Consider the following 55,417-nt stretch of genomic DNA (forward strand, 5'->3'; position numbering starts at 1 on the left):
CGAGCAGCTTGCGCACGCCCACCCACACGGGAATCGGCGGATCCACTTTCCGCACGGTCGACGGCCACTCGTTCACCTCAAGGTCACCCGCTCGCGTTCACGTTCCGGGCCGCCCCGGTTCCCGGCGGCCCGAGACGGGAGTCGAACATGTGTTCGCCTGGGAAGTCAAATTGGACTGGACAGCGCGTGACTGGGGTCTCGCGGCGCCGTCAGGTGTGCGAGAGCGGCCCCCGGGTACCCGGGAGACGTCGAGGTTTTTCGCGCGGGCCGGCAGAGACGGCTCGTCACCTTGGCGGCACACAATTCGCGCGAATGCCGAGGGGGCTCCGGCTCGCACCGGGAGAGAGCGATGACCGAAGACGCGACCGGCCGGCGATGGCCAGTTGCCCTCGACGACGTGACCAGCGCCCTCGAGACGCTGACCGCGGTGCTGAGCACCGAGGACGACTTCCGGCTGTTGCTGCACCAAGTGTGCGAGCAGGTCACCGCCGCGGTACCCGCGGTCGACGAGGCCACCGTCACCCTCCTGAGGGACGGCAATGCCAGCACTGCCGCCACCACCAGCGACATCGCCGCGGAACTCGACCGCGACCAGTACGCCGTCGGGGACGGGCCGTGCATCCAGGCGGCCAGCAGCGGGAAGCTCGTGCGGGTGGCGATCGCCGAAGCCGCCGAGCGGTGGCCGCGGTTCGCCCGCGACTCCGAAGCCGCCGGGTTCGGCAGCTTCCTGTCCGCTCCGCTGGTCGTCGGCGACGGGCAGTCCGGCGCGGTCAACTGCTACAGCGCCCACGACCACGGCTTCGCCGACCTGGACGAGAAACTGCTCGACCTGTTCACCAGCGCCGCCACCGCCGCCCTCCGCGTGCACGCGCGCTACACCCGCGCCCGCCAGACGGCCGAACACCTGGAAACCGCGCTGTCCACCCGGGCGGTCATCGACCAGGCCAAGGGCATCCTGATGGCGCTGCGGCAGATCGACGCCAAGGAGGCGTTCGCCGTGCTGGTCGAGCAGTCGCAACGGGAAAACGTCAAGGTCCGCGACCTCGCGGCCCGATTCGTCGCGTACGCGACCGGTGCCTCTTCGCCGGCGAGCAGCGAAGCCGCTCCCGACGTCGCGAGTCCCGAGGCAGGCTGAAGCCGAGCAAGCGGCGCCGGGTTACGGCCGGTGCGTAGCGGGTAAACGGCGCGCATGCGGATCGTGATCACAGGCGCGAGCGGCAACGTCGGCACCGCGCTGCTGCGCGCCCTGGAACCCGGCCATGAAATCACCGGCGTCGCCCGCCGGATGCCGGATCGCGCCGCCGAACCGTACTCGCGCGCGGAATGGCATTCGGTGGACATCGGCGCTCCGGGAGCCGAGGAAATCCTGCGGGACATCTTCACCGGCGCGGACGCGGTTGTGCATCTGGCCTGGGCGATCTCCCCCGCGTGGGGCGACCCGCCGATGGCGCGCACGAACGAAGGCGGCACCGCGAACGTGTTGAAGGCCGTCGGCGACGCGGGCGTCGGGCAGGTGGTGTGCGCGTCCTCGGCGGCTGCCTACGCACCGGAACCGCACGACGAAAAAGTCACCGAAGACTGGCCCTGCCGGGGGATCGCGTCCAGCGCGTACAGCCGAGGCAAAGCGGATCTGGAGGATGCGCTGGACCTGTTCACCTCCACGCATCCGGAGGTCGCCGTCGCGCGGATGCGGCCGTGCGCGATCCTGCAGCGGCGCGCGGCGGGCGAGTTCACCCGGTGGCTGCTCCCGCCGGTGCTGCCGCCTCGCCTGGTCGGCGGCCGGTTTTCGCCGGTGCCGCTGTGGCAGGGATTGCGGCTCCAGGCGGTGCACACCGACGACGTCGCCGAAGCGTTCCGGCTCGCTCTGGACCAGCGGGCGGTAGGCCCCTTCAATCTCGCCGCCGACCAGGTGCTCGACGCGGCGGCATTCGCGCGGGCGGCGGGCGGCACGCGGGTCCCGGTGCCGAAGCCGGTCGCGCGGACGGTGGCTCGCGCGGCGTGGCTCGCCGGGCTGCAGCCGTTGCACCCTGGCTGGCTTGAACTAGCCGACCAGGCCGCGCTGGTCGACACCTCGCGGGCGCGGCTCGTCCTCGGCTGGACGCCGCGGTACAGCTCCGCCGAAGCTGTCCAGGATCTGGTCGCCGGGATGCGGCAGAAGGACGGCGCGCCGTCGGCTCCGCTCGCCTCGTCGCGGCCTGGGCTGCTCGATCGCGCACGGGCGCTGGGCCGCGGCCGTCCGACCCGCCAGTCGCAGGCCTGAGCCTATGCACACCGTCGACGCGATCGTCATCGGAGCCGGGCACAACGGCCTCGTCGCGGCGAACCTCCTCGCCGACGAGGGCTGGGATGTCGTTGTCCTGGAAGAACAACCCGCTCCCGGCGGGGCTCTGCGCACCGAGGAAATCACTGCGCCGGGCTTCCGCTCGGACCTGTGCGCCGCCTTTTTCCCGCTCGGCGCGGCGTCCCCGGTGCTCCGCGGGCTCGATTTGCCCGAGCACGGCCTGCGCTGGCTCCACGCGCCGGACGCGCTCGCGCACGTCTTCCCGGACGACCGCTGCGCCGTCCTTTCCCGCGACCTCGACCGCACCGCGGAATCGGTCGCCCAGTTCGCTTCCGGGGACGCTAAGTCGTGGCGGGAGCTTTTCTCGCAATGGCAAGGTTTCCGCGACGAATTCCTGGACGCGTTGTTCACTCCATTCCCGCCTGTCCGAGCCGGTGCGCGGTTCCTGCGACGCACCGGTACCGCCGAACTGCTGCGGCTCGCCCGGATGCTGACGCTGCCCGCCCGCCGGTTCGCCCGCGAACGTTTCGAGGGCGAGGGCGCGCGGCTGCTGCTGTCCGGAAACGCCGCGCACAGCGACCTCTCCGTCGACAACGCCGGCAGCGCGGTCTTCGGCTGGCTGCTGGGAATGCTGGCCCAGGAGGTCGGATTCCCGGTCCCCGAAGGCGGCGCGAGCGAGCTGGTGGCCGCATTGGTGCGCCGGCTGCGTTCCAAGGGCGGATCTGTCCATTGTGGAGTTTCGGTGACCGAGGTGTTGGTGGCGCGCGGCAAAGCGGTCGGCGTGCGCTGCGCGGACGGCGAGCCGATCCGGGCGCGCAAGGCGGTGCTGGCCGACGTCACCGCGGAGACGTTGTACGGCAACCTCGTCGCGCCGGACTGGCTGCCCTCGCGGTTGCTGGCGGATCTCCAAGTGTTCGAATGGGACAGTGCGACGGTGAAGCTCGATTGGGCGTTGTCCGAGCCGATTCCGTGGACCGCGAAGGACGCACGCGGCGCGGGCACCGTCCATCTGGGCTGCGGCGAGGACGGCTTGTCCGCGTTCGGCGCGGAGCTGGCCCGAGACCGCGTGCCCGAACAGCCGTTCCTGCTGCTGGGCCAGATGACGACGGCGGACTCGTCCCGATCCCCGGCCGGGACGGAAGCCGTGTGGGCCTACACGCACATCCCGCGCGGCAGCGACCGCGACACGGTGCGGCGGCAGGCCGAACGCATCGAGGCGACGGTGGAACGCAACGCACCCGGGTTCCGCGACCTGATCCTCGCCCGCCGCGTGCAAGGCCCGGCAGAGCTGGCCGACCACGACGCGAACCTCGTCGGCGGCGCGGTCAACGGCGGCACCACGGCGATCCACCAGCAGCTGTTCTTCCGCCCGGTGCCCGGCCTCGGCCGAGCCGACACTCCCGTCGACCGGCTGTACCTCGCCAGCGCCGCAGCCCACCCCGGCGGCGCGGTCCACGGCGGTCCCGGCGCGAACGCCGCACGCGCCGCGCTCGCCCGGGACCATCCGCTGGGCCCCGGATACGCCGCAGTGATCCGCGCGGCGAACCGGGCCGTCTACGGCTGAGCCTGCCCCGTACCCCGCCAACGCCCGAGCACCAACGCCGACAACCGCGACAGCGACTCCTTGTTGCGCGGCCCGAGCATCAACGACTGCAGGCTCTCCGGCAAAAACCCGCCAACCCCGCCAGTCACCGACTCAGCCATCCGAACCGTCGTCTCCCCGGCCCCGTTCGGAACCAGCGAAAGCTCGATCTTCGCGGTGCCGAGCGCCCCGCCGCGAGCCTCCAATTCCAAGGAGACCCCCGGCTCGACCGCCAGCACCGCCGTCGTGTCCTCCAGTTGCAGCGGCCATCCCCCGACGCTGTGGTGGATGCGCGCGCCCACCTGGGGCCAGCTCGCGTCGACATCGCGGATGTGGCAACTGCCGACCACCCAGCCGGAATAGGACCAGCCGTCCGCCAGGATCTCGAATACCGCTTCCGGCGGCGCTGGCACCGTCCGGCTCACCTCGACCATGCGACTCCTCCTCGTCTCCCTGCCTGATTTCCCCCTCGCAGAGCGAGCAAACGCCCGGCTCCCGCGGGGTCCGGCGAGCGGGCGCGCCCGGGCTGCTCGCCCGCGAGGCGTCTCGTAGGGTGGAGGATCTGGGATGTCAGGCGGCGCGAAGGGGGCCACGACGGTGGAGGGCCAGCATCGGCAGCCGCTGTGGAAAGCGATCGCCGCCGCGCCCGAGGCGGTCAGCAGCCGGGACAGCTGGGCACAAAAAGTGTGCCTCGCCTGCGTGGAGACGATAGACCAGGTCGACGCCGCGATCCTGTCGCTGCGGGCCGGCCCGCGTTCGGAAGAGGTGCTGGGAGCCAGCGACCCGTGGGCGGCCAGGCTGGCGGAGCTGGAGTACACCGCCGGAGAAGGGCCGGGGGCGGAGGCCTTCGAGACCGGAAGCCCGGTGCTGGTCCCGGACCTGAATGTCGACCAGGTGCGCTGGCCCGGGTTCGCCCAGACCGCGCTCGCGGCGGGCGTCGGCGCGGCGTTCGCGTTCCCGCTGCAGTTCGGGGCCATCCGGCTCGGCACCCTCGAACTCGTCCGGCACCGGCCGGGAGGGCTGACCAGCCCGGATACGAGAGACGCCGCGCTCGCCGCCGACCTGGCCACCGCGGCGTTGCTGCGGCAGTCTCGCGAAGCCGAACGCGCCGGGCTCGAATTCGCCCCGCGCGCACTGATCTCCTACCAGGACGTGCACATCGCCACCGGCATGCTCGCCGCCCAGCTGCGGATCAGCCTCGACGACGCCTTTGCCCGCCTGCGCGCCCACGCCTACAGCACGAACCGGCCGCTTCTCGACGTGGCCACGGACGTGCTGGAACGCCGCATCACCCTTGAGGAGCCGTCCGAATGACCCATCCCACCGACGAGAACGCCGGGAGCCGGGCGACAGACAGACACGTCGGTCTCCTGCCCGCGGACGTCCCCGCGGCCCTGGCCGCGATCACCTCCCGCCTGGTCGGCAACCCGGACAACGCCGCGGTGCTGCGCCTGATCACCGAGGTCGGCACCGGACTGCTCGGCGCGCGCGGCACCGGGGTGCTGCTGAAGGACCCGCGCGGCGAACCCGCCGTCGTGTCGGCCTCGGACGAGGCCGCGCAGTTCGTCGAGCTGCTGCAAACCGAGCTGCGCCAGGGACCGTGCGTCGACTGCATCGCGACGGCGGCCGTGGTCGCCGCTCCCGACCTGACCCGCGAGCGAGACCGCTGGCCGGGCTTCGCCAGTGCGGCGCTCGCGGCCGGGTACCGGGCCGTGGTGGCGGTGCCGCTGAAGCTGGACGGCGAGGCGGTGGGCGGGTTCAACCTGCTGTTCGCCGCGCCGACCGAACTGCAGCCGTGGCAGTCGGCGCTGGCGCAGGTGGTGTCGGACCTCGCGGTGCTGGCCCTGGTCCAGGAAACCGGCACGCGGCGCTCGGACCGGCTGTTCGAGGCCACCCTCGCCTCGCTGAACGACCGGGTCCAGCACAGCCAGGCCGTCGGCGTGGTCGCCGGGACCCTCGGCACCGACCCGGAAACGGCCCGCTCCCTGGTGAACGGCTACGCGGCCCGGCACGACCGGCCGCTGCGCGAAGTCACCCGCGCGCTGGTCGACCGCACCCTCGACCCGGCCGACCTCGCCGGCTGACCCCGGTCAGGCCCAGCCCCCGTAGTCCGGATCGGCCCGGCCGTCGGCGGCGGCGTCGGCGACCTCCGCCAGCCGCGCGGCTTCCGCCCCCGCCCCGTGCGCGCCCGCGTCGCCGGTCAGGACGCGCAGCGCCTCCTCGGCGTCGCACCCGTGCGCGCTCTGGAGAATGCCCACCGCCTCGTCGATCGTCGTCCGGCCCGCCACCGACAGGCGCAGCAGCCGGGCCGCCTCGGCGTTCGCGGCGTCTTCCAGGCTCTGCAGGGACATACCTCTACCGTCCTCTCCCGTTCCGGCGCGCGCCAGTGCCCTCGCGGCGCCGAGACGGCGGGCGAATTGAGCTGCGATCTACGGCAGCCGTCCTCGCGTCCCGAATGCGAGGACCGCGAGCTTTCCGGGAAGACGCCCGCAGATCGCTCCGAATTGATGAACCCCGGCCTCTATCGCGGACCCGGGCGGGGGCGCACCATAGAGCCTGGCACCGACCGGACGCACTCCCCCGACTCCAGCGGGAAGCAACCATGCCGAATTCGCGGGTTCCCAGCCCAGCCGCCGTCGAGGCGGCGGTGGCCGCGGCACTGCTCGCCCCAGGCACCTCCGACGCGCCGCTCTGGCAGTGGCGCACCGGCTACCACACCCTGCACCTGTACGCCGAGCCGGACCGGTGGCGAGCCGTCGACGACCCCGCCGGCCGTTGGCAGACGCTCAGCAGCGGCGCGGCACTGCACCATCTCCGGGTCGCCTTCGCCGGTCTCGGCTGGGCCTGCGCGGTGGACCGGCTGCCGTGCCCCGGCGAACCGGACCATCTGTCCGTCGTGACGCCGCAGCCGGGCGAGCCGGCTCCCGGGGAAGCCGCGCTGGCGACGTCGATCGCGCGGCGGCGAGAGGACTTGCGGCCCTGCGGCGCACGGCCGGTACCGTCCGAATGCCTTGACCGGCTTTCGCAAGCAGCCGCCCGCGAAGGCGCGGTTTTGCACCCAGTGGAAGACCTCGCGGTCCGCAGATACCTCATGACCGCGATCGGCGAAGGCGCCCGGGTTCCCGCCCAGATGCGTCGCGAGGAGGTGTACGCACGAAGCGCGTCCCTCGTCGCCGCACAGGGTGTTCTCGTCCGTGCTGCTTCGGGGACCGCGGGAAACCGGCTGCCGCTGCCCCAAAGCGAGGCGGAACCTCGAAACGACGGCGCGTCGCTGCTGGTGCTCAGCACCCCCGGCGACGATCCCCTCGCCTGGCTGCGCGCGGGAGAGGCGCTGAGTTCGGTGCTGCTGACCGCGACCGGGTACGGACTGTCGTCCGGACGGCTGAGCCGGACCGGGTGCCGGCTGCGCGCGACGCTCGCGGAACGCGTCACGCTCGGCCAAGCGCCGCAGGCGGTGCTGTGGGTGGGACGGCCGCCGGTCGGCGTGAAGCGGCTCCAGATGACGAGGTCGCAGGCGAGCGTCGACGACGTGCTCGAACCGCTTCAGGCACCGGCGAAACACGGTCGCTGACCGGCCGCTCCAGCTCTTCGGCGCGGTCGTCCACTTCCCACTGTGCCTAATGGACCCGGCCCGCGCTCCGGTGCTTTAGAGTGGCACCGTGGCAACGGGAACCGGGGAATTTCGCGACGCCGAGCGCCCCGGGCGCCGGCCGATCCTTTCCGATGTCGCGCGGCTGGCCGGAACCTCCACGGCGGTGGTCAGCTACGTCCTCAACGACGGGCCCCGCCCGGTGGCCGAGAAGACGCGGCGCAAGGTCGAGGACGCCATCCGGATGCTCGGCTACCGGCGCAATCCGCTCGCCGGGGCGTTGAGCGGCGGCCGGTCCAATTTGGTCGGACTGCTGGTGCCGGACACCGCGAACGCCTTCTTCGGCGAGATGTCGCGCTGTCTCGAAGCCGAAGGACGCCGCCGGGGATTGCTCACGCTGCTCGGCAATACCGGCTACCGGCCGGGGCTCGCCGACGAATACGGCGAAGCGTTCTCCGAGCTGCGGCCGCGCGGGATTTTCGTGACGACCGGTGAAAAGCCGCGGCTGTCGACGGAAACGCCGTGTGTGTTCCTGCAGTGGGCCGCACCGGACGACACCTCGCCCAGCGTGGTGTTCAACGACTTCGACGGCGGACGGCTGGTCACCGAGCACCTGCTCGGACACGGGTACGAAGACATCTTTTGCGTGGCAGGCGAAATCGCGGTCGGACCGGCCGAAGGCCGCGAAGGCGGCTGGCGCCGGGCGATGGCGGACGCCGGGCTGCGCACCGAGGGCAGGCTGGTCCGCACGTCCTTCGACAAGGTCGAGGCGGGGCGGGCGGTGCGCGAGGTGCTGACGAGCAGCCGCCGGATCCGCGCCGTCTACGCGACCACCGACGAGCAGGCGCTGCTGACCATCCGCATCGCGCACAGCCTGGGTTTGCGCGTGCCGGAAGACCTCGCGGTCGTCGGCTTCGACGGAACTCGAGAAGCCCGGCTCGGCAACGTCCCGCTCACCACGGTCCACGTTCCGCTGGAGGAATTCGCGGTGCGCGCGTTCGATGCCCTGGACGGCCAAGGCGATTCGTCGGTCGTCTTGGACGGAACGCTCAGCATCGGTGTTACCTGCGGCTGCGAACCCGGTGCCGCCGAGGAACCCGCGCACGCCGGAGCAGCCGCAAGCGGATGACTGCCCCGCCGCGGCGACCGCGCGACGGGGCAGTTCGCTACCGCGCGAGGGTGTTGTGCTCGTCCGAGGCGTACTCCGGGTTCAGCGACAGCGCGCTGAACCGGAACGGCCGGTCCACGCGCGTGAAGCCGAGCGGGCAGTGCCGGGTGCCCGCGGGCAGATAGACCGAACCGCTCGTGGTGATCACGTGGCGGACGCCCTCGATGTCGAGGTAGATCTCCGCGCCGAGGTCGTCCGGGTCCGCCGGGTTGTTGCCGTGCCAGATCAGGACCTCGTCGTAGTCGTGCTGGTGCTCCTTCACCCACTGCACCGGAGCGTCGCATTCGCTGATCCACGTGTAGGTGAGGTGGATCTTGCTCTCCGGCACCTCCTTCGCGCGCATGAGGGCGAGCGATTCGCCGACGTTGGGCGGTTCGACGACGCCTGCCGCGGCGCCCTCGTTGACGAGGTCGTCGAGACAGTTCGGCATTTTCCTCACGAACAGGTGCTCGTACGGACTGGTCATGCGGCTGCTTCCTCCTCTGCTCCCGGACCGGGTCGAGCCGGTGGCAGGCTCACTCTAAACGATTAGCTTCTCCACTTGTAGACTCTTCCCTCGCACGAGAACTGGCCGTACCCTGTGGCGACGCCGGGTTGTCTAACGGCTTAGATTTCTGGCTTCCCTGGAGGTTCCCGGTGTCGCGCAGACCTCGATCCCTGCCCACCCTCCTGCTCGCCGTCGCGCTGCTCGCCGGCTGCGGCCGTCCGGACGACGCGGCCGCCGGGAGCGACACGCTTCGCATCTCCGTCTCCGCCGACGCGGGCGAGGTCCTCAATCCCTACGCCAGCAACCAGGGCCCGATCCAAGAGCTGCGCAGTTCCCTCGTCTTCGAGGGGCTCACCGCGCTGGACCCGGCGGGCAAGACCGAATGGCGGCTGGCGACCGGCATGACGCCGAACGCCGACCGGACACAGTGGACGATCACGCTGCGCCCCGGCGTGAAGTTCAGCGACGGCACCGAGTTCACCTCCGCCGACGTCGTGTCGAGCATCAAGTACCTGCGCGATCCCGCGCACGCCGCGCAGGGCCTGGCGCTGATCCAGATGATCGACCCGAGCACCGTCCGGGCGGTGGACAAGCTCACCGTCCGAGTGGGGCTGACCGAGCCGTTCAGTCCGTTCAAGGACATCTGGACGAGCGTGCTGCTGCCGATGACCAAAACCGGGTCGGCCCCGGCGAAGCCGATCGGCACCGGGCCGTTCGCGGTCAAGTCGTTCGCCGGGGGCCGGGAGTCCACAGTGGAGCGATTCGGCGGCTACTGGGGCAAGAAACCGAAGCTCGCCGCCGTTCAGCTGATCGAGTACCAGAGCCAGCAGGCGCAGGCGAACGCGCTGCTGTCCGGCCGCGTCGACATCGCGTCGAACACGACCCCGACGATCGCGAAGTCGCTCGTCGGGCGCGGCGGCATCCAATTGCTCGACAGCAAAGGGACCTTCAGCCTGCAGATCGGGCTCGACACGGCGGTCGCGCCGTTCCGCGACGTCCGGGTGCGCCAGGCGTTGCGGCTGCTGGTCGACCGGCGGCAGATCGTGTCCAACGTCTTCAGCGGTTACGCCCGGATCGCGAACGACTACGAGACGACCACGCCGCAGTGCGCCGCGCCGGATATCCCACAGCGCGCTCCGGACATCGCGGCCGCGAAACGGCTGCTGGCCGAGGCCGAGCAGAGCGATCTGTCTTTCGCGATCACCACCGACGGCCTGCTGCCCGGCATGTCGGAGCTGGCGCAGGTCTTCGCGCAGAACGCCGCGCTGGCGGGGGTCAAGGTGACCGTCAATGTGGTCCCGACGCCGGAGCTGCTGGCGAAATGGGGCCAGTGGCCGGCTTTCGTCGACTACAACCCGGTCCCCTACCTGCCGTCCGTGCTCGGCGGGCTGCTGCCGGACCGAGTCGGCAACGCCGCGCACTGGAACAACGCCGCTTTCGCCGGGCTGGCCGGCGAACTGTTCAGGTCCCCCGAGCAGCAGCAGTGCCCGCTCATGAACCGGATGCACGAGATCGAATACACCGACGGTCCGTACATCATCCCCGCGTTCTCCGACGTGCTCCTGCCCCACCGGGCGGCAGTGCAAGGGCTGGTGCCGGATGTGAACGGCCGCCCGCTGTCGTTCCTGACCGAGGTGACCGTCGGATGACCGCACGGTGGCTCGTGCGCCGGCTGGCGCTCGGCGTGCTCGTGCTGTTTCTGGTCTCGGTGCTGGTTTTCCTGGTGACCCAAGCGTTGCCGGGCGACGTGGCCCGGATCGTCCTCGGCAAGGAAGCGACGGCCGAGCAACTGGCGAACCTGCGGCGCCAGCTCGGGCTCGACCAGCCGCTCGTGTCGCAGTACGGCCACTGGCTCGGCGGATTGCTCACCGGCGATCCCGGCGTGTCGCTGCAGAACCGGGAACCGGTCTCGGAAATCCTCGGGCCGCGGATCGTGAACTCGTTCACGCTCGGCTTCGTCTCGATGGCGCTGATCCTGCCGCTCTCGGTGGTCGCCGGAGTGCTGAGCGCCGCGCGCCGCGACAGTTTCGCGGACAAGGCGTTCGTCGCCGTCACGTCGCTGAGCATGGCGCTGCCGCCGTTCGTCGTGGGAATGCTGCTGATCGCGCTCTTCGCCACCTCGATGCTCGGGGTGCTGCCGGGAGTTTCGGACATCCCGCCCGGCGACCTGCCGTGGTGGCACCCGGCGGAACTCGTGCTGCCGGTCGCCACGCTCACGTTCATGGGGGTGATGTACTTGGGCCGGTTGGTGCGCGCTTCGGTCATCGACGCGCTCGACAGCGAATACGTGCAGATGGCCGTCCTCAAAGGACTCAGCCGCCGGCGCATCCTGTTCCGGCACGCGCTGCCCAACGCCGTCGCGGCGAGCCTTCCGGCGGCCGGTCTGGTCGCGGCCGTCACGATCACCGGCGTCGTGGTGGTCGAATACGTCTACTCGTATCCCGGGCTCGGCACGGCGCTGGTCAGCGCGGTGAACTCGCACGATCTGCCGGTGCTGCAGGCGTGTGTGCTCATCCTCGCGGCCACGTACTACCTGTGCAATCTCCTCGCGGACGTCCTCGCCGCAGCGGGGCGCACCCGATGAGCGTTTCGGTGGTGCGCCGCGCGTCCCGGACCGGTCGCGCGCGGCTCGGACTCGGCTTGCTTGCCGCGATCGCCTTCATCGTCATCTTCGGCCCGCTGCTCGCGCCGTGGCCGCCGACCGCCATCGTCGCGCCGCCGTTGGAGGGGCCGAGCGCGGAATTCCCGCTGGGCACAGACCTTCTCGGCCGCGACGTGCTCAGCCGCCTGCTGTCCGGAGGCGGCACCCTCACCTGGATGACGCTGCTCGCCACCGGAATCGGCGTAGTCCTCGGGGCACTCATCGGCCTGACCGCCGCCTACCGCGACGGCATCGCCGACACCGTCCTCATGCGAGCGATGGACGTCGTGCTGAGCTTCCCGGAAACCATCTTCGTGCTGGTGTTCGTGGCCGCGTTCGGCCGCCATCCGTTGCTCACGGCGTCGCTCGTCGGGGTGGCGTTCGCGCCCGGCGTCTCGCGAGTGCTGCGCGGTGCGGCACTGCCGGTACTCGACAGCGAATATGTCTTGTGGGCCAAGGCGAACGGCCTGCCCGGGCGGCAGATCGTCCTCGGCGAGGTGCTGCCCGGGGTGACGTCGCCGCTGATGGTGGAGGCCGGGATGCGGCTGGTGTGGGCGGTCACCGCGATCGCCTCGCTGAACTATCTCGGCTTCGGCGTCTCCCCGCCCGCGCCGGACTGGGGGCTCATGGTCAGCGAGAACCAGGACGGCCTGGCCGCCGCGCCGCTGCCCGTGCTGGCGCCGATCGCGCTGATCCTCATGATGGCGCTCGGCGGCAACCTCGTGGCCGAGTCCGTCGCCCGGACTGTCAGCCGCACGGAAGGGAAGAGCTGACGTGGCCAAGGAAGTCGCGGTGTCGGGCGTGACCGTCGAGGCCGCCGAGTATGCCATCGTGCGGGACATCGGCTTCGAACTCGGCCGCGGCGAGGTCCTCGGCGTGGTCGGCGAATCAGGTTCCGGCAAAAGCACCCTCGCGCTCGCCCTGCTGGGTTTCGCCCGGACCGGCGCGACGATCACCAGCGGACAGGTCGTTGTCGACGGAGTGGACCTGCTTTCCTTGCCTGCCGCGGAATTGCGTCGCGCACGAGGCCGGAAAGTCGCGTATGTGCCGCAGGATCCGGCGACCGCGCTCAACCCGAGCCTGCGCGTGTCGACCCAGTTGACCGAGGGATTGGACCGGCCCGCCCTGAACCGGGTGCAGCACTTGCTGGACACCGTCGGATTGCCCAGCGACGACGCGTTCCTGCGCCGCCGCCCGCGCCAGCTTTCCGGCGGCCAGCAGCAACGGGTCGCCATCGCGATGGCCATCGCCGCCGGACCGCGGCTGATCGTGCTCGACGAACCGACGACCGGACTCGACGTCGCCACCCAATCGCGAGTACTCGACCTGGTGCGGAACCTGTGCCGGACCCGCGACCTGGCGGCGATCTACGTCTCGCACGACCTCGCGGTGGTCGCCGACGTCGCCGACCAGGTGATGGTCATGTACGGCGGTGAGGTGGTCGAACACGGCCCCGCCCGCGCTGTCCTCACCCGTGCCGCGCATCCTTACACCCGCGCCCTGCTGGCGGCCGTGCCGTCCGCGACCCATCGGCAGCGGCTGGTCCCCATCCGCGGCCGGACGCCCAGCATCGACGATGCCCGCGTTGGCTGCGCCTTCGCGCCACGCTGCGACTACGCCACGACCGCTTGCCGCACAACGCATCCGGTGCTGGCACACGGACCCTCCGGAACCCTCGCGCGGTGCATTCACGCGGAAGAAGTCGCCCGGAACGCTTTCGCCGCTTCGCGCGCTCCAGAACCGAACGCACCTCCCCCGGACCAGGCGGCACTGCTGTCCGTCTCCGGCCTGAACGCCAGCTACCACGGACGACAGGTCGTCTTCGACGTCTCTTTCGACCTGCGGCCCGGCCAATGCCTCGCCGTCGTCGGCGAGTCCGGCAGCGGCAAAACCACCATGTCGCGGTGCCTGGCCGGACTGCACCCCGAGCAGCAAGGCGAGGTCACCTTCGAAGGCAAGCCAGTCCCAGCCGCCGCAGCCCGCCGAGACTCCCGCACCCGACGCGAACTGCAGTATGTCTTCCAGAATCCGTACGGCTCGCTCAGTCCACATCGGACGGTCGAGAACAGCCTGCTGGTCGCCCTGCGCCACTACTTCGGCGTGAACCCCCGCGAAGGCCGCCGCCGGGCCCGCGCCGCCCTCGACCGCGTCGAAATCCCGTCGCGGCTGGCCGACCGCTACCCGTCGGAACTGTCCGGCGGACAACGCCAGCGAGTCGCCATCGCACGGGCCTTGGTGTGCGAGCCGAAACTGATCATCTGCGACGAGGTGACGTCCGCATTGGACGTTTCGGTGCAGGCGTCCGTGGTGGAACTGCTGCGCTCCCTGATGGACGACGGGCCGTCGATGATCTTCGTGACGCACAACCTGGCGGTGGTGCGCAGCATTTCGGACGAGGTCGTCGTGCTGAGCGAAGGCCGGGCCGTCGAATCCGGGCGGACTGACCGCGTGCTTACTGCACCGTCGCATGCGTACACGAGGAGCTTGCTCGCCGCGACGCTAGACATCCCCGACCAGATCAGTCCGCGCTGACGCGGCGATAGCGGATGTGGGTGGTCAGCGGTGAATGGAGCACCTCGACGGGCTCGAAACCGAACGATTCCACCCCGTCGAACATGCGCTCGCCCGACCCGAGCAAGACGGGCGCGATGTCGAGAGTCAACTCGTCGACCACCCCGGCGTTCAGCGCCTGCCGAACCGTCGAAGCGCCGCCCGCGATGTCCACCCCTTTGCCTCCGGCAGCCTCGCACGCCGCCGCGTAGGCAGCGTCGAAGCCGTCAGTGACGAAGTAGAACGTCGTCCCGCCCTCCATCCGGATCGGCTCGTGAGAGTGATGAGTAAGCACGAAAACCGGCGCGTGATACGGCGGTTCGGCACCCCACCAGCCCGACCAGTCCTCGTCCCACTCCCCGCGAACGGGACCGAACATGTTGCGCCCCATGACATACGCGCCGCGGGGCCGCATGAGCCACCCGCTGGCGGTCTTGTCGGCGTCGTTCGCCCGGGGATCGCCGATGTGCCACCCGTGCAACTCCCGCCCCCGCACTCCAAGCGGCTCGTCCCGGCTCTGCCCCGGCCCGGCGACGAAACCGTCCAGCGAAATCGACATATGGCAAGTCGTGTCCGGCACGGTGGGCCTCCCTAGTGATTGCGGTTTGCAAGCGGTTGGGAGGAAGATAGCAGGCAGACGCGGTGAGCGCTACGCGTTGCGGAGATTCTCCGCGGGTCAGCCCGCCAGGTGGCGCAGGAACGTGGTCGTGCGATGCCACGCGAAGTACGGTTCGGACGCTTCCCGATGGGCTCCGCAACGACGTCCGGCCAGGTGCTGCATGCGGAGTTTCAGACTCCCGGCCGGAAGCTGGTCGAGCCGCACGGTCTGGATGCAGCCGGTCTCGTCGACGGTGACCCAGCCCGATTCATACAGGACGTCGCAGCCGAAGCTGCAGGCGAGCATCGCGATGTCGCGGAGGTTCCTTCGTTCGTCGTCAGTGCAGGCCGCGCGTTTCTTTACGTGCGCCGCCACCAGGAACTCCAACGGGAACTCGTCGCCGCACAACGCGCAGGGAGCGGAAACGCGTTCGTTGGCGAGCAGCTTGCGGAGCCGGGTCTGTTCGGTCCGGACTTTGACCTGGGTCTTCACGTCCAACTCGCCGAAGTGGACGTCCGCCGCGGGTTCGGCGCCGGAGCGGTCGAGCGTCAGCGTCGTCGGCGACGTGGCTCTGCTGACGTGCGGCAGGTTGGCCAGCACCGCCCCGACGAAAGTGCTCCGGTGACCTAGTTCGGCAACCGAAACCTCGAGCGTGCCTCGCGCGGCGAGCACGTCCAGCCCGTGCTGGATCTCGCGGAGAGGAACGGGCTGCCCTTCCGGCGACCGGTCAGTGCCCACCAGCACCGAGTCGTCCTCGACCTTGAGGATCTGGTTCCCTTTGCCGGTGGGGGTCGAGATCGTCTCGCCGATGAGACCCCGGACCAGGTCCTTCGCTCGCGGCAGCACTCCGTCCGAAGCAGGCTCCGCCAGATCGGCCGCGAGCCGGGCCGCATCGTCCGGGCCGTAGCCCGGAACCTCCAGCCGCAACTCGATCCGTTTCTGGTTGTTGCCCTCCTTCGCGCCGTCTTTCCGGCCGATCTTCCCCTGCGCCCGGGTGATCTGCCGCCGCACCTGCTCGATGTTGCGCTCGTCGGCCAAAACGATCGGAGCCGGGACAATACTGCGCTCCTCCTCCGGCAAACGGGCGGTTTGCGTTGACGCCACAACGCCCGACACCACCACCGCCTGCCGGTCTCGAAGGCGCTCGAGCAACAGCGTCAAGGCGGAGTTGTACTGGTAGTTCCGCGGGTTCGGCCCGGCGCCCCGGCCGCCCGCACTCTCCATGACCAGGCTCAACCGCCCGCCGTCGGCCACCACGGAGAACTCGGCGTTCAGTTCGACGCCCTCGTCGTTGCTTGCAAGCACGAGATCAGCCTGCCAGACCGGCCGAGGCCCGCGAGCAGGGTCAGAAAAGCGACCCCACCCCGACCGCCGCGCACACCGACAGGAACAGTCCGCCCACCGCGAAGCCCAGCGGTTTCTGCCGCCACGCCGTGTGGCGGTCCAGGGCGTACCAGCCCGGGCCGGTCAGCAGCAGGGCCAGCGCCATCGCCGCGAGCGTCAGTTCCAGTTCGAATCCCGGGCCGGTGGTTCCGAACAGGCCGCCCGACCACTTCACCCGCACCGCGCTGATCGCCACGCCCAGCAGGCCGGCCGCGGCGAGCGGGGTCAGCAGGCCCAGCGCCAGCAGGACGGCACCGCCGACCTCGGTGATTCCGGTCAGCCAGGTCAGGAACTCGATGTTGTGGCTGAAACCGCAGCCCTGCAACAGGTTCTCGAAATGCGCCATGCCCGAGCCGCCGAACAGGCCGAAGACCTGCACGAGCCCGTGCGCCCCCATCGCGACCGACAGCATCAGCCGCAGCACCAGCAGACCGAAGTCCAAGCCGCCATTCTCATCCGACCAACGGGACATGTTCGCCACGCCGACACCCTAGCCATCCCGCCGGCCGGTCCGGGCGACCCACCGGACGTGTCGCACCCAAGAAGCCCGCCTCACGACGCGGAGGCGGCGCCCTCGGGCAGATAGCTGTCCCGGAAACCGAACGCGCTCGGCGAGGGTCCCTTCTCCCGCAGCAGTTCCAGTCGCTGCACAGCCTCCTCGACCGACGGGATATGCCCGGCGGGAACCCACCACAGCACCTGGAACGGCGTCTTCGGCAGCTCGAACCATTCCGAGCGGCGGCGCAGCATGTCCAGGTGGCCGCTGCGGTAGACGTAGTCCCACAGCGCTTCGCGGCTTTCCCAGACCGACATGTTCACCAGGACGTCGTCGCCGAGCGGGGTCCGGATCGCGGTGGCGTCGTTGCCGCCGTCCTCGACCAGGCGCCATACGAAGCCGGGCGCGTTGTCGGCGACCTCGTTCAGGGTGTCGAGCATCGACGTGAAGCCGTGCATCCGGGGGTCGTCGAGGGGGTGTCTCGTGATGCCCACGTTGAGCTGGGCGAGGTGATGTTCCGTCACTCCTTCACCTCACCATCGCCGGACCTTCTATGTCAACTCTCATTATTTTTAGAACGTTCGACGACCACGCAGCACAGCCCGGGACGCGGATCCATCCGGGCCCGCAGGCCTTCGGCGTCTTCGAGCAGCCCTTCCAGCAGCGCCAGGTTCATGCCGCACACCAATCCGGGATGCCGCTGCGAGAGGACATGGAAGGGGCAGTTGACGAGACGCAGGACGTCGTCGTCGAGACGAGGCTCGTAACCGCGGGCTGCCAGCAGTTCCTTCGCGGCGTCGAGATCTTCAACCGGACCGGCGGCGGCACGGCCCTCGCGCCGGGCGGCGGCCTGCAGTTCGGTGTCCAGCCGGGCGACCTCGGCAACCTCGGCCAGCAGATCGGCGGCGGTGCGGTAGTCGCGCGCCGGGACGGAGAACTGGCGCTCGGCGCCGGACCGGCGGTAAAGCTTCGCCGGGCGGCCGGCACCCGGACCCGAACGTCCGCTCAGCCGCTTGCTTTCCGTCTCCAGCAGCCCCGCGTCCACGAGTTTGTCGAGATGGAAAGCGGCGAGCGTGCGCTGGATTTCGACGCCTTCGGCCGCTTCGTTCCGGCTGACGTCGTGATCCTGGGAAACCACGTAGTCATACAGCCGCCGCCGGACGGGATCCTGCAGGACGGCGATCGCCTCGATGTCTTCCACCCATCCAGTCTAAGAACAACGACGATGCGCGTTAGAGGGGCTCGGGCTCGCTCCTCGTGGATTTCCGGCGAGCAGTGGCCGACCGCGGCGGCTCGGCGCGCATGTGGTCGCGGACGCGGGTCATGATGCCGCCCAGCGCATCCAGGTCCGAAGTGGACAGTGGAGCGACCAGCAACCGGCGGACGACCTCGACGTGCCCGGGAAGCACCTTCGCGACCAGCTCCCGACCGGCCTCGGTGATGCCGACGACCGTCGCGCGCTGGTCTTCCGCGCTGGGACCGCGGGTGACCAGACCGGCCTTTTCGAGCAAACCAGCCTGATGAGTGAGGCCGCTGCGGCTGTAGACGACACCGTCGGCCAGCTCGGTCATCGTCAGCTGCCCGTCCGAATCGGCGAGCCGGGCCAGGAGTTCGAACTGCACGTAGCTGAGGTCGCCCTCGGCCCGCAGCTGCTGCGTGACGGCGTGCTGCAGCAGGCTCACGGCCTCCATGAGCGCGAAGTAAGTGTTGAGCTGCCGGGGCTCCAGCGCGTCCGCCATGAGGCCAGTCTAGATGCTTCGAAGTCGAATCATTGTGGCCGTCCTCACGTCTCCGAGACTTTGCTTCGACATCGAAGCATACTCGTCCTCAGATTGTTTCAACTTCGAAGCACATTACGGAGGACGTCATGAAAGCAGTGCGCTACCACCGCTACGGCGGAAGCGAAGTCCTGGCCTTCGAAGAGGCCGAGCGGCCCACGCCCGCCGAGGGCCAGGTGCTCGTGCAGGTCGCCGCCACCTCGTTTAACCCGGTGGATCTCGGGATCCGCGCGGGCGGCCTGCAGGAGGTATTTCCCCTGGCCTTCCCGCACGTGCCGGGCATCGAGGTCGCCGGGACGATCGCCGAACTGGGCCCGCGGGTCGAGGGCCATGAGGTCGGCGACGCGGTCGTCGCCTTCCTGCCGATGAACCTCGACGGCGCGGCCGCCGAGTACGCCGTCGTTCCCGCCGACGCGCTGGCCGCCGCCCCGCAGACGGTCGACCTGCCCGACGCCGCCGCGCTGCCGGTCGGCGGGCTGACCGCTTGGCAGGCGCTTTTCGACGACGCTCGCCTGCAAGCAGGCCAGACGGTCCTGATCAACGGCGCCGGAGGGACGGTGGGCGGCTTTGCCGTTCAACTCGCCCATCAGGCGGGCGCGACCGTCACCGCGACCTCGAGCCCCCGCACCGAAGAACGCCTCCACGAATATGGAGCCGACCGGATCGTCGGACACCTCGACTTCGCCTCCGGCGCGCTTGCTGTCGACGGAGCGCCGTTCGACGTCGTGGTCAACCTCGTTCCGACTACTCCGGAGGAGACCGCGGCGCTCGTCGACTTGGTCGCCGACGGCGGGGCGCTGGTCAGCACCACCACTCCCCCTCCCGAGAATCCTGGACGCGGGATTCGGACCGTTCGGGTGTTCGTCGTCAGCAATGCCGAGCAACTGGCGGAACTCGTCTCGCGCGTCGACGCGGGGGCGTTGCGGATCACCGTCGCCGACCGTCGGCCGTTGGCGGATCTCCCGGCTGTGCATGACGAAGCGGCCTCGGGACGGCTCGTCGGCAAGACCGTACTCATCCCCTGAAAGCCCCGGTTCGAGCACTGAAGGACCCCGCTTTCAGTGCTCGAACCAGGCAGCCTCATTTCCGAGCTTTCGCCAGGCCCGCCGGAGTCGCGCCCAGCCACCAACGCGGGTCCGCCGATCCGTCCGTCGTACGGCCGTCACGGTGAACGAAGAACCGCTCGTCCCGGCCGGGCGTGGCGAACTCCCCGGCCAAGCCGCGCATCAACCACTCCGCGCCGAACGCGAACACTTCCGCAGCCGTCCCGCCCAGTGGATGGAATTCGTCCTCGTAGACGCGCATTTCCTTGGGAGCACGGATTTTCTCGTAGGTTTCGAGCGCGCTCTCCACCGGCGTCAGCTCGTCGAATTCGCCGATGCCCAGCAGGACCGGGCAACTGATGCCGGTCACGAGGTCGCCCAGCGGCATCTTTTCCTTGAGATCGCGGTCGAAAGACGCCTCGTCGGCGTAGCCCGCCATATACAGGTAATTGTTCTTGAAGCTCGGCTGCGCCCGTTCGAAGATGGTCTCGAAATCGCCGGACACCGCCTCGAACGCGGCCACCGCGCGCAAACGGGTCCCCGGTGATGCCGCAGCGCGCAATGCCCAATAGCCGCTCATGCTGATGCCGAACATGCCGATCCGGTTTTCGTCCACTTCGGACAGACCGGCGAGATACGCCGCATAGGTTTCGAGAGCGCGTTCGTAGTTGTCCAGAGTCACCGTCAGCCCGCGCGCCCGAGTCTCCCCCTGCCCCGGCCCCTCGACGGACAGCGCCACGACTCCGCGCGAGGTGTAGTAGCGCTCGGCCGCGAAGATGTAGTCCTCCTTGATCATGTCCATGCCAGGACCGAGAATCACCGCCGGGGCACCGGAAACCGGCTGCGCGGGAAGGTGCAGGAGGCCGAAGATCTTGCCGCCTTCGAAGTCCAGCTCTACTCGGCGCACCGTGTTTCCGCGAAGCTCGCTGAGCCGGGCCACGCACGAATCGCAGCGCTCGCGGAACTTCGCCTTGCGCCCGTCGCCGGAGTCGAAGATCGAATACTGCGCGCGGCCGTACATCACCGCCGCGCGCAGGTACAGATCCGACGCCGTCCTGCGGTAACCGAGCCGCTCGTGGTGCGCGGCCCGCTCTTCGGCCTGTCCGGCAACGACCGCCCACGCCTTCGGCAGCATCGCCCCGGAACGGACCATCGCGAACACCTTGTCGAAGTCGGCGTGATCGTGCCCGAGTTGTTCGAGCGTCCCCTTGCCTTCCGGGTGCAGCGCGTCGAAGCCGCCCTGCGCCAGCGCGATGTCCAGGGCCCAGCTCTGCCCGGCCGAACGTGTCGTCATGATCGCCTCCCTATTTGCCTAAGTACTTAGTCAATGTGCCACGGCTAGACTCCGCCCGGCAAGGAATGCGGCAGGCACCACAGGAGAGCGAACCGATGGGCGACGAGGCGATCACCCGGCTGGCGCGAGCCGCTTACCGGCTCAGCGCGGCCGATTCCCGGCTGCGCGGCCGGGCGACCCGCAGCGCCGAAGCGCTTTCGCTCGCGCACGCCCGCGCGCTCAAGAGCCTGGCCGAACACGGGCCGATGACGGTCAATCAGCTGGCCGGGCACGTCGAGACGACCGGAGCCGCGGTCACCCAGCTCGTCAACGGCCTGGCCAACGCCGGTTACGTCACGCGCGAACGGGCCGCTTCCGGGGACCGCCGCACGTCGATCGTCGCGTTGACCGATGCGGGCCGCCGCCGCCATGAGGAGCGGGAGCAGATCCTCGCCGCCGGACTGCGCGAGCTGACCCAGGACCTCGACGAACACGCGATCGACGCCGCGGGCACGGTGCTCACCCGGCTCGCTTCGCTGTACGACCGGCTCTGACCTTCCTCGAGCCAGCGGCGAACTCTATCAACTGATTGAATCGGCTGATAGAGTCCGCGCCATGGGCACCGAAGCCGCGCGGATCCCCGCCAGTCGCGGGGCGGCGACCGAGCAGCGCCTCATCGCCGCCGCGGAACGGCTTTTCGCCGAACAGGGCGTCGGGGCGGTGTCGCTGCGGACCGTGATGCAGGCGGCGCAGACGAACGTCGCGGCGATCCACTACCACTTCGGTTCCAAGGAAGGCCTGCTCGACGCGGTCCTGCGCAGCCGCCTCGGCCAGGTGACCGGCGAGCGGAACGCGGTGCTGCGGGAATTCCCCGAGAAAGACGTGACCGCACGCGAATTGGCCCGAGCGTTCGTGCAGCCGGTGGTCGCGGTGCTCGAATCGGGCGGCGAATGCTGGATCCGGCTGGTCGGCCGGCTGCTGGCCACCGGCGGCGACGGACTGGACGCGGTCGCCGAATCGTTTTTCGAGCGCAACGCCGTCTTCGTCGAACTGCTCGACCGGCTGAGCCCGGGCGTCCCCCGCCGGACGCTCGATTTCCGGCTGTCCCAAGCGATGACCGTGACGCTGAACGTCCTCGGCGACGTCGGCCGCACCCGCCGCCTGCACGGCCCGGACGCGGCGGACTGGACCACCGGCCAGATCGTCGACGACCTCGTCGACGTCGTGACCTCCGTACTCGCCGGCCCGCCCGGGGCCCGCCGCAGGAAGTGAGGAATCGATGGGAACCAAGCAGCGAGCGCAGATCGAGATGACGCCCGAGGAGGTGTCGGCCTATCTCGCCGCCCAGCGCACCGCGACCCTGGTGTCGCTCGGCCCCGACGGGCATCCGCACGCGGTCGCGATGTGGTTCGCGCTCATCGACGGCGTGCTGTGGTTCGAAACGAAAGCCAAGGCGCAGAAGGCAGTCAACCTCCGGCGCGATCCGCGGGTAACCGTGCTGATCGAGGACGGCCTGACCTACGACGTCCTGCGCGGCGTTTCGCTGGAAGGACGAGCCGAGGTCGTCGACGACCCGGACGCGCTCTGGGCGGTCGGGGTCAACATCTGGGAGCGCTACCACGGCGAATACACCGACGAGGTGAAACCGATGGTGGAGTTCATGCTCCGCAAGCGAGTCGCGGTCCGCGTCGACGTGGAGCGGACCCGTTCGTGGGACCACCGCAAACTCGGGCTGCCCCCGATGCCGCTCGGCGGATCGACCGCCGCCGGCTGACGCGTTCGCCCCGCCAGGAGGTCACGATGGGACGCTTTTCCCTTCCCGAACAGGCGCCGAAGGGCCTGGACTCGCCGGTGACAGCGGCGATGATGAAGTACCTGGCCAAAATCCAGGTCAAAGTCTTCACCCTGACCGGCGGCCGGGTCGGCAGCAAATGGCGCGTCGGAGCCGGTTTCCGCAAGCCGGTGCCGACCCTGCTGCTGGAACACCGAGGCCGCAAATCCGGGCGGCGGTTCACCACTCCGCTGCTGTACCTGCGTTCCGGCGACGATCTCGTCATCGTCGCTTCCCAGGGCGGTCTGCCCAAGCATCCGCAGTGGTATTTCAATCTGCTCGCGGAGCCGGAAACCCGCGTGCAGCTCAAGGGCCGCCGGGATGTTCCGGTCGCGGCGCGGGTCGCGTCGGCGGACGACCGGCGCGAACTGTGGCCGCGGCTGGTCGATCTGTACGCGGACTTCGCGAAGTACCAGGAGTGGACGGACCGCGAGATCCCGGTCGTGGTGCTCACTCCCCGCTGAGGCTCACCCGACGCGGGACGTCGCGCGGCTGGTGAACCGGAACTCGATCTCGACCGGGAGGTCGTCCAGCTCCAAGGCTTCCTTGAGCCGCGGCACGCCTTCCTCGGTGATGCGGCCGCGGATCTCGCCGAGGTCTACGTCCGGTTCGCACGTGACGATCAGCGCCAGGGACGGGTTCGCGCGCGTCCCGGCGAGCGACGCCCGAGCCTGATGCACTCCGGGATATCCGCGCAGCTCTTCGACAAACGGGGCGACCGCAATGTCGGCATGCAATTCAGTACGGCCATGTGCCGGGTCGGTCTCGAACCTCCACAGCTTGGTACGCGGCCGATGCGCGAGCTGGGCGATCAGCCAGCGCAATGCGAGCAGTCCCACCACTATCGCCGCCGCAGCGATCACGTAGAACACCCAGCCCGGCGGCTCTCCCGTGCCCGGCACGATCGGTGCTGCCGGGTCGACGAGCCGCAGCACGCGGAAGTGCGTCGCCAGGCCGAATCCGCCCGCAGCAAGCAACACGATTCCGAACACCGCGAGGAGAGCCCGATTGAGCGCGGCTGGCCGGTTGACGCTGGTCATGACACCTCCCTGGTAGCGCGAACCCGCACCGACACCGCAGGCCGCCGCGCGGGCGCGATGCGGTCCAGCCGGGATTCGACCGCGGTACGGACAGCGTCGGCCAGCCCGTCGGTCCGGGTGCGCGCCGTTTTGACCCGCACCTTGACCTTCCGCAGGCCGGTCGACAGTCGGGCTCGGTCGACACCGTCCACATTCGCCGCAGCGGCACGCAATGTGGTGCGGTAGCCCGTGGTGTCGGCACCGGAGTCCGGGTCTCCCGTGAGCGGGAGGATGCGACGTTTGCCGGGCAGGAGCGCCGCCCACAGCAGCGCCAGCCCGATGACGGCGACCGCGCCCGAGACGAGCGCCGGAACGAGATCCGTCCAGTGCGCGTCGTGGACGGCTGCGGCGACCGCGCGGTAATCCAGCCACGGCTGGTGCCCGGTGAGCCGCTGGATGGCCGCGACCGCGGTCAGGACGCACACGGCCAGCAACGCAACGGCGGTCAAGGTGGCCGGAAGAGTCCGGCGGGTACGGCGTTTCATTCGCTCCTCCTTCGCCCAGTGGCTCCGCTGTGCAGCGCTGTCACCGGCTGCTGCTTGGTGAGCTTTTCGATCGCGGGGGCCGCCGCCGACAGCACGCCAGCGGCCAGGGTCGCCGGAACGAGGCCGACCCCATGCGTGTCGTGGCGACCGTCCGTGGTTGATGCCCAGTGAGCCGCTGAATCGCCCCGCCGGAGGTCAGCCGTCCGGCTGGCCGGAACGCACCGGCAGGTCCGTCGGCTCACTCGACCCTCCTCCGCCCAGCGGCCTCGGTATGCAGAGCCGTCACGGTGATGCTGACGCGGCTGACCGGCATCCCGGTCAATTCCTCGACGCGCCCGCGCACATGGCCGCGAACCCGTTCGGTCGTCGCGCCGACCGGGGCCGGGTACTCCAGCGAGATCCGCACGTCCAGCTCCACCTCGCCGCCCGCGATCCGGGCGGCCGTTTTCGCCGAGCGGTCCAGCGCTTCACCGCCGAGGCTGATCCCGAGCGTGCGCCCGGCGGCCCCGCCGACCCGGTCGATCTCGCTCGCCGCGTGGGCAGCCAGCCGCTCGACCGCGTGCTCGCTGATCGTCAGGCTCCCCCGCTCCTCCGCCGCGGTCCCGGCCGCGCGCTCCATCGCGACAGCCACGGCTCACCCCCGATCGCGGCCGGTGAGCTGCGAAAGGTCGAGCTTCCCGTCCAGCAGACGGCCGACCAGCAACCCGACCGCACCCAGCACAAGAACGAGAAGAAACGCGCCGAACCCGCCGATCGCGGCGGCAAGGCCCAGCACGAGGCCGGTGATCAGTCCCAAAGCAGTCGCGTTCACGACACCGTCTCCTTCCGGTTTTCCGACTTCTCCACACCGGCCCCGGACAGAACCGGTTCTTCGACATCGGCGACGACCACGTGCACCGGACGACCGGGCAACGCGACGGCCGCGCGCACCGCGGCCGCGACCTCGTCGACCGCGAACGGCATGCGGACCGCCACGCCGACGGTGACGTCTTCGTCAGTCACCCGCACTCCGGCGACCCGGCGGCCCGGACCGAGCGTGGCGATGCGGCCGAACCGGCCGCCGTGCACGTCGGCCACTTCCGGCAGTGCGCGCACGGCGGCGATGATCCGCTCCGCTTCGGCGAGCGGGCTCACTGCACCCGGCCGCTGTCGCCGGACGCGTCTTCCTCCTCGTCGGACGGCAGGTGCAGGTCGCCCACGTTGATGTTGACCTCCACCACCTCCAGCCCGGTCATCCCCTCCACCGCGCTGATCACGTTCCGCCGGATCGAGCGCGCCACCTCCGCGATCGCGACGCCGTACTCGACCACGATCTGCAGGTCCACCGCGGCCTGCTTCTCCCCCACCTCGACCGAAACTCCCTGTCCGGCCGACGCCGTCGCGCCCGGGATCCGTTCCCGCAGCGCCGAGAACGCCCGCGCCGCGCCGCCGCCCAGGTCGTAGACCCCGGGGATCTCCCGCGTCGCCAGGCCGGCGATCTTCTGCACCACCACGTCCGCGACGGTGGTCGTCCCCTGCGAACTGGTCAGCGGACCGGCGTTGACCTTCTCCATGTCCTGAGACTTGGCCGCCGCGTCAGTCGTCGAAGCCATCGTTTCTCCTCCAGTCGGTTCCCGTTGTTCAGTTCATCGGTTCGACTCGCCCGCCACGCAAAGCTCACTCCCCGAACGAGTGGTGACGATCACATCATCGGGTGAGTGACGATTCGGGATCCGCGTTGTCGTCAGCTCTGACGCATTCCCGCGTTCGTTGTTCGGCAATGAAGGAGGAGACCGTGTCGATGGGCGACAAGATCGGCGCCAAGGCAGACGACTTCGGCGGCAAGGCCAAGGAAGCCGCCGGTTCGCTGACTGGCGACGACAAGCTGGAGAACGAGGGCAAAGCCGATCAGGCGAAGGCCGGGATCAAGGAAGCCGCGGAGAACGTGAAAGACGCTCTCGGCGACGCCGCGGGCAAAGTCAAGAACGCACTGAAAAAAGACTGACCTTTTTCGCACGGAGAACGCGGGGCCCCGGCACAACAGCGGGGCCCCGCGTTCGCTTTTCAGTGCACCTGTTTCAGCAGCTTCTCGACCGCGGCGACGACCACGTCCGGACGATCGAGCGGAACGTCGTGGGAACTGCGCTCAGCGGTGACCAGGCTCCGGTTCGGCGCGGCGTGTGCGAAGTCTTTCTGGGCCTGCCGCCACAACTGCGCGTCCTCGGGAGTCGGAAACGGCGTTTCGGCGGACACGATGACGGCCGCGGGAATGCCGGACGGCCAGGTCAGCTTGTGGTACGCCGCGTGCACCGGTCCGTAGCCGTCCGCCTGGCCGAGAAGCTGGCGCGTCTGCCGGGTGGACGGCGCTTTCTTGAGGTCTTCGACCTGCTTTTCGTTCAACGCCACCAGCTTCGCGGTCTCGCTTGGAGTGAAGAACTGCGGCAGATTGGCATCCACGAGCACCGCCCCCGCCACGCGCTCCGGGTGGCTCCGGGCAAAGGAGAAAGCGACTTCACCGGCCAGTGAATGCGACACCAGGATCACGCGATCGGCGACACCTAACCGCGTGAGCCCGGCGGCAAGATCGGCGGCGGCGTTGTCGGCCCGCCACGGGCCGGGCGATTCGTCGCTTTTGCCTTCTCCTGCCCGGTCGTAGGCGATGACCTCGGATCCGGTCCTCGCCGCGAGTTCCGGGGCGACCTTGCTCCATTCCGACGAATTCATTCCGCCGCCTGCGTCGAGCACCAGCGCGGGCAACCGGCCCGGCGTAACGGAAAACGCCATGGTGCGGCCGTTTACTGGCACGAGGTGCAACGAAGCCGACGAAGGACCAGCATCGGCGTTGCACGACGCCAGCCCGCCCACCGCGACCACCGCAGCCGCCAGGGCGACCAGAGGCCGACGCGATCTCCCCCGCCGGACACCAGAATCAGTCACCGAATCCCCCTCCGCGTACCAGGAACAGCGCTCCAACTGTCCTTTATGGACAACAGAGCCCGATTAACCCCAGCATCGAGGACAACCCGGCCGGGAGCGATACCGCTGGCTGCCCAAACGCGGTAGGGACAACCCCACCAAGCGACTCCCTCAGGACTGCTTTCCGCGGGAATCCCCCAGGGACATAGAACTTTCTCCGGCCGCGGCTCGCCGTTCGGCCAGGTCTTTCTCCACTGTCGGGTAGATCCGCTCCAGCCGGTAAGCCCAGAACAGAACGATCAACAACACGAACAACACCGTCGGCACGTAAACGAACAGCGCGTTGATCGCGGCCAGCGCCGAATCCGGCTGGGTGTGGTTCAAGCCGTTGTAGCCCGCCGCGCCCATGACCCAGCCGAGCACCGCCGCGCCCAGGCCGTAGCCGAGCTTCTGGCCCATGCTGCCCGCGCTGTACAGCACGCCCTCCAAACGGCGTCCGTTCTTCCATTCGCCGTACTCGATGGTGTCGGGGAGCATGCCCCAGATCGCGCCGAAGATCGGGATCCGCCCGATGCCGCGGAGGATCGAGCCGGTGACCGCCAGCGTCATGTCCGTCGGGTCGATCGCGATGACCAGCGAGCCCGCGACGAAGATCGCCGCGCCGACGATCATCGGCCCGATTTTGCCGAACCGATGGTAGACCGGCTGCATGAACAGCATTCCGAGCAACGCCGGAATGTAGAGCATGAACGACATCAGCGCGGCGAATCCGGCATTGCCCAGGAAGTACTGGGCGAAGTAGGCGGTCGCGCCGGTGTAAAGCGATTCCGCGATGCTGAACACGATGAAGATCGCGAACAGCAGCAGCCAATAACGGTTCTTCGCCGCGAGCTTGAGCGATTCGGCGATCCCCGGCTGGTCCTTGGGCGGCGCGGTGTCGACGATGCGTTCCCGCGTATTGCGGAAGGTGACGAAGAACAGCACCGCCGCGAGAGCGCCGAAGAGGCAGAACGTGATGATCCACGCCCGCTGGTCGTCGCCGAGCGCGCTCACCAAAGGCAGGGTGAGGACGGTGACGACCAGCGAGCCGAGGGTGGCGCCGAACATCCGGGTGACGTTCAGCCGGGAGCGTTCGGTGAAGTCCCGCGTCATCCGGGTGTTCAGCGTTCCGTACGGGATCACCGCCGCGCTGAGGGCGATGTTCATCAGCGCGTAGGTGACCGCGATGTACACCAGCGTCGGCGTCGGTTCCATGCCGGGCACGGCGAACACCAGGATCAGCGCGATGGCGAACGGCGCGGCCGCCCACAGGACCCAGGGACGCGCCTTGCCCCAGCGGGTCGAGGTCCGGTCGACGATCGCGCCCATCCCGACGTCGACCACGCCGTCGAACAGCCGCGCGACGAGCACGATCGTGCCGACCGCCGACGCCGCCGCCCCGATCACGTTGGTGTAGAAGAAAACCACGTAGGTGGCCAGTGCGCCCCAGGCGATGTTCGTGGCCAGATCACCGCCTCCGAAGGAGAGACGTTCCTTCCAGTTCACCGTGGCGAATTCGTCGCTGCATGCGCTCATCGTCGAGCGTCCCTTCGGATCGGGGCGGGGAGAGGGGATCAGTGCTGAGCGGCGGCCAGGAGTTCGTCGGCGAGCGCAGCAAGATCGAGGTCGTTCGCGCGCTCCACTTCGGCGACGGCGTCCGGGTCGATCGCCTCGATCCCCCGGTAGGCGCCGGCGATCGCGGCCGCCATGCAGCCGATGGTGTCGCTGTCACCGCCCGCGTTGGCCGCGAGCCGCGCGACGCGGATCGGATCTCCGCCTGCGGCAACGAAGAACCCGAGCGCGGCCGGCACCGCTTCCGCGGCGGGCAGGCCGACGCCGATCTCTCCAGCGATCAGGTCGATCGCGTGCTCGTCGTCGCGGGCCGTGATCGCCAGGGCCACCGCGCGCTCGATCCGCCGTTCGACCGATGCGCCGGGCACGTCACGGCCTTCGGTCCGGCCGAGTTCCGCACCGGCTCGCGCGCCGTCGACGGCCGCGCGGACGATGTCGACGATCTCCGCACCAGGAGTGCAAGCCCGCGCAACGGCTGCCGCGATGGCCGCGGCTCCCGCGACGCCGGGCGGCGTGTTGTGGCTGGGCACGCAGGTGGTGAACGCGGTCCGGACAGCCGCTTCCGGGTCGCCGTGGTGGAACAGCCCGACCGGCCCGACCCGCATCGCGGCGCCGTTGCTGGCGCCCTGGGTCATGATCGTCCCGGTCCGGCCGACCTCGCGGGGGTCCTCGCCGCGTTCCAGCCGGGCGATGGCCTCGCGGGTGGTCGGCCCGGCGAAGTGCGGGAAGTAGTTCTCGTTCTTGGACCACTCGATCAGCAGCTTCGCCATGTCGTCCGGGCTCAGCGCTGCTCCGGTACGGGCGAGCAGCCGGGTCAGCAGGATCATCTGGCTGGAGTCGTCGGTGATCTGCGCGGCGGCGCGGCCCTTGGCGTAGGGCGCGCCGGGAAGCGGGGCGTGGAATTCGGTGACATAGCCGCCGAACGCGGCGCGGATCTGGTCCCGGCTCAGTTCCTCGGTCGGCGCGCCGAGCGCGTCGGCCAAGCAGGCCGCGGCGAGACTGCCATGGATCTTGGAACGCAGCACAGAATTCAACTCGTTACCTCTCAGTCGTGATGGTGATCAGGTCGTCTGGCCGCTCGCCGCGCTGCGAGCCGGACAGATAGGTGCGGCCGCCGACGGCGGTGACGCAACGGGTCGCCTGAGCCACGGCTCGGCGAAGGCTCTCGCTTACCTCAGCCCCCGCCAGCAGCGCGCCCAGGAACGCTCCGGCCAGCGCGTCACCGGCGCCGGTCGTGTCGACAGCGGTCACTGCGCCGCGCAATCGCGCGCGATGCACGACGCCGTCGCGGTCCAAAGTGGACGCTCCGTGCGCGCCTTCGCTGAGGACAACGAGTTCCGCGCCGAGTTCGATCAGCCGTCGGGCAGCGTCGCGCGGAGTGGCGGCGAGTTTGCTCGCCGAGGCGGCGTTGAGGAACACGATGTCGCTGAGCCCGAGCAGCCGCGTGAACTCCGGCTGGTCCGCTTCGAACGCGTCCGGTTCGAGGTCGACCGCGACCCGCGCTCCGCGTTCGCGGGCGAGTTCGGCGACGGCCGACGCCCACTCGAGATCGTCGGCCAGCGGCGCGACGAGGTCCGCGCCCGCCAGGGCCGAGGCGTCGATCTCCTCGATCGCCGGGATCTTGATGCCGGTGTCGGCGCCGGTCAGCGCCTTCTCCCCGCTCGCGTCCAGCTGGACGAAGCACATCCAGGTCGGATGTTCGAGGTCGCGCAGTGAATGCTCAAGCGATACCCCGAGCCTGGTCAGCTCGGCCAGCGCGACGTCGGTGTCCGGCCCGGCCCCGGTCTTCGTGATCAGGTCGACCGCGATGCCGTGCTGCGCGGCCGCGGCGGCGAGGTTGGCGCTCATCCCGCCGCCGTAGACGCCGGAGAGGGAGCCGATGGCCTTGTTGTCGTTGCCCGCGATGTGCGGGACCTGGACGAAGTAGTCGATGCTCGCGTCCCCGACGACGACGAGCCGCGGCACGGTGCTCATGCTCAGCGCTCGCTTCTGAGGTCGATGTCGAGGTGGTACCGATCGCCGCGCAGGATGTAGCGGGTGAACTCCACCGGACGCTGATCCGCGCCGAACGACGTACGCTCGCGCAGCATGGCCGCGACACCGGGTTCGACCTGGAGCCGTTCGGCCTCCGCCTCGGACAGGTTCACCGCGCTGACCCGCTCCCGCGCGTGGGTGGGCTGCGCGTCGCGGCCGGAAAGGAAGGCGTACAGCGAATCCCCGGTGAACTCGGCGAAGTCGATTCCGGGCTGTTGCACGAGATAGTGGTCGAGGAAGACGAACGGATCGTCGCCGATCCAGTAGCGCCGCTCGATGTGGCTCACGGTCTCGCCGGGTTCGAGGTCGAGCGCCTTGGCGACCGCGGCGTCGGCGGCTTCCTCGACGTTGCTGAGCAATTCCGGCCGGATCGCGAAGCCGCGCTGCCGGAGTTCGCGCCCCAGCCCGAGCATCGGGCTCATCGCCCGGATCTCGTTCGACGCGACGATGCTGCCCCGGCCGTGAAAGCGCTCCACGAGGCCGAGCCGCTGCAACTCCTGGAAGGCGCGCCGCACGGAGGTCTGGGACACGCCGTACTGCGCCCGGAGCTGGCTCTCGGACGGGAGCCAGTCCCCCGGCTTCAGCTTCCCGCTCAGGATGTCGCGCTGGATCTCGCTCTGGATCGTGCGATAGAGCGGCGCACGGCTGGGTCGACCGGTCATGGAACTTAGTGTACTAAGTGTGTCAACTAGCTGCCAGCCGCTTCGACCTCCCCCGGCACCAGCCACGCCGCCTCAGCTCGAGGTCCGTGAAGGGCTCCTTGAGGGAATCAGATTCCCTCAAGGAGCCCTTCACGGACCTTTGCGCAAGCGGAGAGCCGCGTCGTCCCAGCCGATGCTCCACGCCGCTCTCGGACGATCGGCGCCGAGATCTCCGAAGCTGTGCACGGCCGCGGCCACCGCGTCGGCCCCTCAGCCGCACTTTTTCCTTGCACATTCCCGACCTGACACCCGAGAGTCCACTTCGGAGCACCCCGGCTCCGGTATAGTCGGGCCAATGCGAAACCCTCCCTCCCCCGATTCCGGATCCGCGCCGGATCCGGCGCAGGTGCTCGGGGCGCGGGTGCGCGAATTGCGGCGCGGGCGCGGGTTGACACTCAAGCAGGTCGGCGAGGTTTCCCGCCTGTCGCATGCTTTTCTCAGCCAGTTCGAGCGCGGGCTGGCCGCCGCGAGCGTGAGCACCTTGCAGCGCATCGCGGTCGCGCTGGACACCACGGTGTCGGCCCTTCTCGCCGGACCCGCGGAGCAGGGCGTGGGATTGCTGCGCGCCGACGAGGGAATGGTGATGCCCGGGGCCGAAATCCCGACCGGTTCCACGGCTCGGGCGCTGTCGCGGGCGGGTTTTCCGGTGCAGCCCATCGAATACACCGGCGGCCCGGCGGAGTTCGGCGAGTATTTCGAGCACGTCGGGCAGGAGATGCTGTACGTCGTCACCGGGCGGATCGAGCTGGATTTCGCCGACGGGCGGCGCGAGCAGCTGGGCGAGGCCGACGTGGCGACCTATCCGGGGTCGCGGCCGCACCGCTGGCGCAGGCTGGGCGACGAACCGGTCCGGGTGCTGCTGATCAACGCCGGGGAATGACGACGGACCGCGCGGCCCGGGAGAGCCGCGCGGTCCGGAAGCGGCTCAGCGCAGCAGCGGCACGACCTGTTCGGTATAGCGCCGCATCTGCTCGGCGGCCATGTCGTAGGTGTGCCCGGGGAAATGCGGGAACACCACCACCTGGTCCAAGCCGAGCGTGTCCTTGTGGTGTTGCACGATCTCGGCGACCTCTTCCGGCGTGCCGACCGCCCAGCACTTCTGTTTCGTGGACTGTTCCAGCGTCGGCACCAGCCCGGCCGGGGCGCGGTTGCCGTCGTCGCCCTGGTAGCCGCTGCTCCAGCCGAACGGCGCGAGCAGATTCCAGAACTCGTCGTGGCCGATCCGCCCGGTTCGCCACGCTTCTTCGTGGGTGTCGGCGATGTGGATGGGCAGCACCAGGATACGGTTCTGCCCCGGAGCGAGCCGGATGCCGTGGCGTTGTTCGTACAGCTCGCCGTAACGCTCCCACTGGTCGCGGATGTAGCCGTGGTACTGGTTCCACCACACGCATCCGTGGCCGACTTCGGCGGCGTAGTCCAGGGTCGGCGGGCTCGTGACCGCCTGCCAGATCTCGACCGGGTGCAGCGGGCCCGGCACCAGGGTCAGCGTATCGGCCTCGTGGTCGGGGTCGCGGTTGTCCGGCGGCGGAAGCTCGAAGAACTTTCCGTTGTACGAGAAGGTTTCCTGACTCAACGCCGTGCGCACGATGTCCATGTACTCGGCGAAAACCTCGCGATTGTGCGCGTCGATGACCTTGCGCTCCTCGCTGGACGACAGCACGCCGATGTCCGCCTGGTGCGCGGTGAGGCTGCGCAGTTCGCGCGACACCGTGCCCCGGCCGACGCCGAGCACCGCGCGTCCGCCGGAGAGGTTGAGCAGGCTGCTGAAGTCCTCGGCCAGCCGCAGCGGATTCCATTGCGGGACGATGCTGAACATCGAACCCAGCCGGATCCGCGAGGTCCGGGCGGCCAGATGCGCTTCGAGCATCATCGCGTTCGGCACGACCTCGTAGCCCTCGTGCTGAAAATGGTGCTCCGCCAGCCAATAACTGTCGTAACCCAGTTCCTCGGCCAGCACGCCCATCCCGACGAGCCGCTCGTGCGCGTGCCACACCTGCTCGCGGGTGGCGCGGCGCCGCGCGGCGGGCACCGGGTTTCCGGCGAGCACGTCCGGCATCTCGACCGAGCCGAAGAAGAACACTCCGTGCCGCACAGGGCCTCCATCCCTCCCGGCTCGGCCGGGCTGTGAGCAGACGCAAAATGTAACTAATATCAACACTGTGCGGCTCGACCTGCGGAGTGTCAAGCCCAAACAAGCTCTTGACATCTCCGGAAGGCACAGCGCAGGCTGTGGCAGCCGTGTTACCTATATCAACATGGACGGTGAATCCGCCGCAGGGGGTTCTTCCGCTGGAGGACAGATGGTCAAAGACGCCCACGCAGTCCGCGCACCCGCCGTATCCGTCGAGCACCACGGCATCGAAAGGATCCCCGACGACCAGCGCCACGGTTCGCCGCGCTCCGCTTTTTCCCTGTGGTTCGCGGGAAATCTGCAGTACTCGGCCCTCGCGGTCGGCGCCATTCCCACCGCGTTCCTCGGCCTGGGGTTCGGCGAAGCCGTCCTCTCGCTGGCCATCGGCATCCTGATCGGCAGCGCGCTGCTCGGTTTCGCCGCCTCGATGGGGCCGCGCGCCGGGGTGCCGCAGATGATCCAGTCGCGGATTCCGTTCGGCTACTACGGCAATTTCCTGCCGGTCCTGCTCCTGTGCCTGACCGGCCTCGGCTACTTCGCGGTGAACACCGTGCTCGGGGCCTACATCGTCCGCGAACTCTTCGGACTGCCGTTTCTGGCTTCGCTCGTCGCGGTGGCGGCGGTGCAGATCGTCATCGCGATCGTCGGACACGATCTGGTGCACCAGGCCGAGCGCTTCCTCGCGATCGTCGCGTCCGTGCTGTTCGTGATCCTCACCTGGTACGGCCTGGCGAAAGGCGACCTCGCCGCGTCCGGCGACGTCCTGCACCGGGGCGCGGGCGGGGTCGCCGGGGGCATGCTGACGACCGTCGCGCTCGCCTCGACCAGGACGTTCGGCTGGTGCATCGGCGGTTCCGACTACACGCGCTATCTCCCGCGGGACACTTCGCGGCGTCGCGTGCTGCTCGCCGCGTTCTCCGGTGCCTCGCTGGCCGGCCTGTGGATGGCGGTCGTCGGAGCCGCGATCGGCACCGTGATCACTGTGGACAGTCCGACCGACCTGGTGGCGAAGCTGATTCCGTCCGGGCTGGCCGCCGTGATCCTGGTGGCGCTGCTGGCGGCGTCGATCTCGGGCAGCGTGCTGGACATCTACACCGCTTCGCTGGGCCTGCTGATGGTCGGGGCCAAGGTTCGCCGCTGGATCTCCGCGATCATCATCGGCGCGCTGGGGACCGCGGTGGGATTCATCGCCGGGCACAACGCCGGGTCCGTGTTCGGCACCTTCCAGAATTTCCTCTTCCTGATGGGGTATTGGATCGGCCCTTGGCTGGGGATCGTCGTCGTGGACGCCGTGGTCTTCGGCCGCCGGGAGATCGATCCGGAGCGGTACTTCGACCGCACCCGGCGGTTCCGTCCGGGTCTGGCGGCGTTCGTGCTCGCCATCGCGGTCTCCGTGCCGTTCATGGACCAAAGCCTCTACACCGGCGCGTTCGCGGCGCGCTTCCCGCAGTTCGGCGACCTCACCCCGTGGGTCGCGGGCGCGGTCGCCGCCTTGGCTTACTACCTCATCCGACGCTACCGAAAGGCCGGCGAGTGACGAAACAAGCACTTGGCCCGTTGAAGTACGGCACGACGGTCCAGCCCTGGGGCAGAGGAGCCGCGGCGGGCGGCTTCGTCTTCCTCAGCGGAATCGACGGCGTGACCGACGAGCACGGCAGGCCCGCCCACGGCGTCGCCGCACAGACCCTGGTCACGCTGAACCGTGTGCACCGGCTGCTCGCCGACGCGGGCGCGGACTTCGAGGACATCGTGCAGTTCGACCAGTTCCTCGCCGACCCCGCCGAACGCGCGGAGTACATGCGGGTGCGCGACGGCTGGCTGGCCGAGCACGCGCCGAAGCTGCTGTCCGAGCGTTCGTACGCGTCGCTGCTGATCTACCCCGCGTTGGCCACCCCTGAGATGCGGGTGGAAATCCGGGCCGTCGCCTATCTCGGTGCCTGAGGGCGCTGGAAGGAGAACTCCTTATGGCTTCACGGTTTCTCGCCGAGCTGCGGGCGTCCCAAGTCGAGGCCGCCTGCGGACCGTCCTCGGTCGCGGTGCTGCCCGTCGGCGCCATCGAACAGCACGGCCCGCATCTTCCGCTGGCCACCGACGCGCTCGTGGCCGAAGCAGTGTCGAAGGAAGTCGTTGCCACGCATGGCGAAGACCTCGACCTGTGGCTGCTGCCGACGATCAGCTACGGCCGATCCGTCGAACACACCTGGGCGGCGGGCACCCTGTCCCTGTCCACTGCGACCTTCGCCGCGACGCTCGACGACCTCGGACGTTCGGTCGCCGCGGCTGGCATCCGCCGGCTCGCCCTCGTGAACGGGCACGGCGGGAACGTGTCCGAGATCCAGACCGCGCTGCGCGATCTGCGTTTGGCCTACGGGCTCCTGACCTTCGGCATCAACGTTTTCCTCCCCGAGGAGCACGATCCGGCCTGGGCGGCGAGCGAGAACGGGCTCGGGATCCACGGCGGGGCCGCGGAGACGTCCCTGATGCTGCACCTGCGTCCCGACCTGGTCGACCTCGGTTCCGCGGAACGGCGGATCCCCGCGCAGATGGCCGACAACGTGCACGCCCGGTTCGGCGGCAGCGTCAGTTTCGGCTGGCTGGCCAACGATTTCGGCGCCGACGGCTACCTCGGCGACCCGACGCTCGCCAGTGCCGAGGCGGGCGCGCGCGGGTTCAAGTCGCTCGTCGGCACCCTGGGCGACCAGCTCGCGGAAGTCGCGCGGTTCGACTTTCCCGATTCCGCCCGGACGCGCTAGCCCAGTCCCTTCGCCGCAGGAAGCCGGTTCACCATGCATCCCGTCCAGCAACCCCTGATCGTGGGCATCGGCGGCACTGTCCGCCCCGATTCCTCGTCTGAGCGCGCCCTTCGCGCGGTGCTCGAAGACGTGCGGGCACACGGCGCTCGCACCGAACTGTTCACCGCGCGAGACCTCGGCTTCGCCATGTACGAACCAGACCTCGCGCATCGCTCCCCGTCCGCGACCGCGTTCCTCGACGCGGTCCGCCGCGCCGACGGCGTGCTGATCTCGACGCCCGGCTACCACGGCGGGCTGTCCGGTCTGCTCAAGAACGCCCTGGACTACCTCCAGGATCTCGCCGACGACGATCGCCCTTACCTGCACGGACGTGCGGTCGGCTGCATCGTCAGCGCGTACGGGCCGCAGGCGGGGGTGACGACGTTGACGTCGCTGCGCTCGACCGTGCACGCCCTGCGCGGCTGGCCGACCCCGCTCGGCGTCGTGGTCGACTCGACCGGCCAGCCGTTCGCCGCGGACGGCCGCGTCGCCGACCGGAAGCTCGCGGCGCAACTCGCGACCGTCGCCGAGCAGGTGGCCCGGTTCGCGACGGCGGAGATCCGGACGGTCGCGTGACACGACCGCATCGAGGAGACAGCTCATGACCTCGCTTGACGTGCTCCCGGCCGACGCCGCGCTCACCTCCCTCGTGAACGGGCGACCGGTGGTGTTCACCGCCGAGGACGACGCCGCCCTCGTCCTGCCCGCGGCGGAGGTGTCCGCGGCGGGGCTGGCGTTCGTCGTCCGGCATTCGTCCGGGCTGGTCGGCGTCGCACTGCGCGGCGACCGGTGCGACGCGCTCGAACTGCCGCCCATGCGGCCGAGTTTCCGCCACGGCGGGGACCCCGGCTGGTGTGTCGCGGTCGACGCCGCGACCGGCGTCACGACCGGGATTTCGGCCGCCGACCGGGCGGAGACGATCCGTCGCCTCGCCGACCGCGACACCCGGCCGGCGGACCTCCACCGGCCAGGGCACGTGCTGCCCTATGCCACGCACCCGCGCGGGATCCTCGGCAGGCTCGCGATTCCCGAAGCGGCCGTCGAGTTGTGTCTCCTGGCCGGACTGCCCGCGGCCGCTGCCTTCGCCGCGCTGGTCAGTCCCGAAGATCCGAGGCGGATGGCCGCGCCGGGCGAAGCGGCGTCTTTCGCCGCCGCGCACGGGTTGCCGGTCATCGAAACGGCCGCGGTTCTCCGGAGTTGCTCGCGTATCCCTTGATGCGGGAGCCCGCCGTCGCCGACGGGCGACCTCCGATCTGATGACCGGTGTCGCCTGTCCGGCTGGCCCGCGTCCCGGGACCGGTCGCCGTGGGTCATCGGCGGCGGACACGAGCGGGTTGATCTTGCTCCGCCCTCTGTCGGCTCCGGCCGGCACTACCTTAAATTCAAGTGCGCCAGAGTCTTCGACACGCACCTGCGGAGGTAGAGGATGCCCGCTCCGAACGACGACAAACCCGAGCAACCCGGTTCCGGCAAGGACCGGCGCGACTTCCTGAAGGGCGCCGCCGCCGCGGCCGCGCTGGGGGTGGGCGGCGTCGCGGCCGGCGGGCTGCTCGGCGGCCAGCAGGCCCAGGCCTTCCCGCAGCAGACCGGCCTGCCGCCGATCGGGGCGGAAATCCCGTGCAGCTGCCTGGCGATCAACACCCCGCTGCAGATCCGGACGTCGCTGGTCAGCGTCGATTTCCGCGGCGGGATCAAGGTCCGGGTCGACGTGAACCCGGACGACCCGATCAACTCGGTGCGGCTGCGGGTCGTCGGCCACCGCGTGTCGGCCGAACTGCCCGGCGGCGACAGCGCGGAGCAGGGCGGCGGCACGATCACGATCGAGCAGAACGACGTCGACGTGGACGCCAAGAGCCTGCTCAAGCTGACGCAGAAGTTCCCGCCGCGCTACGAGCAGGTCATGGTCCTGAGCTTCACCATGACGATCGACCAGCCCGACGACCTGCTGCGACGGGCGGGCATCCGGTCCAGGAAGGCCTACGAGCCGCTGGTGCTGACCACGAAGAACCCGGCCCAGCTGGTCGGTCAGCTGACGCAGTTCCCGCCGCGCGGCGACCTGTACCAGCTGCAGAACCCGGTCGATCTGGTGCTGCCGGACGACCCGGACACGACGATCGCGACGATCCAGAAGTTCCCGGTGAAGGTGGGCGGGCTCTGAGGTCGCGGGCTTGCCGAGCGGCCCGGTTCACCCCCGTGCGGGCGGACCGGGCCGCTTCGTGAGTTCCGACGCCTTCGCAGGAGGTTCGCCGGTAAGGGGTGACCCCCGGCGCTGATTCGCGGAACTGCACCTCCGAGGGCAGGGCGGGCTGCCCCCTCAAACGCAGCATCGTTCCGGCACCAGCCGAACCCGCTCGCGCGTCGGGTCGCTCCGCCCAGCTCATCCGCCTGCGCGGGAATCGGGCCGTTCCATCAGGCCCAGCACCGTCGAGCACCGCACCACCGCGTCGGGATCGCCGGCGAACGTCAGCTTCCCCGTGGCCAGCGCCTCGAACGGCCCGAGCGCCCCCGCGCCGATCCGGACGAACGTCGTCGCGTCGGTGCGGATGCTCAGCACCGGCGATTCGGCAGGCCCGCGCGCGGTGGTCAGTGCGCCGTGGTCGACGGTCAGGTGGAAGCTTTCGTCGTCCACCCGGAATTCATACGTCTCCGCGACTTCCGGCAGCCTGCTCGCGTCCGCCATCGACTGGACCGCGAGCAGCGCCCAATGCGGGCGGGTGACCATGTCGGCACTGGGCTCGCCCAGGAGCCCGATGCCCCATTTCGACAGCGCCAGCACCGGTTCCCGCAGCTGCTCGCCGAGCGGGCCGAGCCGGTAGGCGTGTCCCGCGCCGGTTTCGGAGCGCTCGACGATCCCCGCCGCGCTCAGTTTCTTCAGCCGGTCGGCCAGGAGATTCGTGCCGATGCCGGGCAGGTCCGCGAGCAGTTCGGTGTAGCGGCGCGGGCCGAGCAGCAGTTCGCGCACGATGAGCAGCGTCCAGCGTTCGCCGACGGTGTCGAGGGCGGCGGCGAGCCCGCAGTACTGGCGGTACTGCCGCTCCCCTCTTGCGGTGGTGGTCACCGCCTCAGCTTACTACTGGATTTTCAAGTACGGCGTGAGGGCTGTCCGGAGCTGTTCGGGGACCGGGACCGGTTCGAGTCCGGCGGGTCCGCGGGTCATGCAGGCGACCGCCTGGTGTCCGCGGGCCACGAGTTGCGGCACCGCGACCTCGGTCCGGTAATAGTCGAACGCCATCGCGACGCGGTGGCCCTCGAGTTCGGTCAGGGTCATGCGCAGTTCGACGACGTCCCCGGCGGTCAGTTCTCCGAAGTACTCGCAGCCGCAGCCCGTGGTGACGACCGCGAAGCCGTCGGTGAGCGAGGCGAGGACGTCCGGCGCGTGCTCGGCGAGGAACCGCTCCCGGCAATGTCCTTGCCAGCGAACGTAATGCGCGAAGTAGACGTTGCCGACGAGATTGGTCTCCTCCAGCGTGACGGGGTGGCGGTACCGGTAGGCCGGGGTCATGCGACGCCGCCGACCGTGAGCAGGGCGATCGCGACGGGCATCCGGTATCCGTCCACGGCGAACACGGCGGACGCGATCCGCGCCCGTCCGGCGGTGAGGACGAGCCAGCCGCCGTCGAACGCGCCGGAAAACCTTGCTTCCGCCGGGCTTGCGCTCACTTGGGTCAGGCACCGCGTCACTGTCGAGGTCCGTGCGGCCAGGCGTTCGGGCGACTCGTCGCAGGGGCCGGAAATCATCCGCAGCAGTCCAGGATCCGGCGGCTCGTGCGGCTCGACGAATTCCCAGGCGCAGGCGACCGGGCAGGAGCCGTCGGCGTCCACCGTGAACGGTTCGCCGATCGACACTCGCAGCGACGGGTCGAGGCCGAGCGCCGCGGCCGTCCTGGTGATCGCGACGGACAGCAGGGCCGGAGGCCACGGCCGGTCGCCGGGTAATGGGCCGGTGTCGGCCAGGCGCAGGCCGGTCCAGCGGACGGCGGTGCGGCCTTCCGCGTCGGTCGCCACGACGTCCCAGGTGTAGCGGCCGTCGGCGGCGTGCTGTTCGGTGCCGCGGAGTTCCCACTGGCCGGTCGCGCGCGGGTCGAAGTCGACGCGGTCGCAGGCGACGGGCAGGAGCCGCCGCGTCGGGACGCAAGCCTGCAGGACGTGCACGGTGGCGTCGTGGGCGGCCGCATCGCCGAGTACCGAGGTGAACCACGGCTCGTCGTTCGGGGTGATCGTCGCGCGACAGGACCACGGGTCCGGGACGGCGGCCGCGGCGACTCGGCGGAACTGTCCATTGTGGAACAGCAATCGGTCGTACAGGTCGGCTGGTTCGATCCGGCCGTGCGCGGGCACCTCCGGCGGCGGGAATGCGTCTTCCTCTGCGGTCAACGGGAAAGTGGCGCTGAAGTGGTCGTCGAGGAAGCCGGAGTCGGCACAGCGCAGCACGGTGGTGACCACGTCGCCTTCTCGCAGAGCGCACACCCGGACGACGTGCTCGCCGGTGTCGGGGATGATGACCGGCCGGTCGAACCGGACGTCGCATGCGGTCGTCAGCGCCCGGCCAGCGACTGTGGAAGCAGCCTGCGCCATGGCTTCCAGCCCGACGACCGCGGGCAGCAGGGCCGCCCCGTCGACCCGGTGACCGTCCAGCCACGGGTCGGCGCGCAGGGAAAGCGTGGCGTCGGCGACGAGTTCGACGCCGGGATGGCCCGCCCGGATCCGCTGCAGGAACCGGCCCGTTCCCGCCGGGGATTCCTCGCCGAGCCGGCCATGCACGGACACGTCGGCGGGCATTGACGGGGTGCGCAACAGGCACAGGAACAGCTCGGTTCCTTCCTCGACCGGGATCGGCGTGGCCCCGGTGCGGGCGAGGGTCTGCGCGGCGCCCATGCGTTCGGCCATGCCGGCGCCCGACCACGCGGACCAGCCGATGTCGAGCACCCGGCAGGAGGGCAGCTCTCGCGCGAGACGCCGGGCTTCGGCGCGCAGGAGGCCGTTCGCCAAAGCGTAGTGGCACTCCCCCGCCATCCCGGCCGACCCGATCACCGAGCCGAACGTGACCAGCAACCGCAGCGATTCGGGCGGGACGGCGGCGAGCAACGCGCGGAGCCCGGTGACCTTCGGGCGCAGATGAGCGCGGATCCGGTCGGGCGTCAGGTCGGCGAAGCGGGCGGGTTCGTTGATGCCGCTCGCGTGCAGCAGAGCGGTCACCGGCCCGGTTTCGGCGGTGAGTTTTTCCACGGCGAGCACGACGGCATCCGGGTCGCCGACGTCGGCGGCCTCGTAAGCGACGCGGATCCCGGCTGCCCTGAGCCGGTCCAGATTGGACTGGAGGAGTTCGTCGGTCTCCGGATGCGAACGGCCGAGGACTGCGAGCGTGAGGCCGGTCGCGCTGGCCAGCTCGTGCGCGCACTCGTAGCCGATGCCCTTGCCGCCGCCGCTGACGAGCAGCACGTCTTGCTCGTCGAGCGGTGTTTCGGCGGGCTCCGTGGCCACCAGCTGCTCGCGCGGTTCGTACCAGGTGCCGTCCTCGCCGAGGATTAGTTCACGGAATCGGCCGGGTTCGGCGTGGAGTGCCGAGAAATCCGTGGCACCGGGCGGGACCTGGGCGAGAGTAATGCCGAGGTCGGGATGTTCGTGGTGCAGCGAGCGGAAGAAGCCGTTGGTCGAGCAGTCGAGCGTCACCACTACGAGCGCCTTGTGGTGCACGGCTTTCCGCCCGGCATCGAGCAGCGCTTCGACATCTTCGGGATCGGCAATGCAGACGGTTTCGGTCGGCCGCCAGGGTTCCGGCCGGGCCGGGACCAGCGTCTCGGTGAAACAACCCAGCCAGGGCCGCACGCCCGGGGTCTCGACGTCGGGTTCGGCGGACTCCGGGAGGCGTTCGATCTCCGCGATCACCTCGCCGACCGAGCTGTCGGCGAACGCCATCGACACCGACGGGAGCGTCCGGCCGAGCGCCGACGCCGCTTCGACGACAAGCTGGGTGGCCCGCAGCGAACTCAGGTTGAGATCGGCGAGCAGGCGGGCGTCGGAGCCGATGAGTGCCGCATCGAGTTCGGTGGCCTCGGCGAGCAGTCCGGTGACCGTCGCGGCGGCGTCGCGGGCCGGAGCGGCTTCCAGGGCCGCACGCGGGACGGGGATCTCCGACGGTGCCGTCGCGCACGGGTTCGTCAGGAACTCCGGTTCGCGGTTAAGGTCGATGGGTCGTGCGGCGCGTCCGGCGAACCAGCGGACGAGGTTCGCGACGGCTCCGGCGGCGAACAGCGCGGCGGCGGAATCGGCGGCTGCGCGGTCGCCGATGTCCAGGCTGACCGTCGGAGTTCCCTGACCGGCCAGGGCGCTCAACGCGCGGCCGGGACCCGCTTCGCAGAACAAGTCCGCGTCGACGGCCTGCACAGCGGCCCGGAACTGCACTGGCGCGCACAGTTGCGTGACGAGTAGTTCGACGAGGTCATCGTCCTCGGTGAGCCGCCGACCGTACACAGTGGACACCACCGTGCGCCGCACCGGAGAGAGGTCGATGCCGTCGAGAAAAGCACGCCACGGCGCGGCGCAGGCGGCCATGGCGGGGCTGTGGAAGCCATGCGAGACGGGAAGCCAAGCGACACGGAAGCCGTGCCGCTCGGCCTCGTCCGCCACCAACCGAAGCTCGTCCACCGGGCCAGACAGCACCTGGGACACCGCGGAGTTGTCGGCGGCGAGCACGACTTCCGTCCCAGCGCAGAGTGCCTGCGCCTCGGCCGCGTTCGCCGCGACAGCGAGCATCCCGGTATCGGGCGTCCCGTACTTGGCCATGATCCGGCCGCGTTCGACGGCCAGCCGTTCCCCGTCTTCAGCGGACAGACAGCCCGCCCACGTGAGTGCGGCCAGTTCGCCGAGGCTGTGCCCGATCGCGGCGGTGGCGGTCACGCCCAGTTCATCGAGCCGGGACAGCGCCGCGCGCGACGCTCGATAGATCGAGGGCTGGGCCAGCGCGGTGTCAGCCGGTTCCGCGCCGCTCGCGCCCTGTCCGGGGAACAGCAGCGCGACCCGGCCCGGCACGGCGTTTCCCAACCAGGCGCCCGGCGACGTCGAGAGCTGTCCGGGCGTCAGCAACGGCACCTCGGCCGCAGCGCGGGTGGCGAGAGACGCGAGTTCAGCCGGGGTTCGGACGACGAGCGCCGCCCGGACTGGCCCGGCCGGGTCCCGGCGTCCGTACTGGCAGGCGAGATCGTGCAGCTCGGCTCGCGACAGCCGCGGTGCAGCCTCGGCGAGCGAGGTCAGTTCAGCGGCGACGCGAGCGGGATCCGATCCGCTGACCGCGATCACGTCGTACTCCGGAGTCGGCCGGGCCGCCACCGAGGACCGCACCGATCGGGGCCGTGCCGGGGCGCCCAGCACGACGTGGGTGTTGATGCCTCCGAACCCCATCGCGCTCACCCCGGCGAGCCGGCGATCGTCCAGCCAGGGCTCCGGCGCCGACAGCACCCGCAGGGTCTCCCCGAGCGCGGGATGCGGCGTCGCGCAGCCGGTTGTCGGCGGCAGCAGCCCGGAGGACACGCTCAGCGCGGCCTTCACCACCCCGGCCACTCCGGCAGCCGCCTTGGTGTGCCCGATATTCGCCTTCACCGACCCGAGTGCGGCGGCCGAGCCGGCCCGGGACCGAGCCCGGTTCAACGCCGTCAGCTCGACGACATCGCCGACCGCCGTCCCGGTGCCGTGTCCCTCGTACAGGCCGATCTCCGCGTGCTCGATCCCGGCCATCTCGCCCGCCCGGCGCAGCGCGAGCAGTTGCCCGTCCGCCTCGGGGCGAGTGATGCCGCCACGGCCGTCCGAGGAGACACCCCAGCCGAGGATTTCCGCGTACACCGGCAATCCCGCCGCGTGCGCGTCTTCGGCGCGGGCGAGCGCGAGCATCCCGCAGCCCTCGCCCGGCCAGAATCCCGCCGAGCGCTCGTCGTAGATCCGCATCTCCTCGGCGGCCAGCGCGCCGGTCTTGGCGAAGCCGACCAGCTCGAACGGGTCGAGCGACAGGTCCACTCCCCCGGCCAGCGCGAAGTCGGCTCCGCCGTCCCGCAGTGCGCGGCAGGCGGTGATCACCGCGAGCATCGACGACGCACACGCACCGTCCACTGTGTACCCGCCGCCGTGAAAGCCGAAGTGATTGCAGATGCGGCCCGCGATCGTGTTGGCGAGACTTCCGGCCAGCGTCTCGTCCCCGACCTCGGGAAATGCTGCCAGATAACGCTTTTCGACCTCAGCGAGGTCCGTCTCCGGCAGTGTGGCACGCAGGACGTCGCGGACGTAGGGCCAGCGCAGCCGCAGCGCCCGGGCGCGGGTCACTTCGCCGGTCAGGCTATTGCCGACGACGACGGCCACCCGGTCGGCGTCCAGGCCAGCTGCTGCCGGATGGCCCGCGTCGGCCAGCGCGCGGTCCGCGGTTTCCAGCGCCAGCCAGTGCGCGGGGTCGGCGGCGCGGAAGGTCGAACCGGGGATTCGGAATGCCTCCCGGTCGAACTCCCAGTCCGCCAACACCGCGGCTTGGGTGCTGTAGGTCCGGTCCGGGACGCTCGGGTCGGCGCTCCAGTAGTCGGCGAGGTCCAGCCGCTCCGGCGGCAGCCGCCGGAACGCGCGGCGCTGATGGAGCACGGTTTCCCACAGCTGCGCGGGGTCGTCCGCGTCCGGGTAGCGGCAGGCCATGCCGACGATCGCGATCGGCTCGCCGGGTTCGCGGCGCGTCATGCCGGTTCCCGGGCCGGGACCGGCTCGGCGGCGGTGCGCGGTGCCGGGACCAGTACGGTCCACTGAGGACTCTTCCGGGCAGCGACGGCGAGCATCACGGCCCGCAGCGCACAGGTGATCGTCAGCGCGAAGAACAGGCCGAACACGACGTGGAATTGCACCAGCAGGCCGTAGACCGCGGCCGTGGCGAGCCCGAAGCAGACCTGGTTCCGACGGGAGGACGGCGTCGTGCCGGGGTCGGTGATCATGTAGTTGGTGAACAGCACGAACGCCGTCCCGGTGAGCGGCAGCACCGCGCTGACCAGCGAAATATCGGTGAACAGCGCGCGCAGCACGGCCTGGCCGAGGAAACCGCCGACCCAGCCGAGGATCAACGGCGCCTTGCCGGTGAGCTTCGCGTTCAGCATGGTCCCGGCGATCAGCAGCAACGCGGGCACGATCGCGCCCCACCAGCCGGTGACCCATTCGGTGAACTCGTACGGCGGCGCGATGCCGACCCAGCCGAACAGCAGCAGGACCACCACGATCCCGACGTTGCTCGGGTTCAGCACGTGCCTGCTCTTGCCGCCGATCCGCACCCGCACGAGGTACTTCGAGGCGACGCCCACGACCGAGGCGAGCACGGTCGGCATGAACCGGTCGTTGGCGTACAGGAGCATCGCGCAAGCCATGCCGGTGATGTAGGCGGGAAGCAGGAAGTCGACCACCGCACCGGGTTTGCCGAGGTAACGCGGGCGACGTCCGGCCGTCGCGGCTTCCACGGACTCCAGCACGATCTCCGCGGTCAGCGCGGCGAACACGGCGACCACCGGGGTCAGGTAGGCCTGTTCGAAGCCGAGCACGGTGTGGCCGAGCACGGTCAGCACGGTGATCGACGCGCCGAACCGGCGCAGGGCAGCGGAACGGCGTTCGCTCGGCGACTTGGTCACCGGTCCTCCTCGATGGTGCCGTCGGGGTTGAGCCGCAACTGGTGCCAGCCGGGCGGGAGCGTCACCGAACCGTCGTGGCGGTGCCCGCAGCCGTCCCGCCAGGCCAGTCGGACCGGCACCGAGGCGGGTGGCTGGTTGCCCAGGCCGAAGTGCAGGTCGGGAGCGTTGACGCCGTTGTGCCCGTTGGCCGGGTACACCTGCTCCAACCGCTTCCCGCCACCCGGTGCGGCGACCTCCGCCTCGGCACCGATCGCCGGTGAGGTCGGGCCTGGCGCGCCCGCCCGGCACGCGTTGTCGCCGACGGGTTTTCGCAAGCGCAGTCCGAGGAACGCACCGGCTGGCGAGGTATTGCGGTACAAAGTGGACGGTGCCCACTGGTTGGCGACGACGAAGTCGAGCCGTCCGTCGCCGTCCACATCGCCGATCGCGAACGAGCGGCTGACCGCGTCGGTGCCGACGCCGACCCGGTCCGCGACGTTCACGTACCGGCCGTCCGAGCCGCGGGCGAAGAAGCTGTTGTGGTCGTGTCCGGACAGGTCGGTTCCCTCGGTGAATCGCGGCCACAGCGAGGGATGGCTCAGCACGAGGTCGTTCGACATCGCGGTCTCCTGCAGTTGCGCCCACCGGCCCACCTCGCCGGCGACGAAACCGGTCGCGTGCATGACTTCGTCGGAACCGGAGTTGGCGAAGTCGGCGGCTTTGACGTCCCACGACCAGCCGGTGCGGGACAGGCCGAGATCCTCGCTGTGGTCGTCATAGGGTGCCACGCCATCGCGTAGCTGATCGGCGGTAGCGCGTCGATCCATAGTGGACTGATAGGCGAAGTTGCTTTCCTGCAACGCATATGGCTCGGTGATGTTGCTGACCAGGATGTCCGGGACGCCCTTCGCGTCGAGGTCGGCGAAGGCCACGCCCATGCCTTTGAACGAATCGTTGCCCAGCACCTTCGACTTCGGCGTCGTCGCGTGCCGGGTCCCAGTCGCGGTGCGGAACTCGACGCGGCCCGGGGCGGATTCGTTGACCAGCAGGTGATCGGGGCCGAAGTCGTTGGCGACGTAGAGATCCGGCAGCCCTCGGCCGCCGATGTCCTGGGAGGCGAGCGCGAGTGCCCATCCGGTCCGCGTCTCCGGCGGGAAAGCGTCGGGCACCTCGGCAAACCGGCCGGAGCCAGCCGAACGGAAGAGCCGAAGCGTGCCCCCGTTCGCCGCATGGGACAGCGAGTCGTTCATCGTCAGTTCGGGCTGGTGCGCGGTCGGGTCGAGCACGCGCGCGCCGTCCGGGAAGTAGTTGCCGAACACGAGATCGGGGTGGCCGTCGCCGTCGAAGTCGCCGATCGTGGCGGCGTTCGTGTTCCAGACCTGCCACGGGCTGACCAGTTCGCGCGGACGGAACGCGGCCGCTGACGGCGTGGTCCCCGGCAGCCTCTCGAAGATGACCGGGGAGCGGCCCCAGTAGTAGACGATGACGTCCTGGCGGCCGGTCTCGTCGACGTCGGCGGGCAGACAGCCCATCGGAGCCGCGAAGGAGGGCATCTCCAGCCCAGACGGGGCCAGCGTGAACGGCTGATAGCGCGCGCCGGTGCCGGGTGCGGGTTCGACGGTGACGGTGTCCGTGCGAGGATCCACCAGGCAGACGTCGTGCGCGACCGGGCCGCCGTCCGCGGCGAACAGCGCGGTCGCCGCGCCCACGGAGGAAATCCAGGACCGGATCTGCTCGTACGCCGGGGCGACAGTCCGGACGTGCCGTCCGCCAGGCGTGTTGTCCGCGCTGACCGGCGAAGCGGTGAACGAGAATTGGTGCGCCAGCTCGGTTTCCTCCGCTGAGGACGACTGCGGAACGACCGTGAACGCGAACACCGCCGCGCAGCCGAACAACGCGACCGCGCGGGTCAGATGTCGACGCAGAAAGGGTCTCATCGGCTCTTCCTCTCCCACAGATACCGGATTTCCGCGCGCCAGCGCTGGTAATGCGCGAGCGTCGACGGATGCTGGCCGAGTGCCTGGTCGGTCCAGGCCGCGGCGACGTCGGTGCTGGCGCCGGCCAGCACTTCGGCCGCTTTGTCGGTGTGCGCGGGCACGATTCCGCTGACCCGCCGCGCGGCGCAGGCGAACGCGCAACCCTGGGCCAGGTGCGCGCGGAACGGCCCGGACAGGTCGGCGAGCCGCGCTAGTTCGGCGGCGTCGGCACCGCCCGCGTAGGTCGCGGCGAGGCCGATCCCGCTCCACAAGTCCGCGTGCCGCTCGGCGGGGAACTCCGCGATCCGCAGAGCGACGCCATCGGGGTCGGCGCATTCGCAGAACCACAGTGCGCGACCGATCCCCTGGTCTCGGATCTGCCGCGGTCCGTGGCCGATGCCAGGTTCGACGCGGTGCCGTCCGACTACCCGGTCGGTGCGGAAAAAGGCTTGGTGGAAGCCGAATCCGTCCCAGGCCAGCCAGCGCAGCAAGGGATCCGTCGCCATGCCGCGGAAGAACGGGCGCAGCCGCAGCCGCGCGTAGGCCCAGCCGACGCCGACGTGCACTAAGTGCGGATAACTCGAGGCCGGTCCGTTCAGCAGCGCGGCAACCCGGCCACGGCGGACGGGGAGCAGCACGTCCAGCAGCGCGCAGCCCATTCCCGCGCCCTCGAACGCGAACCCGCGCAACTCGGGTTCGAGGGCGGCCGCCTGCCGCTCTAGTGCGTCGCCGTCCGGCTCGACCGAGGCGTTCAACCCGGTCAGGAACGCCCTCCCCGCCGACTCCAGGACGCCGCGAGCCGGGCCGGGCCGCAGCCGGAACCGGCGCAGTCCGAAGTCGACCTGCCGCAGGTCCTGGCGCAGCGCCCGGGCCACGATCCCGGGGCTCACCTCGCTTCCTGCGGCGCGGCCACGACGCGTTCCATCAGGGCGGTGACCAGCAGGGGCCGTGCCTCCCGCTGGAAATCGACGGCGGGATGGAATTCACGCACTGTGCCCTCCAGCACCAGCAAGGACAGAATCGGGAACACGAACTGCGGATCGGCGTGAAGGCCGTGCCTGCGCTGGATGTCGAACAGCTTCGCGGCGAAGGAAACCAGGTCGAAGTCGGCGGCGTTGCGTCCGGTGTGCTTCTCCACCAGCGCGGCCAGCTCCGCACGGAATCCCTCGGTGTCGGAGCCTGGCGGCGTCTTCGCGGTCGATAGCACGAGGTCGGCGCAGGCCTCGCCGTCGCCTTGGCTCATGCAGTAGAAGAACGCGGCGAACTTCTCCCGCGCGGACTCCGACAGCTGAACGGTGAACCCCGCGTCCAGCACGACGATCGAGCCGTCCTCGCGGAAGTAGAGGTTGCCCGGGTGGAGGTCGCAGTGCACCACTCCGTCCAGGAAAAGCATCCGGTACACCGCGCGCAACGCCGTCACGACCGCGTTCCGGCGTTCCTCCTCGCCGAGATCTTCCGGGCGGTGGCGCACCAGGCCGTCCAGGAAGTCCATCACCAGTGTGTCCTCAGTGGACAGTGCTCGATGAACTCCAGGAACGGTTACCCCGTCTGCGACGCTTAGTGTTTCCCGGAAGCCTTCGAGCAGGTCCGCTTCCCTCGCGAAGTCCAGTTGCGCGCGGATGCTCTCGGCGAGCTGCGCGGCGACGGCGGTGACCGGTACGCCGCGCAGCATCGGCAACCTGGCCGCCAACCCGGCACCTCGTTGCAGCATCGCGAGATCAGCCGAGAGGGACCGGACGATTCCCGGCCTGCGCACCTTCGCCGCGACCGTCCGGCCGTCCGGAAGGAGCACCCGGTACACGCAGGCGATGCTGCCCGCGCCGACCAGCTGCGGCTCGCCCGCGCCGAACCTCAGCGCGGGCGGCATCGTGCGCGGCGGAGCCGGGCGAACTTGGTCGTGCAGCCGGGAAAGCGCGCGACACATCCGCGGCGGCAGGATATCCGCCCGCGTGCTCAGAAGCTGGGCCGCCTTCACGAATGCCGGTCCGAGCGCCACGACGGTGTCCGACAGCCAGACGTCTCGCTCGAACCGTTCGCCGCGCAGCCACGCGGCGGCCGTCGCCGGCCCCAGCAGCAGCGACCGTCCGGCGAGGACCGCGAACGCCCGCGCCGTCCGCAGCGCCACCGCGCCGCTGCCGATTCTCGATGACGTCATCGCTCCCCTTCGCCGTCCGGCCCGACTGCCGACGGGTGACGTTACAACCAGTAGCGCAAAGGATGCACCCTGTTACCGGAAGATCATCCGTTTCAGCGAAACCAGGGGGAAACACCCAGCCGGGCAAGGTGTTTCCCTATCGGGGGCCGGGAAATCGGCCCGGCTCGCCACCCGCCCTAGGCGCGGGTCACGGCCGCTGACTCGGTCGTGGCCGTGCCTGGCCCGATCCAGGCACGGCGAAACACCCTGCGTAGCCGTCGGCCGGCTGATTTCCCTTGCGCCGCGCGATACTCAGTCGACAGCAGCGGGGCGTTTGGCTTCCGCACTGTCGCGGGCCGCGGGAAAACCGATCCCGAGCTGCTCCGCCGCGAGCGCAGTGCCTTCCAGCCGCGCGCGGATCTTGGCGAACGCGGTCTGCCGCGAGGTCGACTGGTCGTCGGCGAACGGGGAGAAGCCGCAGTCGTCACAGGTTCCCAGCTGTGCCACCGGGAGGTACCGGGCAGCGCGCAGAACGCGGTCGCGCACCTCTTCGGCGGTCTCCACCCGGGGGTCGATCGGGTCGGTCACCCCGACGAACACGCGGACGCCCGGCCGGAGCTGGTCCGCGAGGACGCGCAGGACCCGATCCGGATCGGGCTCGCTGGCCAGCTGGACATAGAAATTTCCGACGGTGTGCCGGAACAGAGCGGGAAGCAGTTCGGCGTAGTCGACGTCGAGGCTGTGCGTCGAGTCCAGGTCGCCGCCGGGGCAGGTGTGGACGCCGAGGCGCGCCCGCTCGGAATCGCTGAACCTCTCCAGGACCCGGTTGTTCAGCTCGACGAAATCGCGCAGCACCTGGCCGCTGGGATCGAGCTTGAGCGACAGGCGCCCCTCGGTGAAATCCAGCTGGACGACGTGCGCGCCCGCGTCCAGGCACCCGCGGATATCGGCTTCGGCCTCGTCGACCACGTCGGCGAGGAAATTCTCGCGCGAATAGCCGTCGATGCCGGCCGCCGGGTAAAGCAGGGACAGCGCGGAAGGCGCGATGACCGCCTGTTTCACCGGAAGGGTCGTGCACTGCCGCGCGGCCCGCAAATAGAGTTCGGCGCGCTCCTGGTAGCGGAGCGGCCCGGAGGTCAAACAGGGCAGCTGCCGCTGATGCCCGTCGGCGAACGGGATGACGACGCCGTCCGCGGAAAGGTTCGCCGAACCCGCGATCGGGTAAGTGACGAAGCTGGGTTTGCGCTGCTCGCCGTCGGTGACCACGGTCGCGCCCAGGCTCGCTTGCGTTTCGATGGTCTCGCGGACGGCCCGGTCGAGAACGGAGGCGAAGGCCGCGTCGCCGAGCTGCCCGCTTTCGCGCGCGGCGAGGGCGCCGAGCAATTCGGGCGAACGCGGGAGGCTGCCGATGGGTTCGGAAGGAATGGGCATGCGGCGAGCCTAGAAGCGGCGATGCGGAAGTGACACGGGAAAGCGTCGTTCTCCTCCTTTCGAGCCATTACCGGTTCGAAAGTGTTGACACGAACTGTCACGGATCGATGCGCTTTATTGGCGGACTGCGAAAAAGAAGCTCTCGCGCGTGACGCGTTATTGTGATTCAACCCGCCCGGAAAGCGAGGGACGGCGGCTGACTCCAGCCACCGTCCCTCGTTGTCAGTACGGAATCAGCGCCAGCCCAGCTCCGGAGCGACGTGGGTCAGGATGCTCTCCAGCACGTGGGCGTTGTAGTCGACGCCCAACTGGTTCGGCACGGTCAGCAGCAAGGTGTCCGCGGCCTGGACGGCCTCGTCTTCCTTCAGTTCCCGCACCAGTTCGTCCGGTTCGGCGGCGTAGGAGCGGCCGAAGATCGCGCGGGTGTTCTCGTCGATCATGCCGATCTGGTCGCGCGAGTTGCGATCGGTGCCGAAGTACGCGCGGTCCAGGTCGTTGGTCAGCGCGAAGATGCTGCGGCTGACCGACACCCTCGGCTCGCGCTCGTGGCCCGCTTCCTTCCACGCTTCGCGGTAGGCCTCGATCTGCTTGCGCTGCTGGACGTGCAGCGGTTCGCCCGTTTCGTCGTCTTTCAGCGTGGAGCTTTGCAGGTTCATGCCCAGCTTCGCCGCCCAGACGGCGGTTGCGTTCGAGCCCGAGCCCCACCAGATGCGGTCGCGTAGGCCTTCGGAGTGCGGTTCGAGGCGGAGCAGCCCAGGCGGGTTGGCGAACATCGGCCGCGGGTTCGGCTGTGCGAAGCCCTCGCCCTCGAGCAGCTTCAGGAAGACCTCGACGCGGTCGCGGGCCATGTCGGCCTCGGTCTCGCCCTCAGCGGGGGCGTAGCCGAAGTAGCGCCAGCCGTCGATCACCTGCTCGGGGGATCCCCGGCTGACGCCGAGCTGGAGCCTGCCCCGCGAGATGAGGTCCGCGGCGCCCGCGTCCTCGACCATGTACAGCGGGTTCTCGTAGCGCATGTCGATCACGCCGGTGCCGATCTCGATCTTCGACGTCCGCGCGCCGATCGCCGCGAGCAGCGGGAACGGGCTGCCCGCCTGGCGCGCGAAGTGGTGCACGCGGAAGTACGCGCCGTCGACGCCCAGCTCCTCCGCCGCGACCGCCAGGTCGATCGACTGGTGCAGGAAGTCGGAGGCCGACCGGGTCTCGGAGTGCGCGCTCGCCGACCAGTGGCCGAACGAGAGGAAGCCAATCTTCTTCACGCGTCGTCAAACGTTCAACTACCCCGTCTCATTCCCGGGCGGCCGCCACGCGGTCCGGACTCGTCGGCGCGGGACTGGCGAGTGCCCGGTCGAACACGTTCCGCAGCAGCCGCCGCACCACGGGGTCCGCCCGGATGGCGCCGTTGAACGTCATCGACGACGCGCTGAACACGAAACCGCCGCCAGGCAGCTCCTTGCACACCATCGCCGCGCCCGCGCGGGCAGTCGGGTTCGTCCCCTGTGCGATGACCCCGCTCGCCGGCACCTCGCCGACGAGGCCCTGGAGGGTGTCGAATTCCCAGGCGCTCGCGGCTCCGTTCCGCCCGTGCGCGCCGAACTCGCTGCCCGTCGACAGGCCCGTCCCGGCCAGGAACGGGTGGTCGCGCAGCACGCGGTAGGGCGCGAAGGTCATCCAGCCCTCGTACTCGAAATTCACCCCGAGCAGCTGTGATTCGGGCAGGCCGTAGTCCTCGCGGAACAGGTCGCGGCCGCCGTCGGCGGCACGGAAGGTCAGGGTGGTGCCGGCGGCGTCGAACTCCGCGCGTTCGTAGATCTGGTTGCCTCCGGTGGCGATCACGTTGCCCCCGTCCGCGAGGTAGTCCGCCAGGTTGGCGCGCATGGCCATCGAGAAGTACTCCGGATGCGAACCGAGCACGACGGCGCTGTAGTCCGCAAGCCAGCCACCCGTGTGCAGGTCGTGGTCGGTGTAGCAGTCGAACCCGATCTGCTCGGCGCTCAGCCAGCGCAGCAGTTCCAGATCGCTGTGGAGCTCCAGGTCGTACTGGCCTTTCGGCGCGATCAGCCAGGTGTAGCTGGGCCGCAGGAACGAGATCGCGCGCTGGACGCCTTCCTGGCCCTCGGAGTACTGGTCGTGCCCGCTCCAGCCGTTGTACGCGTGGTAGGTGTTGGTCGGCAGGACCACTGCGATGTCCTGCGCGGGCGCCGCGGGCCGCACCACGAACGGGATGTGCTGCACCCGGCCGAACCGGCCGGTCAGCCGCGCGGCGTACACCCCGGACGGCCAGGTCTCGGGGATGTCGGCGGCGTAGCGCTCGGCCCAGCCGCATCCGGCGGACCGGTAGTTCGCGGCCGCCGTCTGCAGGCCGCCCGCGACGGTGGTCGTCCCGGTGACCGCCTCCGGCGTGTCCCCGCCGGGTGCGACGCGCACGAGCTGCGCGGTGACCGAGCTGAACGCCGTCGACAGCGCGACGGACACCCGGCCGCCGGCGGGCACGCTCTGCCGCTGCGGATACCCCTGCAGCCCGGCACTGCGCTCGACGGTGAAACCCTGCCCGACGACGACACCGTTCCCGTTGTTGATCCAACGCGGCCCGCCGTCGGTGTCGACGGTCTCGTGGTTGGCGAGGCGCAGTTCGACGAGATCGCCGTCGTCGCCCGGCACCGTCGAGTGGTCGATCCGGATGAGGTAGACGGCGCCGTTGCCGCCTCCTGCGAACAGGTCTCGGCGGAACAGCTCGAACCAGTCGTTGTCGCCGATCTCGATGGGCTGCCCGCCGTTCGCCCATCCGCTGCCGTCGCGGTAGCGGAACCAGGTGAGCGCCCCGGTGCCGCTGACGGCGTAGATGACATTCGCGGTGTCGGAGAACAGATAGCGCGCGACGTTGAACCCGTCTCCGAGCGGCTGGGGCGTTTCGAAGGCGCCGTTGATCCGCCGCGACCGGTACAGGATCCCGTTGGCGTCCACGCACCAGATGACGCCGCCCGGTCCGCCGAAAATCCGCGGGAAGGCGTTGAATCCGGTCCCGACGACGACCCCGGTGCCGTTGTCGGCCCACGTCCCGTCCCCAGTGTCCGGATTGGACACGAGACGCTGGTAGCACAACACCGTCCCGTCCCCGCGCACGCCGTACAGGACGCCGTTCAGATCGGCGAGCACGGTGACGAAGTCCTGCCAGCCGGACCCGATCAGCAGTCCGGAGCCGTTGCTCCAGTCGAACGCGGCGGCGGCCCAGCCCCGGTGCCGGTACCAGTAGAGGGCCCCGTCCGCCTGCACGCCGTAGACGATTCCGTCGCCTCCGCCGAGGAGCCTGCTCCACCGCTGGTGCGGATCGAACGCTCCGGTCGCCAGTGCTGCTTCTGGACGTCCTTCCGCCGCGTCGGTGATCGGCAATGCCGGACGGCCGGTGATAATCCCCATGTCTCCCCCAGGAGTTCGGTGTGCGTCCCCTCGCACACGTCTGATGGGATAACGCTCGAGCGGCCCCCGGGCGTTTACCCGGTGGCGGCACGACCACCCGATAAGCCCAACGGCTCAGCGGGCGAGGCGTTCCAGCAGGACGACCGTCACGGTGTCTCCGGCCTCCTTGCCGATCGCTTTCCGGAGCGAGGCGTTGACCGGGAGTTTGTGGGTGCCGTCGCCCAGCGCCATGAAGGAACTGCGGAACGGTTCGCCGTCGACAGTGCCGCGGACCTTCACCAGGCCGCGGGTGCCGAAGAACTCCGCTGAGCCGGGCCAGATCAGGTAGGTGTGGCCGCCTTTGGCCGGGCTCTTGCGCAGGGTCGCGGTGAATTTCTCGTCGAGTTCGCCGGTCGTCATCGGGTTCTCCGCAAGGGT

General features: G+C 69.9%; 57 protein-coding genes. 24 read left to right on the plus strand and 33 right to left on the minus strand.

All coding sequences use genetic code 11. The annotated features are described in order from the left end of the window. Positions 1-349 precede the first annotated feature (349 nt). Genes D0D37_RS18055 through D0D37_RS18065 form a run of 3 tightly spaced genes read left to right on the plus strand, consistent with a single transcriptional unit; the run spans position 350 to position 3,845 of the window. A complete protein-coding gene (locus D0D37_RS18055) occupies positions 350-1,135 on the plus strand; it encodes a GAF and ANTAR domain-containing protein (protein ID WP_116201721.1) in 786 nt (261 codons plus the stop codon). Between the two features lie 54 nt (positions 1,136-1,189). Next, complete coding sequence (locus tag D0D37_RS18060) at positions 1,190-2,260, plus strand: NAD-dependent epimerase/dehydratase family protein (RefSeq protein WP_116201722.1); 1,071 nt, start codon at positions 1,190-1,192, stop codon at positions 2,258-2,260. 4 nt (positions 2,261-2,264) lie between these two features. Beyond that, positions 2,265-3,845, plus strand: a complete 1,581-nt coding sequence (locus tag D0D37_RS18065; RefSeq protein WP_116201723.1) for a phytoene desaturase family protein — start codon at positions 2,265-2,267, stop codon at positions 3,843-3,845. Here D0D37_RS18065 and D0D37_RS18070 read toward each other — a convergent pair. Then, positions 3,836-4,297, minus strand: coding sequence for an SRPBCC family protein (locus tag D0D37_RS18070; RefSeq protein ID WP_116201724.1), 462 nt, complete (start codon positions 4,295-4,297; stop codon positions 3,836-3,838). The genes D0D37_RS18065 and D0D37_RS18070 overlap by 10 nt on opposite strands. Positions 4,298-4,430: 133 nt before the next feature. On the opposite strand from D0D37_RS18070, the gene D0D37_RS18075 reads away from it, so the two are divergent. Beyond that, on the plus strand, positions 4,431-5,177 hold the full coding sequence (locus D0D37_RS18075; protein WP_244223561.1) for an ANTAR domain-containing protein: 747 nt from the start codon (positions 4,431-4,433) through the stop codon (positions 5,175-5,177). After that, positions 5,174-5,947, plus strand: coding sequence for a GAF domain-containing protein (locus D0D37_RS18080; RefSeq protein ID WP_116201725.1), 774 nt, complete (start codon positions 5,174-5,176; stop codon positions 5,945-5,947). The genes D0D37_RS18075 and D0D37_RS18080 overlap by 4 nt, the downstream gene beginning before the upstream one ends. Before the next feature lie 6 nt (positions 5,948-5,953). Here the strand turns inward: D0D37_RS18080 and D0D37_RS18085 are convergent, their stop codons facing one another. Further along, positions 5,954-6,214 (minus strand): ANTAR domain-containing protein, encoded by a 261-nt coding sequence (locus D0D37_RS18085; protein ID WP_116201726.1) that lies wholly within the window; start codon positions 6,212-6,214, stop codon positions 5,954-5,956. A 251-nt stretch (positions 6,215-6,465) separates the two neighbouring features. Here D0D37_RS18085 and D0D37_RS18090 point away from each other — a divergent pair, with 251 nt between their 5' ends. Beyond that, the gene (locus tag D0D37_RS18090; RefSeq protein WP_116201727.1) at positions 6,466-7,434 is read left to right on the plus strand and encodes a nitroreductase family protein; all 969 of its coding nucleotides are present in this window, start codon (positions 6,466-6,468) and stop codon (positions 7,432-7,434) included. 88 nt (positions 7,435-7,522) lie between these two features. Then, positions 7,523-8,581, plus strand: coding sequence for a LacI family DNA-binding transcriptional regulator (locus tag D0D37_RS18095; protein ID WP_116201728.1), 1,059 nt, complete (start codon positions 7,523-7,525; stop codon positions 8,579-8,581). A gap of 37 nt (positions 8,582-8,618) precedes the next feature. Here the strand turns inward: D0D37_RS18095 and D0D37_RS18100 are convergent, their stop codons facing one another. Then, on the minus strand, positions 8,619-9,086 hold the full coding sequence (locus tag D0D37_RS18100; RefSeq protein WP_116201729.1) for a cupin domain-containing protein: 468 nt from the start codon (positions 9,084-9,086) through the stop codon (positions 8,619-8,621). 170 nt (positions 9,087-9,256) lie between these two features. Here D0D37_RS18100 and D0D37_RS18105 point away from each other — a divergent pair, with 170 nt between their 5' ends. Genes D0D37_RS18105 through D0D37_RS18120 form a run of 4 tightly spaced genes read left to right on the plus strand, consistent with a single transcriptional unit; the run spans position 9,257 to position 14,280 of the window. Continuing rightward, positions 9,257-10,756 (plus strand): ABC transporter substrate-binding protein, encoded by a 1,500-nt coding sequence (locus D0D37_RS18105; protein ID WP_208720018.1) that lies wholly within the window; start codon positions 9,257-9,259, stop codon positions 10,754-10,756. After that, complete coding sequence (locus D0D37_RS18110; RefSeq protein ID WP_116201731.1) at positions 10,753-11,691, plus strand: ABC transporter permease; 939 nt, start codon at positions 10,753-10,755, stop codon at positions 11,689-11,691. Before D0D37_RS18105 ends, D0D37_RS18110 begins: the two co-directional genes overlap by 4 nt. Beyond that, the gene (locus D0D37_RS18115) at positions 11,688-12,521 is read left to right on the plus strand and encodes an ABC transporter permease (RefSeq protein ID WP_116201732.1); all 834 of its coding nucleotides are present in this window, start codon (positions 11,688-11,690) and stop codon (positions 12,519-12,521) included. The genes D0D37_RS18110 and D0D37_RS18115 overlap by 4 nt, the downstream gene beginning before the upstream one ends. 1 nt (position 12,522) lies before the next feature. After that, positions 12,523-14,280, plus strand: a complete 1,758-nt coding sequence (locus tag D0D37_RS18120) for a dipeptide ABC transporter ATP-binding protein (RefSeq protein WP_208720019.1) — start codon at positions 12,523-12,525, stop codon at positions 14,278-14,280. Here D0D37_RS18120 and D0D37_RS18125 read toward each other — a convergent pair. The 6 genes from D0D37_RS18125 to D0D37_RS18150 all read right to left on the minus strand — a co-directional run bounded on the left by D0D37_RS18125 (position 14,267) and on the right by D0D37_RS18150 (position 18,514). Then, positions 14,267-14,857, minus strand: a complete 591-nt coding sequence (locus D0D37_RS18125) for a dihydrofolate reductase family protein (RefSeq protein WP_208720021.1) — start codon at positions 14,855-14,857, stop codon at positions 14,267-14,269. The two genes, D0D37_RS18120 and D0D37_RS18125, sit on opposite strands and share 14 nt — an antisense overlap. Positions 14,858-14,974: 117 nt before the next feature. Next, entirely contained in the window at positions 14,975-16,201 is a 1,227-nt protein-coding gene (locus tag D0D37_RS18130) for a hypothetical protein (RefSeq protein ID WP_116201735.1), read from the minus strand. Positions 16,202-16,241: 40 nt separating this feature from the next. After that, on the minus strand, positions 16,242-16,721 hold the full coding sequence (locus D0D37_RS18135) for a DoxX family membrane protein (protein ID WP_208720020.1): 480 nt from the start codon (positions 16,719-16,721) through the stop codon (positions 16,242-16,244). A gap of 110 nt (positions 16,722-16,831) precedes the next feature. Then, positions 16,832-17,299 (minus strand): DUF3291 domain-containing protein, encoded by a 468-nt coding sequence (locus tag D0D37_RS18140; RefSeq protein ID WP_116201736.1) that lies wholly within the window; start codon positions 17,297-17,299, stop codon positions 16,832-16,834. A 32-nt stretch (positions 17,300-17,331) separates the two neighbouring features. Further along, positions 17,332-17,976 carry a helix-turn-helix transcriptional regulator gene (locus tag D0D37_RS18145; protein ID WP_116201737.1) on the minus strand — a complete coding sequence of 215 codons (645 nt, stop codon included), beginning with the start codon at positions 17,974-17,976 and terminating at the stop codon, positions 17,332-17,334. Positions 17,977-18,007: 31 nt separating this feature from the next. After that, positions 18,008-18,514 (minus strand): MarR family winged helix-turn-helix transcriptional regulator, encoded by a 507-nt coding sequence (locus tag D0D37_RS18150; RefSeq protein WP_116201738.1) that lies wholly within the window; start codon positions 18,512-18,514, stop codon positions 18,008-18,010. 128 nt (positions 18,515-18,642) lie between these two features. On the opposite strand from D0D37_RS18150, the gene D0D37_RS18155 reads away from it, so the two are divergent. Continuing rightward, positions 18,643-19,578: an NADP-dependent oxidoreductase gene (locus D0D37_RS18155; RefSeq protein WP_116201739.1), complete on the plus strand. Its 936-nt coding sequence runs from the start codon at positions 18,643-18,645 to the stop codon at positions 19,576-19,578. 55 nt (positions 19,579-19,633) lie between these two features. Here D0D37_RS18155 and D0D37_RS18160 read toward each other — a convergent pair whose 3' ends face one another. Next, positions 19,634-20,890 carry an alpha/beta hydrolase gene (locus D0D37_RS18160; RefSeq protein WP_116201740.1) on the minus strand — a complete coding sequence of 419 codons (1,257 nt, stop codon included), beginning with the start codon at positions 20,888-20,890 and terminating at the stop codon, positions 19,634-19,636. Positions 20,891-20,955: 65 nt separating this feature from the next. Between D0D37_RS18160 and D0D37_RS18165 the strand changes: the two genes are divergently transcribed. The 4 genes from D0D37_RS18165 to D0D37_RS18180 all read left to right on the plus strand — a co-directional run bounded on the left by D0D37_RS18165 (position 20,956) and on the right by D0D37_RS18180 (position 23,164). Then, complete coding sequence (locus tag D0D37_RS18165) at positions 20,956-21,423, plus strand: MarR family winged helix-turn-helix transcriptional regulator (RefSeq protein WP_244223562.1); 468 nt, start codon at positions 20,956-20,958, stop codon at positions 21,421-21,423. Between the two features lie 61 nt (positions 21,424-21,484). After that, positions 21,485-22,141: a TetR/AcrR family transcriptional regulator gene (locus D0D37_RS18170; protein ID WP_116201742.1), complete on the plus strand. Its 657-nt coding sequence runs from the start codon at positions 21,485-21,487 to the stop codon at positions 22,139-22,141. Between the two features lie 7 nt (positions 22,142-22,148). Then, positions 22,149-22,643: a pyridoxamine 5'-phosphate oxidase family protein gene (locus tag D0D37_RS18175; RefSeq protein ID WP_116201743.1), complete on the plus strand. Its 495-nt coding sequence runs from the start codon at positions 22,149-22,151 to the stop codon at positions 22,641-22,643. 26 nt (positions 22,644-22,669) lie between these two features. Next, a complete protein-coding gene (locus D0D37_RS18180) occupies positions 22,670-23,164 on the plus strand; it encodes a nitroreductase family deazaflavin-dependent oxidoreductase (RefSeq protein WP_116201744.1) in 495 nt (164 codons plus the stop codon). Between the two features lie 3 nt (positions 23,165-23,167). Here the strand turns inward: D0D37_RS18180 and D0D37_RS18185 are convergent, their stop codons facing one another. From D0D37_RS18185 to D0D37_RS18205, 6 genes are all read right to left on the minus strand, one after another. Continuing rightward, entirely contained in the window at positions 23,168-23,740 is a 573-nt protein-coding gene (locus D0D37_RS18185; RefSeq protein WP_116201745.1) for an Asp23/Gls24 family envelope stress response protein, read from the minus strand. After that, a complete protein-coding gene (locus D0D37_RS18190; RefSeq protein WP_116201746.1) occupies positions 23,737-24,264 on the minus strand; it encodes a DUF6286 domain-containing protein in 528 nt (175 codons plus the stop codon). Before D0D37_RS18190 ends, D0D37_RS18185 begins: the two co-directional genes overlap by 4 nt. A 238-nt stretch (positions 24,265-24,502) precedes the next feature. Beyond that, positions 24,503-24,895 carry an Asp23/Gls24 family envelope stress response protein gene (locus D0D37_RS18195; protein ID WP_244223563.1) on the minus strand — a complete coding sequence of 131 codons (393 nt, stop codon included), beginning with the start codon at positions 24,893-24,895 and terminating at the stop codon, positions 24,503-24,505. 3 nt (positions 24,896-24,898) lie between these two features. Next, on the minus strand, positions 24,899-25,075 hold the full coding sequence (locus D0D37_RS47125; RefSeq protein WP_167493543.1) for a hypothetical protein: 177 nt from the start codon (positions 25,073-25,075) through the stop codon (positions 24,899-24,901). Further along, complete coding sequence (locus D0D37_RS18200; RefSeq protein ID WP_116201747.1) at positions 25,072-25,398, minus strand: hypothetical protein; 327 nt, start codon at positions 25,396-25,398, stop codon at positions 25,072-25,074. Before D0D37_RS18200 ends, D0D37_RS47125 begins: the two co-directional genes overlap by 4 nt. Beyond that, positions 25,395-25,856, minus strand: coding sequence for an Asp23/Gls24 family envelope stress response protein (locus D0D37_RS18205; protein ID WP_116201748.1), 462 nt, complete (start codon positions 25,854-25,856; stop codon positions 25,395-25,397). Before D0D37_RS18205 ends, D0D37_RS18200 begins: the two co-directional genes overlap by 4 nt. A gap of 167 nt (positions 25,857-26,023) precedes the next feature. Here D0D37_RS18205 and D0D37_RS18210 point away from each other — a divergent pair, with 167 nt between their 5' ends. Further along, positions 26,024-26,248, plus strand: a complete 225-nt coding sequence (locus D0D37_RS18210; RefSeq protein WP_425266951.1) for a CsbD family protein — start codon at positions 26,024-26,026, stop codon at positions 26,246-26,248. A 59-nt stretch (positions 26,249-26,307) separates the two neighbouring features. Here D0D37_RS18210 and D0D37_RS18215 read toward each other — a convergent pair whose 3' ends face one another. The 5 genes from D0D37_RS18215 to D0D37_RS18235 all read right to left on the minus strand — a co-directional run bounded on the left by D0D37_RS18215 (position 26,308) and on the right by D0D37_RS18235 (position 31,466). Further along, positions 26,308-27,180, minus strand: coding sequence for an alpha/beta fold hydrolase (locus tag D0D37_RS18215; protein ID WP_116201749.1), 873 nt, complete (start codon positions 27,178-27,180; stop codon positions 26,308-26,310). 150 nt (positions 27,181-27,330) lie between these two features. Next, positions 27,331-28,734, minus strand: a complete 1,404-nt coding sequence (locus D0D37_RS18220; protein ID WP_116201750.1) for an MFS transporter — start codon at positions 28,732-28,734, stop codon at positions 27,331-27,333. A 38-nt stretch (positions 28,735-28,772) separates the two neighbouring features. Beyond that, a complete protein-coding gene (locus D0D37_RS18225; RefSeq protein WP_244223565.1) occupies positions 28,773-29,795 on the minus strand; it encodes an ADP-ribosylglycohydrolase family protein in 1,023 nt (340 codons plus the stop codon). Positions 29,796-29,808: 13 nt separating this feature from the next. Further along, a complete protein-coding gene (locus D0D37_RS18230) occupies positions 29,809-30,744 on the minus strand; it encodes a carbohydrate kinase family protein (protein ID WP_116201752.1) in 936 nt (311 codons plus the stop codon). Between the two features lie 2 nt (positions 30,745-30,746). Then, complete coding sequence (locus tag D0D37_RS18235; RefSeq protein ID WP_116201753.1) at positions 30,747-31,466, minus strand: GntR family transcriptional regulator; 720 nt, start codon at positions 31,464-31,466, stop codon at positions 30,747-30,749. 334 nt (positions 31,467-31,800) lie between these two features. On the opposite strand from D0D37_RS18235, the gene D0D37_RS46660 reads away from it, so the two are divergent. Continuing rightward, positions 31,801-32,385 carry a helix-turn-helix domain-containing protein gene (locus tag D0D37_RS46660; RefSeq protein ID WP_162834292.1) on the plus strand — a complete coding sequence of 195 codons (585 nt, stop codon included), beginning with the start codon at positions 31,801-31,803 and terminating at the stop codon, positions 32,383-32,385. A 45-nt stretch (positions 32,386-32,430) separates the two neighbouring features. On the opposite strand, the gene D0D37_RS18245 is transcribed toward D0D37_RS46660, so the two are convergent. After that, positions 32,431-33,597 carry an LLM class flavin-dependent oxidoreductase gene (locus D0D37_RS18245; RefSeq protein WP_116201755.1) on the minus strand — a complete coding sequence of 389 codons (1,167 nt, stop codon included), beginning with the start codon at positions 33,595-33,597 and terminating at the stop codon, positions 32,431-32,433. Between the two features lie 208 nt (positions 33,598-33,805). Here D0D37_RS18245 and D0D37_RS18250 point away from each other — a divergent pair, with 208 nt between their 5' ends. From D0D37_RS18250 to D0D37_RS18275, 6 genes are all read left to right on the plus strand, one after another. Beyond that, a complete protein-coding gene (locus D0D37_RS18250) occupies positions 33,806-35,173 on the plus strand; it encodes a purine-cytosine permease family protein (RefSeq protein WP_162834293.1) in 1,368 nt (455 codons plus the stop codon). Beyond that, a complete protein-coding gene (locus D0D37_RS18255) occupies positions 35,170-35,577 on the plus strand; it encodes a RidA family protein (RefSeq protein ID WP_162834294.1) in 408 nt (135 codons plus the stop codon). The genes D0D37_RS18250 and D0D37_RS18255 overlap by 4 nt, the downstream gene beginning before the upstream one ends. Before the next feature lie 23 nt (positions 35,578-35,600). Continuing rightward, entirely contained in the window at positions 35,601-36,389 is a 789-nt protein-coding gene (locus D0D37_RS18260; RefSeq protein WP_116201758.1) for a creatininase family protein, read from the plus strand. A gap of 33 nt (positions 36,390-36,422) precedes the next feature. Further along, a complete protein-coding gene (locus D0D37_RS18265) occupies positions 36,423-37,004 on the plus strand; it encodes an NADPH-dependent FMN reductase (RefSeq protein WP_116201759.1) in 582 nt (193 codons plus the stop codon). Between the two features lie 25 nt (positions 37,005-37,029). Further along, a complete protein-coding gene (locus D0D37_RS18270; protein ID WP_116201760.1) occupies positions 37,030-37,644 on the plus strand; it encodes a 3,4-dihydroxy-2-butanone-4-phosphate synthase in 615 nt (204 codons plus the stop codon). 210 nt (positions 37,645-37,854) lie between these two features. Further along, entirely contained in the window at positions 37,855-38,586 is a 732-nt protein-coding gene (locus tag D0D37_RS18275; RefSeq protein WP_116201761.1) for a twin-arginine translocation signal domain-containing protein, read from the plus strand. Between the two features lie 219 nt (positions 38,587-38,805). Here the strand turns inward: D0D37_RS18275 and D0D37_RS18280 are convergent, their stop codons facing one another. The 11 genes from D0D37_RS18280 to D0D37_RS18330 form a co-directional block, all read right to left on the minus strand. Further along, complete coding sequence (locus tag D0D37_RS18280) at positions 38,806-39,486, minus strand: winged helix-turn-helix transcriptional regulator (RefSeq protein ID WP_116201762.1); 681 nt, start codon at positions 39,484-39,486, stop codon at positions 38,806-38,808. A 12-nt stretch (positions 39,487-39,498) separates the two neighbouring features. Then, positions 39,499-39,930 carry an acyl-CoA thioesterase gene (locus D0D37_RS18285; protein WP_116201763.1) on the minus strand — a complete coding sequence of 144 codons (432 nt, stop codon included), beginning with the start codon at positions 39,928-39,930 and terminating at the stop codon, positions 39,499-39,501. Further along, positions 39,927-45,137 (minus strand): type I polyketide synthase, encoded by a 5,211-nt coding sequence (locus D0D37_RS18290; RefSeq protein ID WP_162834295.1) that lies wholly within the window; start codon positions 45,135-45,137, stop codon positions 39,927-39,929. The genes D0D37_RS18285 and D0D37_RS18290 overlap by 4 nt, the downstream gene beginning before the upstream one ends. Next, complete coding sequence (locus D0D37_RS18295) at positions 45,134-46,066, minus strand: RnfABCDGE type electron transport complex subunit D (protein ID WP_116201765.1); 933 nt, start codon at positions 46,064-46,066, stop codon at positions 45,134-45,136. The genes D0D37_RS18290 and D0D37_RS18295 overlap by 4 nt, the downstream gene beginning before the upstream one ends. Continuing rightward, on the minus strand, positions 46,063-47,982 hold the full coding sequence (locus D0D37_RS18300; RefSeq protein ID WP_116201766.1) for a CRTAC1 family protein: 1,920 nt from the start codon (positions 47,980-47,982) through the stop codon (positions 46,063-46,065). The genes D0D37_RS18295 and D0D37_RS18300 overlap by 4 nt, the downstream gene beginning before the upstream one ends. Next, a complete protein-coding gene (locus D0D37_RS18305; protein WP_162834296.1) occupies positions 47,979-48,911 on the minus strand; it encodes a DUF1702 family protein in 933 nt (310 codons plus the stop codon). Before D0D37_RS18305 ends, D0D37_RS18300 begins: the two co-directional genes overlap by 4 nt. Next, complete coding sequence (locus D0D37_RS18310) at positions 48,908-50,176, minus strand: ABC1 kinase family protein (protein ID WP_116201768.1); 1,269 nt, start codon at positions 50,174-50,176, stop codon at positions 48,908-48,910. The genes D0D37_RS18305 and D0D37_RS18310 overlap by 4 nt, the downstream gene beginning before the upstream one ends. A 291-nt stretch (positions 50,177-50,467) precedes the next feature. Next, positions 50,468-51,586 carry a cobalamin-independent methionine synthase II family protein gene (locus D0D37_RS18315; RefSeq protein WP_116201769.1) on the minus strand — a complete coding sequence of 373 codons (1,119 nt, stop codon included), beginning with the start codon at positions 51,584-51,586 and terminating at the stop codon, positions 50,468-50,470. 233 nt (positions 51,587-51,819) lie between these two features. Continuing rightward, positions 51,820-52,842 carry an LLM class flavin-dependent oxidoreductase gene (locus D0D37_RS18320; protein ID WP_116201770.1) on the minus strand — a complete coding sequence of 341 codons (1,023 nt, stop codon included), beginning with the start codon at positions 52,840-52,842 and terminating at the stop codon, positions 51,820-51,822. A 28-nt stretch (positions 52,843-52,870) separates the two neighbouring features. Further along, complete coding sequence (locus D0D37_RS18325; protein ID WP_167493544.1) at positions 52,871-55,000, minus strand: N,N-dimethylformamidase beta subunit family domain-containing protein; 2,130 nt, start codon at positions 54,998-55,000, stop codon at positions 52,871-52,873. A gap of 114 nt (positions 55,001-55,114) precedes the next feature. Beyond that, the gene (locus D0D37_RS18330) at positions 55,115-55,399 is read right to left on the minus strand and encodes a DUF1905 domain-containing protein (RefSeq protein ID WP_116201772.1); all 285 of its coding nucleotides are present in this window, start codon (positions 55,397-55,399) and stop codon (positions 55,115-55,117) included. Between the last annotated feature and the right edge of the window lie 18 nt (positions 55,400-55,417).

Origin of the sequence: Amycolatopsis circi, assembly GCF_003385235.1 — a bacterium.
In the GTDB taxonomy this organism is placed as follows: domain Bacteria; phylum Actinomycetota; class Actinomycetes; order Mycobacteriales; family Pseudonocardiaceae; genus Amycolatopsis; species Amycolatopsis circi.

Excerpts from the sequence above, each read along its gene's own strand:
- D0D37_RS18055 (WP_116201721.1), top strand. The coding sequence starts at position 350 with ATGACCGAAGACGCGACCGGCCGGCGATGGCCAGTTGCCCTCGACGAC.
- D0D37_RS18060 (WP_116201722.1), top strand. The coding sequence starts at position 1,190 with ATGCGGATCGTGATCACAGGCGCGAGCGGCAACGTCGGCACCGCGCTG.
- D0D37_RS18065 (WP_116201723.1), top strand. The coding sequence starts at position 2,265 with ATGCACACCGTCGACGCGATCGTCATCGGAGCCGGGCACAACGGCCTC.
- D0D37_RS18070 (WP_116201724.1), bottom strand. The coding sequence starts at position 4,297 with ATGGTCGAGGTGAGCCGGACGGTGCCAGCGCCGCCGGAAGCGGTATTC.
- D0D37_RS18075 (WP_244223561.1), top strand. The coding sequence starts at position 4,431 with ATGTCAGGCGGCGCGAAGGGGGCCACGACGGTGGAGGGCCAGCATCGG.
- D0D37_RS18080 (WP_116201725.1), top strand. The coding sequence starts at position 5,174 with ATGACCCATCCCACCGACGAGAACGCCGGGAGCCGGGCGACAGACAGA.
- D0D37_RS18085 (WP_116201726.1), bottom strand. The coding sequence starts at position 6,214 with ATGTCCCTGCAGAGCCTGGAAGACGCCGCGAACGCCGAGGCGGCCCGG.
- D0D37_RS18090 (WP_116201727.1), top strand. The coding sequence starts at position 6,466 with ATGCCGAATTCGCGGGTTCCCAGCCCAGCCGCCGTCGAGGCGGCGGTG.
- D0D37_RS18100 (WP_116201729.1), bottom strand. The coding sequence starts at position 9,086 with ATGACCAGTCCGTACGAGCACCTGTTCGTGAGGAAAATGCCGAACTGT.
- D0D37_RS18110 (WP_116201731.1), top strand. The coding sequence starts at position 10,753 with ATGACCGCACGGTGGCTCGTGCGCCGGCTGGCGCTCGGCGTGCTCGTG.
- D0D37_RS18115 (WP_116201732.1), top strand. The coding sequence starts at position 11,688 with ATGAGCGTTTCGGTGGTGCGCCGCGCGTCCCGGACCGGTCGCGCGCGG.
- D0D37_RS18125 (WP_208720021.1), bottom strand. The coding sequence starts at position 14,857 with ATGTCGATTTCGCTGGACGGTTTCGTCGCCGGGCCGGGGCAGAGCCGG.
- D0D37_RS18150 (WP_116201738.1), bottom strand. The coding sequence starts at position 18,514 with ATGGCGGACGCGCTGGAGCCCCGGCAGCTCAACACTTACTTCGCGCTC.
- D0D37_RS18155 (WP_116201739.1), top strand. The coding sequence starts at position 18,643 with ATGAAAGCAGTGCGCTACCACCGCTACGGCGGAAGCGAAGTCCTGGCC.
- D0D37_RS18160 (WP_116201740.1), bottom strand. The coding sequence starts at position 20,890 with ATGACGACACGTTCGGCCGGGCAGAGCTGGGCCCTGGACATCGCGCTG.
- D0D37_RS18165 (WP_244223562.1), top strand. The coding sequence starts at position 20,956 with ATGCGGCAGGCACCACAGGAGAGCGAACCGATGGGCGACGAGGCGATC.
- D0D37_RS18170 (WP_116201742.1), top strand. The coding sequence starts at position 21,485 with ATGGGCACCGAAGCCGCGCGGATCCCCGCCAGTCGCGGGGCGGCGACC.
- D0D37_RS18175 (WP_116201743.1), top strand. The coding sequence starts at position 22,149 with ATGGGAACCAAGCAGCGAGCGCAGATCGAGATGACGCCCGAGGAGGTG.
- D0D37_RS18180 (WP_116201744.1), top strand. The coding sequence starts at position 22,670 with ATGGGACGCTTTTCCCTTCCCGAACAGGCGCCGAAGGGCCTGGACTCG.
- D0D37_RS18185 (WP_116201745.1), bottom strand. The coding sequence starts at position 23,740 with ATGACCAGCGTCAACCGGCCAGCCGCGCTCAATCGGGCTCTCCTCGCG.
- D0D37_RS18190 (WP_116201746.1), bottom strand. The coding sequence starts at position 24,264 with ATGAAACGCCGTACCCGCCGGACTCTTCCGGCCACCTTGACCGCCGTT.
- D0D37_RS18205 (WP_116201748.1), bottom strand. The coding sequence starts at position 25,856 with ATGGCTTCGACGACTGACGCGGCGGCCAAGTCTCAGGACATGGAGAAG.
- D0D37_RS18210 (WP_425266951.1), top strand. The coding sequence starts at position 26,024 with ATGAAGGAGGAGACCGTGTCGATGGGCGACAAGATCGGCGCCAAGGCA.
- D0D37_RS18220 (WP_116201750.1), bottom strand. The coding sequence starts at position 28,734 with ATGAGCGCATGCAGCGACGAATTCGCCACGGTGAACTGGAAGGAACGT.
- D0D37_RS18230 (WP_116201752.1), bottom strand. The coding sequence starts at position 30,744 with ATGAGCACCGTGCCGCGGCTCGTCGTCGTCGGGGACGCGAGCATCGAC.
- D0D37_RS18235 (WP_116201753.1), bottom strand. The coding sequence starts at position 31,466 with ATGACCGGTCGACCCAGCCGTGCGCCGCTCTATCGCACGATCCAGAGC.
- D0D37_RS46660 (WP_162834292.1), top strand. The coding sequence starts at position 31,801 with ATGCGAAACCCTCCCTCCCCCGATTCCGGATCCGCGCCGGATCCGGCG.
- D0D37_RS18250 (WP_162834293.1), top strand. The coding sequence starts at position 33,806 with ATGGTCAAAGACGCCCACGCAGTCCGCGCACCCGCCGTATCCGTCGAG.
- D0D37_RS18260 (WP_116201758.1), top strand. The coding sequence starts at position 35,601 with ATGGCTTCACGGTTTCTCGCCGAGCTGCGGGCGTCCCAAGTCGAGGCC.
- D0D37_RS18265 (WP_116201759.1), top strand. The coding sequence starts at position 36,423 with ATGCATCCCGTCCAGCAACCCCTGATCGTGGGCATCGGCGGCACTGTC.
- D0D37_RS18270 (WP_116201760.1), top strand. The coding sequence starts at position 37,030 with ATGACCTCGCTTGACGTGCTCCCGGCCGACGCCGCGCTCACCTCCCTC.
- D0D37_RS18275 (WP_116201761.1), top strand. The coding sequence starts at position 37,855 with ATGCCCGCTCCGAACGACGACAAACCCGAGCAACCCGGTTCCGGCAAG.
- D0D37_RS18285 (WP_116201763.1), bottom strand. The coding sequence starts at position 39,930 with ATGACCCCGGCCTACCGGTACCGCCACCCCGTCACGCTGGAGGAGACC.
- D0D37_RS18290 (WP_162834295.1), bottom strand. The coding sequence starts at position 45,137 with ATGACGCGCCGCGAACCCGGCGAGCCGATCGCGATCGTCGGCATGGCC.
- D0D37_RS18300 (WP_116201766.1), bottom strand. The coding sequence starts at position 47,982 with ATGAGACCCTTTCTGCGTCGACATCTGACCCGCGCGGTCGCGTTGTTC.
- D0D37_RS18310 (WP_116201768.1), bottom strand. The coding sequence starts at position 50,176 with ATGACGTCATCGAGAATCGGCAGCGGCGCGGTGGCGCTGCGGACGGCG.
- D0D37_RS18315 (WP_116201769.1), bottom strand. The coding sequence starts at position 51,586 with ATGCCCATTCCTTCCGAACCCATCGGCAGCCTCCCGCGTTCGCCCGAA.
- D0D37_RS18325 (WP_167493544.1), bottom strand. The coding sequence starts at position 55,000 with ATGGGGATTATCACCGGCCGTCCGGCATTGCCGATCACCGACGCGGCG.
- D0D37_RS18330 (WP_116201772.1), bottom strand. The coding sequence starts at position 55,399 with ATGACGACCGGCGAACTCGACGAGAAATTCACCGCGACCCTGCGCAAG.